The following is a 53519-nucleotide window of genomic DNA, read 5'->3' as shown; positions in this document are numbered from 1 at the left end:
CGTGGCCGCGACCGGCACGCCGCCCGCCGCGCACTGGCGAGCGTCGCGCCCCGCCGGTCACCACCCCAGCAGCCGTCGGAGACGACGCGCGCCGACCCCCGGAGCCATGACGATGAGATTCGCGATCAGCTACAGCACGCCCTTCTTCGGCGTCGACCCGGACCGGATCACCGCCTTCGCGCGGCACGCCGAGGAGTGCGGGTTCGAGGCGCTGTACGTTCCGGAGCACATCGCGGTGTACCCCGGTGCGCGGGCCGGCGCCCATGAGATCCCGCCGGCGCTGCCGTACGCCGACCCGCTCGACTGCCTGGCCTTCGTCGCCGCGGCGACCGACCGCATCCTGCTCGGGACGGGGGTGCTGCTGCTGCCGTACCACCATCCGGTGGTCCTCGCGAAGCGGCTGGCGACCATCGACGTGCTGTCCCGGGGGCGGATGCGGCTGCTGACCGTGGGGCTGGGGACCCTGCCCGGGGAGGCCGCGGCGGTCGGGGTCGACTTCACCACGCGCGGCCGCCGCGCGGACGAGGCGATCGACGTGCTGCGCCTGCTGTGGGCCGGCGGCGCCGAGGGCGTCGGCTTCGCCGGGGAGTTCTTCTCCTTCGCGGACCTGTGCAGCTTCCCCAAGCCCCTCGGGGTCACCCACCTGCCGATCCACGTGGGCGGTTCGAGCCGGGCGGCCGCACGCCGCGCCGGGCGGCGCGGCGACGGCTACTTCCCCGGCGGCGCGCTCACGCCCGAGGAGCGCGCCGCCCAGATGGACCTCGCCCGGTCGACCGCGCGCGAGGCCGGCCGCGACCCGGACGCGCTGGAGTACACGCGGTGGGGGTCCATCGACATGTCCGCCGAGCAGGTCCAGGAGCTAGCCGAGCAGGGCGTGACTCGGATCGTCGTGAGCCCCACCGCCGCCGAACCGGACCGGCAGCGCGACCAGATGTCGGCGTTCGCCGCGCGCTTCGCCCTCCCCGCCCGGCCCACGGCGGTCTGATCGCGGGGGAGAGCGGGCGGGCCTCTCTCCTCATCGCTCACCACCCGCGTCGCGGAGACCGCCCCGCTCCGGCGTATCGCCGCCGCAGAGGGGGCGGCGGGAGGCGGGCCGGCCCCCGTGCCAGCCCGTGGACGGCCGGGTCCGGGCGGGGTCGAGGTGGAGTTCGTAGGGGCGAAGCAGTCGGCCGCGAGGGTGGCGACCGGGGCGCCGCAGCCGCAGGCCAGGTTGGGCCGCCCGCAGCACCCGGTGCTGTTCTCCCCGCCGGGCAGCGGCCGGAGGCCGGCGGCGTCGTCGGGGTGCAGCACCACCGTCCCCCGGCTGCCCGCCGAGATGACGAAGCCCTCCTCCCGGCAGAACAGGGGTCCGCGCGGCTGCGACCGCTGCGGGTCCTCCTGGTCCTCCTGCAGGACGTAGGGGAAACCCCCAGGCTCGGGTTCGATCGCGTAGTGGCCGCGCGGGACGGTGGAGGGCACCCGGCGCGTCTCCCTGTCCCGTTCGCGCTCGTCGGAGACCTCGGGGACGGCGGGGAGCCCGGCCAGGTCCGGTGTGATCGCGTCTTTGTGGTCCGGGGGCCGCCGCCGCGCATCCCCGTTCCGCCGTCCGGATGCGCGCGCGGAACGGGGCGCGGGATGGGTTCCCCACGGACGCGCCGGAGGGCCGGACCGCCCGTGCGGCCGTCGGCCGCCGCCGCGCCGGATGCCGCCCGCCGCGCCGTCGGGGCGGGCGCCGGTGGCGGATAGATTGGGCGGATGACCAGGGCGGAGGCGGCGGACACAGCGGACACAGCGGTGGCGTTCCGCGTCCTGGGCCCGCTGGAGGCCGACGGCCCCGGCGGCCCCCTCGCGCTGAAGGGCCCCCGACACCGGGCGGTGCTGGCACGGCTGCTCGTGTCCCGGGGCCGCACCGTGCCCGTCGACCGGCTCGCCGACGACCTGTGGGACGACCCGCCCGACGGCGCCGTCGCGGCCATCCGCACCTTCGTCGCCGCCCTGCGCCAGGCGCTCGAACCCGACCGCCCCCGCCGCGCCCCCGCCCGGCTGCTGGTCACCGCCCCGCCCGGCTACGCGCTGCGCGCCGCCCCCGAGGCGGTCGACGCCGACCGGTTCGCGGCCGCCGTCGCCCGCGCCGGGGCCCTCCTCGCCGAGGGCCGCCCCGACGGTGTCCCCGCCCTGCTCGACGGCGCCCTCGCCCTGTGGCGCGGCCCGGCCTACGCCGAGTTCGCCGACCACGCCTGGGCGCGCGGCGCCGCCGACCGCTTGGACGGGTTGCGGCTGCTCGCCGTGGAGCGGCGGGCCGAGGCGCTGCTGGCCCTGGGCCGGGCGGCCGACGCCGTCCCCGACCTGGAGGCCCACACCCGCGCCCACCCGCTGCGCGAGGACGCCTGGCACCACCTCGCCCTCGCGCTGTACCGCTGCGGCCGCCAGGGCGACGCGCTCGCCGCGCTGCGCGCCGCCCGCGCGGCGCTGGTGGACGAGCTGGGCGTCGAACCCGGCCCCGCGCTGCGCCGGCTGGAGGCCGCCGTCCTCGCCCAGGACCCGGACCTGGTCCCCGAGGGGCCCGCCGCGTCCGCCGCCCCACCGCACTCCCGCCCGGCCCCCGCCCCTGCCGACCGCGACCCCGCACCGGCGGCCGACGGGGCGCCCGCCCCGCGCCCGCCGCTCGCCCCCGCCGACCGCCCGTTCGTGGGCCGCGACGTCGAACTCGACCTGCTGGAGCGCGCGGCCGCCACCGCCGCAGCGGACCGCACCCCCGCGGCCGCCCTGGTCTCGGGCGGTCCCGGCGCGGGCAAGACCGCCTTGGCCGCCGCGTTCGCCCGCCGCCTCACCGAACGCGGCTGGACGGTCGCCCGGGGGCCGAGCCCCGAACACGACGGGGCGCCGGGGGAGTGGGCGTGGTCGCGCGCGGCCGCCGCGCTCGCTGCCGCCGGGGCCACCGCGCCCGAACCCGACCCCGGCCCCGCTCCCGGCGACGCGGCCGCCGCCCGGTTCCGCGCGCTGCGCCGCGCCGCCGCCCTGCTCGCCTCCGCCGCCGCGCGCGGCCCGGTCGCGGTGGTCATGGACGACCTGCACCGCGCCGGGGAGGAGACCCTGGACCTGTTCACCGCCCTGGCGGGGGAGGTGTTCCCCGGCCCGGTGCTGCTCATCGGCACCCACCGCACCGGGGAGATCACCCCACCGCTGTCGGCCGCCCTGGCCCGGCTGGCCCCGCGCGAACCCGTCCGCGTCTACCTGGGCGGGTTGGACGAGGCCGCCACCGCGGCGGTGATCGGCGGCGTCATCGGCGGCGGCCCCGACCCGGCGGTGGTGCGGGCGATCCACCGGCGCAGCGGCGGCAACCCGTTCTTCGTCCGCGAACTCGCCCGGCTCTCGGCCGCCGAGGGCGCCGCCGGGCTCGACGCGGTCCCCGCCGGGGTGCGCGACGTCATCCGGCACCGGCTGGCGGCGCTGCCCGCGCCCGCCCAAGGGCTGCTGCGGCAGGCGTCGGTGATCGGCCGCGACGTCGACCCCGACGTGCTCGCCGCGGCGGCCGGCGACCCCGCCGACCTCCTGGACTCCCTCGACGCGGCGCTGGCGGCGGAGTTCCTCACCGAGGACGGCGACGGCCGGACCCGGTTCGCCCACGTCCTGGTCCGCGACGCCCTCTACGAGGAGGTGTCCGGCCCGCGCCGCGCCCGCTGGCACCTGGCCGCCGCCGAGGCCCTGGAGCGGCTGCGCCCCGACGACCACGGTGCCGCCGCCCACCACTTCGCCCGCGCCGGGACCCCGGGCGCGACCGCCCGCGCCGCGCACCACGCCGGCGCCGCCGCAGCGGCCGCCGAGCACCGGTTCGCCCCGCACGAGGCGGCCCGGTGGTGGGCCGCCGCCGTCGACGCCCACGACCGCGCGGGCGACGGCGACGTGCGGGGGAGGCTGTACGCGGTCATGGGCCTGGTGCGGGCACTGGCCGTCACCGGCCGGCTGGCCGACGCCCGCCGGCACCGCGCCGAGGCCGTCGCCGCCGCCGAAGGGCTGGGTGACCCCGTCCTGACCGCCGAGGTCGTCACGGCCTTCGACGTGCCCGCGCTGTGGACCCGCGACGACGACCCCGGCCTGGCCCGGAGCGTCACGGCCGCCGCCGAGCGCGCCCTGGCGGCGCTGCCCGCCGACCGCGAACGGCTGCGGGCGCGGCTGCTGGCCGCCATCGCCCTGGAGTCGCGCGGCACCGCCTCCGCGCGGGGGGCCGACGCCGCCCGCACCGCCGAGGCCGCGGCCCGCCGCCTCGGCGACCCCGCGCTGCTCGCGCTGGCGCTCAACGCCCGCTTCATGCAGTCCTTCGACCGCGCGGGGCGGGCGCCGGAGCGGGCCGCGATCGGCGCCGAACTGGTCGACCTCGGCGCCCGCAACGGGCTGGTGACCTTCGAGGTGCTGGGCCACCTGGTGCTGCTCCAGGCCCGGAGCGCGCTGGCCGACCTCACCGCCGCCGACGCCCACGCCGAGGCCGCCGACCGGCTGGGGGCCCGCTACGGCATCCCGCTCGTGGGGGTGTTCACCCAGGGCTACACGGCGCTGCGGGCCGCCGTCGCGGGCCGGACCGAGGAGGCCGAGGCCGCCTACCGGGCGGCGGGGGACCGCCTGGCCGGGGCGGGCATGCCCGGCGTGGAGGAGGGGGTGGTCCCGCTGGCACTGCTCTGCCTGCGGCTGCGCACCGGCGCCCCGCAGGCGCCACCCGAGGACGGGGCGGACTGGGGGCCCTACGCGCCGTGGGCCCGCCCCCTGGCCGATCCGGAGGGCGGGCCGGTGCCGCCCGACGCCCCGCCCGGCCTGCTCGCCGAGGCCCTGACCTGCCTCGGCGCGCGGGCCGCGATCGCCGCCGGCGACCGGGCGGCGATGGAGCGCGCCTATGAGCGGCTGCTCCCCGCCGCCGGTGAACTGGCGGGCGCCGGCAGCGGGCTGCTCACCCTCGGCCCGGTCGCCGCCCACCTGGCCGGCCTCGCCGCCGCCCTGGGCCGCCCGGGCGATGCCGCCGCCCACACCCGCCGCGCCCACGCGGTGGCCGACCAGGCCGGCGACCCCTTCGCCACCGCCGCCGCCCGCGCACCCCAGGACGGCGGACCGCCCGGCCCGGGGTGAACGGGCCCCGGGGCCGGCGCCCTCGGGACCCTGCCGCCGGCGGCCACAGCGCCGGGCGCCGCTGACAGGGCGCGGGACGGCCGCGGCGGGCCGGCGCCGCCGCGATCGCGCTCAGGCCTCCCGCATGGCCTCGCGGGTGGCCTCGACCATGCCGTGCAGGATGCGGCGCGTGCGGGCGAGTTCCTCGGCCCGGGCGTCGATGCGGTCGAGTTCGGCGGTGAGCCGGCGCAGCACCTGGGGCGGGCAGCGCCGCCCGCAGGGCGCGACGTGCGGCAGCAGCTCGGCGATGGCCGTGCTGTTCATCCCGGCGGCGAAGAGCTGCCGGATCAGCAGCACGCGGTCCACGGCCGCCTCGTCGTAGTGGCGCTGGCCGCTGGCGCTGCGCTCGCTGGAGAGCATGCCCTGCTGCTCGTAGTAGCGCAGGGAGCGCACGCTGGCCCCGGTCCGCTCGGCCAGTTCCCCGATCCGCACGGGCGGCCTCCGTTCCGATTTGCCTCTGACACCGGTGTCAGGTTCTAGGGTAGCGGCGCGCCCACCAGGGACGACCAGGACGCCGTCGCGCGGTGGGCGCGTGAGACGACCCCGCTCGGAAGGAACCGTCGTGCCCGCCAGTCCCCGCTCCTTCACCGACATCGTCCGCTCGCGGCGCTCGGTCCGGGGCTTCCTGCCCGACCCGGTGCCCGCGGCCGACATCCGCGCGGTGCTCCAGGACGCCCAGTGCGCCCCGTCCAACTGCAACACCCAGCCCTGGCAGGTGCACGTCGTCTCCGGGGAGCGCCGCGCGGCCCTGAGCGCCGAACTGCTGGAGGCCGACCGGGCCGGCCGCACCTCGTTCGACTTCAGCTTCGACTACGCCGACTTCGGTGAGGGCGCCTACCTCCAGCGCGCCCGCGAGCAGGGCGCGGCCTACTACCGGTCCTTGGGGGTGGAGCGCTCCGACACCGAAGGGCGCCGCGCCGCCGCGCGGCGCAACCTGGAGTTCTTCGGCGCCCCGCACGTGGCGCTGCTGTTCCTGCCCCGGTTCGGCGACGGCGTGCGCGTGGCCGCCGACGTGGGCATGTACGCGCAGACCTTCCTGCTCGCCCTGGAGGCGCGCGGCCTGGCGGGCATCCCGCAGACGATGCTGGGCTTCTACGCCGACACCGTGCGCGCGTCCCTGGGCATCGGGGCGGAGATGAAGCTGCTGTTCGGCGTCTCCTTCGGGCAGGCGGACCCGCGGGGGCCGTCGAGTGCGTACCGGATGGGCCGGGTGCCGCTGGCCGAGAGCGTCGTGGTGCACGACACCCCCGGCGTCCTCGAACCGGCCCGGTAGCGGCGGCCTCGCCTGCCCCACCTCCCCTCCCCGTCCGGGGAGGGCGCATCGACAGAAGGGACACACCATGCGAATCGGCATCCTCGGCTCGGGGGCGATCGGGGCGACCCTGGCGCGCGTCTTCAGCGCGGGCGGCCACGAGGTCGCCGTGGCCAACTCCCGTGGCCCGGAGACGATCGACCCGGCCGTGCTGGAGTTCGGGGCGCGGGCGGGGAGCGCCGCCGACGCCGTCCGGGACAAGGACGTCGTGATCCTGTCCGTGCCCTTCTTCAAGGTCCCGGACGTGGCCGGGGTCTTCGCCTCCGTGCCCGAGGAGACCGTGGTCATCGACACCACCAACTACGTCCCGTTCCAGGACTGGGACGTCCCCGTCGAGGGGGTGGGCCAAGGGCAGGTGGAGAGCCTGTGGGTGGCCGGGCGGCTGGGCCGGCCCGTGGTCAAGGCGTGGAACGCGGTGCTGGAGGAGACCCTGAAGACCCGGGGCGCTCCGGCGGGGACCCCGGGCCGGATCGCGCTCCCGGTCGCCGCCGACTCCGATCAGGCGCGGCGGGTGGCCATGCGCCTGGTGGACGAGAGCGGCTTCGACCCCTTCGACGCGGGCGGGCTGGCCGACTCCTGGCGCCAGCAGCCCGCCACGCCCGCCTACTGCACCGAGCTGACCCTCGACGAGCTGGGACCGGCCCTTCGGGCGGCCGACCGGGAGAAGACCCCGGCCCTCCGGGCCCGCGCCCTGGAGCGCGTGGCCGCCTTCACCTCCCCGCCCACGCGGGAGGAGATCGTGGAACTGAACCGCTCCCTGCACCGCTGACGCCGCTCATCCAGCCGATGCCCGTCTCCCGCCCATGCCGGGCACCGGCCTTCTCGCATGTCTAAATTCGCCCGGAATGTACGAGTCGGTGTACCCCCGGCCGGAGGATGGCGGCTGAGGCGGCCCGGGGCGCCCCGGGCCGGCGGGGACGGGGCCGGGCGGTACGCCCCGGCGCGGGACGCGGGGGCGGGTCAGAGCCGGGTGGCCGTGCGGATCAGCCCGGCGAGGGCGACCGACCGGCTGTGCGCGGGCCAGGCGATGTGCGTGACGACGGGGGGCGCGTCGACCAGGGGGACGGCGGCGTGCTCGGCCCAGAGCCAGGCGCGGGCCGAGTCGGGGAAGACGGCCACGGTGCGCCCGAGGGCGATCAGCTGGGCCAGCTGCGTCTGGTCGTGGATCTCCGGTCCCGGGCCGGGCCGGTAGGCGCCGTGGCGCGCCCAGCGGGCGAGCGGGAGGTCGGGGATGTCCTCGACGTCGGCCAGGGACAGGCTCTTCCGCGCGGCGAGGGGGTGCCCGGCGGGCAGGACGGCGATCTGCCCCTCGGTCATCAGCTCCTCGCTGTCGAATCCGGCGAGGGAGTTGAACGGCTTGTGCATGAGCGCCACGTCGGCGCGGCCGTCGCGCAGCATCTCCCCCTGCTCGCACGTACCGCTCGGCAGCACCTCGATCTCGGCGGCGCCGGGTTCGGCCGCGTAGGCGTCGAGGAGTTTGTGCAGCAGCTCGTGGGAGGCGCCGGCCTTCACCGCCAGCACCAGCCGGCCGCGGCGGCCGCCCGGTCGGTCGGCGCCGCCGGTGCGGCGGGTGCGGCGCGCGGCGGCGGTGACCGCGTCGAGGGCCGCGCGGCCCTCGTGCAGCAGCGTCTCCCCGGCGCCGGTCAGGGAGACGCCGTGCCGGTCGCGGTCCAGCAGCAGGACGCCGAGGCGCCGCTCCAGCCGCTGGATCGCCCGGGACAGCGGCGGCTGGGCCATGCCCAGGCGCTCGGCGGCCCGGCCGAAGTGCAGTTCCTCGGCCACGGCGATGAAGTACCTCAGCTCGCGGGTCTCCAAGGCGTCCATGGCCTCAACCTACCTCGCTGATACCCGCCGGGTATGGCCGGGCACCGCAGCGGTATTGGCCGCACCACCCGCACGCGGGCGAGTATCGACGGCATGGACACGACCTCCGCCCCACTGCCCGGTGGCACCTGGACCCTGGGCGATCTGACCGTCACCCGCTTCGGCTACGGCGCGATGCAGCTCGCCGGTCCCGGCGTCATGGGCCCGCCCGCCGACCGCGACGGCGCGCTCGCCGTCCTGCGTGCGGCCGCCGACCTCGGCGTCACCCATATCGACACCGCCGGCGCGTACGGCCCCCGGATCACCAACCGGCTGATCCGGGAGGCGCTGCACCCCTATCCCGAGCCGCTGCACATCGTCACCAAGGTCGGCGCGGAACGCGATCGGCAGGGCGGCTGGCCCCCGGCCCGGCGGCCCGAGGACGTGCGCCGCGCCGTCCACGAGAATCTCGACGACCTCGGCCTGGACGTCCTCGACGTGGTGAACCTCCGGCTCGGCGACGCCCAGGGCCCCCGGCCCGGCTCGCTCGCCGAGCCCTTCGAGGCGCTGGTCGACCTCCAGCGCCAGGGCCTGATCCGCCATCTCGGGGTGAGCAACGCGACGGCGGAGCAGGTCGCCGAGGCGCGGGCGATCGCGCCGATCGTGTGCGTGCAGAACATGTACAACCTCGCGCACCGCCGGGACGACGAGCTGATCGACGACCTCGCCGACGAGGGCATCGCCTATGTGCCCTTCTTCCCGCTCGGCGGGTTCACCCCGTTGCAGTCGGCGGCGCTGTCCGCCGTGGCCGCCCGGCGGGGCGCGACACCGATGTCGGTCGCCCTGGCCTGGCTGCTGCGGCGGTCGCCCAACATCCTGCTGATCCCCGGCACCTCATCGGTGGCGCATCTGCGCGAGAACGCCGCCGGCGCGGGGCTCGCGCTCTCCGACGAGGAACTCGCCGAACTGGACGGGATCGGCCGGTAGCCGACCGCGCGCCCGGGGCCACGGGCTGACCGCACCGCGGCCCCCGCCCATCTGCCGGGCGGGGGCCGCTGCGGTTCGGGCCCCCGGCTCAGCCGTCGGAACGGGGTTCAGCCTCGGTGTCGGCGTCCATCGAGGCGTGCAGCGCCGCGATGGCCGCGGGGTCGATGGCGCGCAGGTCCCTCCGGGCCTGCTGGGAGACCTCGACCATGGCCTCGCGCACCTGCTCGGCCGCGGCCTCGTTCGGCGCGGCGGCGATCTCGCGGTGGGCCGCGGAGGCGGCCGCCGCCAGGCGGCGCACCACGTCCAATACCGCCTCCTGGTCGGCGGCGGAGGCGGTGGGGTTCTCCGGGGGGTCCATAGCGGGCATGCCCGTTCCTCGTTTCTCGTCGTCGTCGGCGGCGGCCGCCGACCCGGGTGGTGTGGTCGTCACCGGTGCATGCGGTACTCGCGGTAGGTCGTGGCGGCGCCGCGCCAGGCGACCACCGCGAGGACGGACACCAGGATCGTGCCGCCGATGATCGGCAGCATCGTGAACCGGCGGGTCTGTGCCACCTGCTTCTCGGCGGTGTCGAAGCAGAGGTAGTACTCCGTGGTCACGCAGTGCGGTTCGGCGGTGATGAAGGCGTGCACGCCGAACCCGATGAGGGCCGCGCCGACCGCCATCCCCGCCAGCAGGGCCAGCGCCGCCCCGCCCACGATCAGCGCCTCGTGGCGCGGCAGCACCCACCCGTACACCACGCACCCGGCGGTGATCAGCAGGAACACGGCGGCGGGCACCAACCACGACCGCAGGCCGATGCCGACCGGAACCGCGATCACGGCCGCCACCGCGCACCAGTAGGCGGCGAGCCGCAGGCACTCGCGCAGGGTGAGCAGCTCCATGACCGGCCTCCGGGGGGTCGCTCGGTTCCGCGTGCGGCAGCCTAGCGCGCGGCCGCACGGCGTCGGAGCGGCCGCGACCCGGGGGCGGCGGTCAGCGGTGGTCGCGCTCGTAGTGCAGGGCGGTGATACCGCAGGTGAACGGCTGCGCCTCGGCCAGCCGGTAGGGCCGGGGGGTGCCGTCGCCGGGGAAGACGGGCAGGCCCGCGCCGATGGCGGCGGGGTTGACGAACAGGTGGAGGTCGTCGATCAGGTCGGCGGCGAGCAGGTCGCGCACCAGGGTGGCGCCGCCGTAGACGATGATGTCGGCGCCGGGCCGGGCCTTGAGCGCGGCGACCTCGGTGGCGAGGTCGCCGCCCGCGATCTCGGCGTTCTCCCAGGGCGAGGCGGTGAGGGTGCGGGAGAACACGACCTTGGGGGTGGAGTTCATCCACTCGATGGACGCCGCGTCCTCGCCCTCGGGGCCGGCCGCCCAGGTGGGGATGAACCCCTCGGCGAGCCGGCGGCCCAGCACGATCGTGTCGACGGAGGCGGTCAGGGCGTCGACGTGGGCGTTGAGGTCGTCGGACCACGGGCACATCATCCAGTCCATCTCGCCCTGGGGGCCGGCCATGTAGCCGTCGATGGTGGTCTGGACCTGGAGCTTGAGCCTGCGCACGGGCGCGTCCTTCCGTGGGGCGGAGTCGGTGCGGCGAGCCTAGGCAGGGGAGGGGACATTCCGAGGTGCACCGCGCCGGACCCGTTCAGCGGTCCCGCGCGGATGGTTCGCGGGTGCCGCGTTTGCGGGGCGGGACGAGGGCCTCGATGTCGGCGGCGGGGATGCGGACCCGGCCGCCGGGGGTGCGGACGGTGCGGAGCAGGCGCCGTTTGCGCCAGTCCCGGATGGTGTCCACCGAGACGCCGAAGAGGGCGGCGGCCTCGGAGGCGGTGTAGAACTCGCGGGCGGCGGGCGGGAGGACGAAGTACATCCGGGTGCGGTCGCGCCGGGGGAGCGGGTCGCGTGGCGCGGATTCCGCCTCCGTCATGGGGTCTCCGTTCTGGTCGGCGGTCGGCCGACGGTCCAGCCGCCGGGACGCTGCGCCCCCCTCTCCATGGATCGGCGCAGCGGCCCGGCGATGGTCTAGGCGGCGGGTGGCCCGGCCCCGGGAGGGGCTGCACTTCCCGGCCGGTCGGTCAGCGGCGGGCCGGGTCGGCCCAGCCGAGGAAGGCGAAGTACCGGCCGCCGCACTCCAGCGGCCCGGACACCGAGGCCAGCCCGGCGATCAGGTGCAGGCCGCGCCCGCCCTCGGCCAGGGGGTCGGCGTCGGGGATGCGGGGCTCGGTGGGGCCGCCGCCGTCCACGCACTCGACGTAGAGGCTGACCGGCGAGACGGCGACGTCGAGCCGGAGAGTCGGGCCGGTGCTGTGGCGCAGCGAGTTGGTGACCATCTCGGAGACGACCACCTGGGCGTCGTGGACCACGTCGGCCGGTGTGGTGTCGAACAGCAGCGCCCGCGTCCAGGCCCGCGCCTCGCGGGCCGTGGTCGGTTCCATCGGGAACGTGCGGGCGTGGCACTGCATCCGGGGGTGACGGTTCATCGTCCGCACCTCCGGCACACCCCGAGCGACCGAAGCCGCAGATACGGGCGTACGCGACGCCTCCGCTGGTTTAGGGTGGATCGTGTCATCAGCACTCCAATGCTGGTGGCCATCGCCCCGGACGGTGCCTCCGTCGCGGGGTCTTTCACGCCCAGAATCGAGCAGGCTCAGCTGCGGCCACCAGCAATAATCCCGAACAGGCGCCAAAAGTACCGCCATCAGTAATGCTTGTACTTATGACAGAAGCGCAACTCCCGGCCTGGGTGGATTTCGGTGCCGATCTGCGCCGAAGGCGCACTCAAGCAGGGCTTACGCTCGATCAGCTCGCTCGCCACACCACCGTGGAGAGTGGGATGCTAGGCAAGATAGAACGAGCGACGCGAGCGGCCAAAAGGGACACCGCTACAGAACTTGATCTCTTCTTCCGTACTGATGGCGCGCTCCTGCGGAAGTGGGAGTCTGCGGCTCTGGCGAGCAGTGACTCGCCAGAGTGGTTCCGGCAGGTGACGCGCTCAGAGGAGCGCGCGACGGAGATTCGCACGTGGGCGCCCATCCTGGTTCCAGGTTTCCTGCAAGTGGACGGGTACGCACGTTCCGTCTTCCGCGCAGGACGACCTCTCGATACCCCGAAGGACGTCGAACGGCTCGTCGCGGCTCGAATGGGCCGCTTCCGGGTGCTACTCCGGGACGATGGTCCGGCCCACTGGGTTGTCCTGTGCGAATCGGTGCTCCGCCGCGCGATGGGCGGTACAGAGACGATGCGAAAGCAGCTCGAAGTACTCGCGAACCTGGCAGAATCTCAGCGGGTTCGAGTCCAGATCGTCCCTCATGATCTTCCTGATCACCCCGGTGCCTCCGGGCCGTTCCGCCTCCTGCATACTCAGGACGGAGAGACCGTGGTCTACGGAGACTCGACGGGCGGAGGACAGATCTTCGACTCACCAGCCGAGGTTCGACGCCACGTCTGCCTCTTCGGGGACCTCCAAGCCGTTGCGTGGTCCCCCACGTCATCCCTACAGGCGATCCGGAGGGCTCATGATGAACTCTGAAGGCAAGACCTTCCATAAGTCCAGCTACAGCGGGGCCTCTTCCGAGTGTGTAGAGGTGGCGGAGGGGCCGACGACTCGGGTGCGCGACACGCAGAACCGGGACGCGGCGACGCTGGCCGTTCCGGCGAGGGAGTGGGTCGCACTCCTGGCCGACCTGGAGCGCATGTAGGACAGCGGCGACCGGCCGACCTGGCGGGGTTCGCCAGGGCGGCCGGTCGCGGCTCGTTCGGGCGTCAGTCCTCTGCCGGGGCGGCCAGCAGTTCGTGGACCTCCTCGATGGTGGTCTCGCGGAGACCCTCGTCCATCAGAAGCCACCGGGTGACGCCGATCTCCTCCAGGAAGGGCAGGTCGTGGGAGGCCACGACCAGCGCCCCCCGGTAGGACGCCAAGGCCCCCGTGAGCTGGCGGACGCTGGAGACGTCCAGGTTGTTCGTCGGCTCGTCCAGCATCAGCAGTTGCGGCGCCGGGGCGGCCAGCAGCGTCGCCGCCAGCGCCGCCCGGAACCGCTCACCGCCCGACAGGCTCCCCGCCGGCCGGTCCGCCCGCGCCCCCGTGAACAGGAACCGGGCCAGCTGCGCGCGCACGTGGTTCGCCGGAACCCCCGGCGCCCGCAGGTGCGCGTTCTCCGCCACACTCAGCTCGTCGTCCAGCACGTCGAGCCGCTGCGGCAGGAACCGCGTCGGCACGAACGTCCGCGCCTCACCCTCCACCGGGGCGAGGTCACCCACCAGGGTCCGCAGCAGCGTCGTCTTCCCCGAGCCGTTGCGCCCCACCAGCGCCACCCGCTCGGGCCCGCGCACCTCGACCTCGCCCTCGATCGCCGCGCCGAAGCGGGGCGTGAGGCCGTCGATCCGCAGCACCGTCCGGTTGGCCGGCACGGCCGTGTCGGGCAGGTCGACGCGGATCTCGGCATCGGTGCGCGCCGCCTCGGCCGCCTCCTCCCGCCGCTCGCGCGCCTCCTCCAGCCGCTCCTCGTGGACGCCGCGCAGCTTGCCCGCCGATTCCTGGGCGGCGCGCTTGCGCGCCCCCATCAGGATCTTGGGCATGCCGCCCTGCGCCTGCGCCTTCCGTCCCTCCTTCTGGCGGCGGGCCAGCTTGATGTGGGTCTCGGCCAGCTCCCGCTTCTGCCGCCGAACGTCGGCGTCGGCGGCGCGCAGGCTCCGTTCGGCCGCCTCCTGCTGGACGGCCAGCGCCTCCTGGTACGCCGACCAGCCGCCGCCGTACCAGGTGACCGCGCCGGAGCGCAGTTCCGCGATGCGGTCGACGCGCTCCAGCAGCTCCCGGTCGTGGCTGACCACGACGAGCGTGCCGGAGCGCCAACCGTCGACCGCGTCGTAGAGGCGGCGCCGGGCGTACACGTCCAGGTTGTTGGTCGGTTCGTCCAGCAGCAGCACGTCGGGCCGCTCCAGCAGCAGCGCCGCCAGCCGCAGCAGCACGGTCTCGCCGCCGGACAGCTCTCCGACGGTCCGGTCCAGGCCGATGCCGCCGAGGCCGAGCGAACCCAGCGTGGCGGCGGCCCGCTCCTCCACGTCCCAGTCGTCACCGAGGGCGGTGAAGTGCTCCTCGCTCGCGTCACCGGACTCGATGGCGCGCAGCGCGGCCCGCCGCTCGGCGATGCCCAGGGCGGCGTCGACCCGCAAATCCGTCGCCAGCGTGATGTCCTGCGGCAGGTAGGCCAGGGTGCCGCTCACCGTGACCGACCCGGACGTGGGCGTGAGCAGGCCGGCCGCGAGCCGCAGCAGGGTGGACTTGCCCGTCCCGTTGGCGCCGACCAGGCCGTTGCGGCCCCGGCCGATGGTGAGCGACAGCCCGTCGACGACGGATGTGCCGTCCGGCCACTGGAAGGTGAGGTCGGAGCAGGTGATGGCGGCCCCCGCCGGGGGTGACAATGCCATGGGAATCCTCGCAGTCGCACGTAACGCGGTGAAAAAGGGCGTCGTGTGCGAGCGCCACGCGGCGAAAGGGGAGCGCGGCCGTCCGGCTGAGGGACGGCACATGCACCGAGGTCGCTTCCACGCGGGTCACGGGCGGCACGGGGGCCGGGGTGACGGTGTACCACCGCGTGGCGGTCGCGGACCTCAGATGCGCAACGTCCACCTCATTCGCCGGGGACAGGACGTGGCCGAGGCTACCCGATCACGCGCCGCCGCGCACGTCCCTATCGCGCGGGCCGCGTTCACCCCGTGCGGCCAGCACCGCCGCGAGGCCTTGGCGCAGGTCGTCGACGTAGAAGTCGGGCACCTCCAGCGACGGGAAGTGCCCCCCGGCCTCGGGGGTCCCCCAGTGGACGATCCGCCGGAACCGCTCCCGCGCCCAGGGGCGCGGGTACCTCTCGACGTCGCGGGGGTACACGGTGATCGCCGAGGGGACGTCGACCCGGAGCTGGGGGTCGAGCGAGTTGTGGCTCTCGTAGTAGATGCGGGCGGCCGACGCGCCGGTCCGCGTCAGCCAGTACAGGGTGACGTCGTCCAGGACGCGGTCCCGGGGAATCCTCTCGAACGGGCTGTCCTCGGTGTCCGACCACTCCGCGAACTTGTCCAGGAGCCAGGCGAGGAGCCCCACCGGCGAGTCGACCAGCGCGTAGCCGATGGTCTGGGGCCGGGTCGCCTGCTGCTTGGCGTACGCCGCGCGGTGGCGCCAGAAGTGGCGGGTCTGCTCGGCCCATTCGCGCTCGGCCGCCGTCAGCCCGTCCATGGTCAGACCGGGCGGCCCCTCCGCGAACGTCGTGTGGATGCCGAGGACGTGCTCCGGGAACCTGCCGCCGAGCACCGTGGTGATGTTGCCGCCCCAGTCGCCGCCGTGGGCGGCGAACCTGCCGTAGCCGAGCCGGCCCATCAGCTCCACCCACGCGGCCGCGATCTTCTCCGTGCCCCACCCGGTGGTGGCCGGCTTGTCGCTGTAGCCGAAGCCCGGCAGCGACGGGACCACGACGTGGAACGCCGGCGCGTCCGCGTCCTCGGGGTCCGCCAGCTCCGCCACGACGTCGGTGAACTCGGCGACGCTGCCCGGCCAGCCGTGCGTCATGAGCAGGGGAGTGGCGTCGGCGCGCGCGGACCGGCGGTGCAGGAAGTGGATGCCCAGGCCGTCGATGACCGTGCGGAACTGGCCGATGCGGTCGAGGCGGTCCTCGAACGCCCGCCAGTCGTAGCCGGTGCGCCAGTGGTCCACGACGTCGGTGAGGTCGGCGAGGGGCACGCCCTGGTCCCAGCGGCGCGGGCCGGGCGGGGCGCCGAGGACCGTCTCGGCCTCCGGCAGCCGCGCCGCTGCGAGCCGCGCGCGCAGATCGGCGAGGTCGGCGTCGGTGGCGCGGGCGTGGAAGGGGTGGACGGCGTCGGTGGGGCGGGTCATGGGACCTCCTGGCCTTCGCGGAACAGGCCGCGAGCTGCTGTGAACCGGCTTAGACGGTTCTAACAGGCGGGCGTGTCCGCGTGCAACCGGCTAAGGTGGTTCCATGTCCGCCGAGTTCCCCGAATTCCGCCTCGGCAGCGTGCTGGCGACCAGCTTCACGGCCACGCTGACCGAGCGCCGGGGCGATCCCGTGGAGCGCATCCCCACGCCGCAGCGCCTGGCCGACTGGCTGGCGGTGAGCGGCCTCGCCGTCGACTCCTGCACCGCCGACCAGCTCGACCTCGGGCGGGAGCTGCGGGAGGCGATCCACGCCGCCGCGACGGCGGCCGCCGTCGGGGACCCGCTCCCGGGGCCCGCCCTGCGCGTCATCAACGACCGCAGCGCCCAGGGGCGCGCGGCGGCCGTCCTGACGCCCGAGGGGGAGCGGCGGTGGCGGCTCGGCCCGGCGTCGGCCGTGGAGGACGCCCTGGGCGTGATCGCCGCCGACGCGATCAGCGTCATCGCGGGCGAGCGCGACGGGCGGCTGGCCCTGTGCGCGTCGCCGACCTGCCGGGCCGCCTTCTTCGACACCAGCCAGAGCCGCACCCGCAAATGGTGCGAGATGAACACGTGCGGAAACCGCCAGAAGAAGGCGCGGTTCACCGCCAAGCGACGCGGGGAGCACGGCGCGGCGGGGTGACCGCCACCCGCGACGGGGCCCGTGCACGGCACCGGCCCGGCCGGGTGCGGGCGCGCCCCGGGGCGCCGCCGGCGGGACCGCGTCCCCGCCGGCTTGACCTTGACGCTGCGTCAACTTCTAGCATCCGGGCCATGTCGATCACCGTTCTGGACACCTACACCGCGACGAAGAAGATCCTGCTGGCCCCGGCCGCCGAGCGCCGGGAACTCCTGCGCGCGATGCTGGAGCCCAACAAGGGCCTGTACCGCTACAACCCGGGCGAGGTCGACCTGGTCGACACCCACCTCATGACGAACGGGTTCCCCATCGACCGCGACGAGGAGCGCTGCCTCGGCGCGCTGGAGACCCTGGCGGCGGCCGGGGCCTGGGAGCGCATGCGGCGCGCCCTCGATGACGCCCGGGACGTCCTGCTGAAGGCCAACCCGGGGTTCGCGGCCCCCGACGTCACCGTGGCGCTGATCCTCGGCGACCCGGGCGACGCGCACTTCATGGGCCCCTGCCTGGGGGTGACCGGGTTCGGCGGGATCTCCGGCAACATCGAGATCAAGCTCTGGCCCTACCCCGAGAACGTGGAGCGGCTGGAGTCCACCGCCGTGCACGAACTCCACCACAACCTGCGGTTCAGCCCGGGTGGCGTGGTGTGGGACCCGGCGACCGTCACGGTCGGCGAGCACCTCGTGTCCGAAGGGCTGGCCGACGCCTTGGCCCGGCAGCTCTACGGCGACGAGCTGGGCCACACCCGCATCGGCGTGCCGCACCTGCACGACGACGAGGTCTTCGCCAAGGTCCTCACCGGGCTCGACGTCACCGGCATGCAGAACTTCACCGCCTGGGCGCACGGCGACCCCAGCGCCGAGCGCTTCGGCCTCACCCCGGTGGGGCTGCCGATGGGCGCCGGGTACGCCGCGGGCACCCGGCTGGTCGACGCCTACCTGGCGGCGACCGGCCGGACGGCGGCGGAGGCCCTGCACGCCGACGCCGCGGAGGTGATCGCGGTCGCGCTCCGCGACCGGTGACGGCCGCGACCCCCGGAACGCGGGGGAAGGTCGGGGGCGGCGGGGGTCAGGCCAGGTAGGACGCCTCCCGCAGGACGCCGTCGGGCGCCTCCCGCGCGGCGTCGGCGTAGTCGGACACGTCCGTGTTGGCGACGGACAGGTTGACGTCGACGGAGGGGAGCATGTCCAGCGCCACGCGGAACCGGGTCTCCTCGTCGGGACGCGGCTCGTCGTCGGGCACGTACGCGAACAGCAGCGGCCGGCCCTCCTCGGACATCGCCCGCTCGTCGGCGAGGAACACGGCCTCGGCCTCTCCGTCGCCGACGGCCGCCACGGCCTCGTCCGGGGCGGCGCCCGCCCAGGCGGGGTCGTCCACGACGAGGATGCGGGACGGCGGCTCGTCGAGCTTGGCGTACTCCGCCTCCACGGCGTCCAGCAGGGCCCGCCAGGCGCCCTCGTCGCCGTAGTGGGTCCGGACGAGGGCGACGTGCTGCCCGTCGCCGAGGTCGATGGCCGGTCGCATGGCGGGAACTCCTTCGTCGGGGGCGCCGCCGCATGCGCGGCGGCGCCCCCTTGGTACCAGCGCCCGGCGACGTTTCCCGCGCCGTCGGGCCGCGACAATAGGGCGATGGAGTGGACGATCCAGGAGCTGGCGACGCGGGCCGGCGTCACCAGCCGCACCCTGCGCCACTACGACGGCATCGGGCTGCTGGCCCCGTCCCGGGTCGGCGAGAACGGGTACCGCTACTACGACGCCGCCGCGGTCGCCCGGCTGCAGCGCATCCTGCTCATGCGCCGGCTCGGCATGGGCCTGCCGGCCATCGCCGAGGTGCTGGCCGACGAGGTGGACGAGCGCGACGGGCTGCGCGCCCACATCGCCGCGCTGGAGGAGGAGCGGGACGGCATCGACCGGCGGATCCGGTCGGTGCGGCACACCCTGGAGGCCCTGGAGGCGGGCGCCGAACCGCGGATGGACCTCATGCTGTCGGGGTTCAACGACCGCTACAAGGACGAGGTCGTCTCCCGCTGGGGCGAGCGCGCGTACCGGGTGAGCAACGACTGGTGGCACGGCAAGACCCTCGCCCAGCAGCGGGCCTGGAAGCAGGCCGCCGACGACCTCGTCGCCGCCTGGGTCGCCGCCGCGCGGTCCGGGGTCTCCCCGGAGTCCGAACCCGCCCAGGAGCTGGCCGCCCGGCACGTCCGCTGGCTCGGCGGCATCCCGGGCACGCCCACGGCCGACGGCGACCGGGAGCGCTCGATCGCCATGGTGCACGGCGTGGCGGACTCCTTCGTGGACGATCCCCGCTACGCCGGCATGTACGAGGACGAGGCGGGGGCGGAGTTCGTCCGCGCCGCGCTGCACACCTACGCCCGCACCGCGATGTAGCCTCGCGGCGCCGCCCGCCCGTCCGTTCAGTCCCGCGCGGGCCGGGGCTCCAGGGCGCGCAGGGCGGCGGCCGCCGGGGAGCCGGGCGGGGCGGAGTAGAGGGTGAGGAACTGCTCGGTGTCGCCGGGCAGGCGCACGGTCTCGAAGGAGAGGTCGAGCGCGCCCGCCTCCGGGTGGCGCACCGGGCGGGTGCCGTGGTCCTGGCGGCGCACGTCCTGGCCGGACCACAGGCGGCGGAAGTCCGCGCTGCCCGCCGCGAGGTCGTCCAGCAGCGCCGCCAGCAGCGGGTCGTCGGGGTAGCAGCCCGCGTCGAGCCGCAGGGCGCCGACGGCGTCGGCCGCCACCGCCTCCGGGTCGGCGAACAGGGCGCGGTGGCCGGGGTGCAGGAACACCAGGCGCGCCCAGTTGCGCTCGCGCGGCGGCAGCCCGTCCCAGTCGCCGAACACGGCCGACGCCGCCCGGTTCCAGGCGAGCAGGTCGCAGCGCCGCCCCGTCACGTAGGCCGGCACCCCCTCCATCGCGGCCAGCAGGCCGCGCAGCGCGGGGCGCACGTGCTGGGCCTCCGGGGGCGCGTGGCCGCCGCGGTGCCGGCAGTTCAGCAGATGGGCGAGGTGGGTGTGCTCGGCGCCCGACAGCCGCAGGGCGCGCGCGAGGGCGTCGAGCACCTCGGGCGACACCTTGCCGGCCTGGCCCTGCTCCAGCCGGGTGAGGTAGGCGACCGAGACCCCCGCGGCCAGGGCGACCTCCTCGCGGCGCAGGCCCGGCACCCGGCGGTGGCGGTCGGTGCCGGGTAGGCCGATGTCGGCGGGGCGCAGCCGGGCCCGGCGGCTGCGCAGGAACGCCGCCACCTGCGACCGCGTGTCGATCGGGCCCGCCCCGCTCCGCCGCTCCATGCCGCCATTATCGCGGCGCCCCGCACGAGCCTGATACCGCCAGGCGTAGGACGGGGCGTCCCGGGTCGCGGCGGGTCTGGGCGGGTGGCGCCCGCTGCGCCAGGCTCGGAACCGAGCCCCCGGCCGCGACGGACGCGGGGCGCACGCCACACCACGAACCAGGGGGAGACGTCCGATGAGCACCGCCGACACCCAGACCGCACCCGCCGCCGTCCAGCGCAACGGCCGCCCGGCGACCGCCGGGGACCTCGCCCCGCTGGCCTTCGCCGGCTACGCCCACTTCACCGCCATGCAGGTGCGCGGCGGCGGTGTCCGGGGGCTCGACCTGCACCTGGCCCGGCTGCGGGCCGCGTCGGTGGAGATGTTCGGCCGGGCGCTGCCCGACGAGCGGGTGCGGGAGCTGCTGAGGGCGGCGCTGGAGACAGCGCCGGACGACGTCTCGCTGGCGCTGTACGTCTCCTCCCCGGTGGGGGAGTTCACGGCGGCGGACGGCCCCGAACTGGACGTGCTGGTACGCACCGGCCCGCCCTCCTCGGGACCGGCGGGGCCGCTGGCACTGGAGGCGGTGGAGCACGAGCGCGCCCTGCCGTCCGTCAAGCACGTCGGCGAGGTCGCCAAGACCTACTACCTGCGCCGGGCGGTCGAGAACGGGTACGACGACGCCGCCTTCGTCGACCGGCGGGGGCGGCTCAGCGAGGCGTCCATCTGGAACCTGGCGTTCTGGGACGGCACCGCGGTGGTGTGGCCGGAAGCGGAGATGCTGACCGGCACGACCATGGGCATCGTGCGCCGGCGGCTGGACGTCCTGGGCGTCCCCCAGGTGGTGCGCCCGGTCACCGTGGCGGACGTGGCGTCGCTGGCGGGCGGGGTGGTCATGAACTCCTGGACACCGGGGGTGCCGCTGACGCGGATCGGGGCCTCGCCGCTGCCGGAGGCGCCGGGGTTCGTGGACCTGCTGCACCGGGCCTTCGACGCCGAGCCCCGCACCACCCCCTGACGCGCGGCCGGTGCCGGTGGGCCGGACAGGGGAGCGTCCCGTCCGGCCCGCCGGCGTCTCAGTCGGCGGCCGCGACGCGGGCGGGGGCGGTGAAGGTGAGGGCGCCGGGCAGTGCGGCGAAGGCGGCGCGCACCCGGTCGGCGAGGGCGTCGCGGGTGTGCCCGCCGTCCTGGGCGGTCCAGGAATCCAGCGCGTGGTGCCAGGCCGCCACGACCAGGTCGATGGCGAGGCGGGGGCGGGGGTCGGCGGGGTCGAGGTCGAGCCGGCGGTGCAGGTCGGCGACGATCCCGGCGCTGGTGCGGTTGCAGAAGTGCAGCCCGTGGGCGTCCATGGAGGGCGTGGACGCGGCGAGGCGGCGGCTGAGCAGGGTGCGCTCCGCCCACCCGTCGTCGGGCATGGCCGCCAGCGCCTCCAGCAGGACGTCCTGCAGCTCGGCCGCGAGCGGGCGCCCGGCGGGGTCGCGGTCGGTGAGGCGCTCCACGAAGACCTGCCACAGGTCCTGGGTGGGCGCCATCGCGACGTCCTCCTTGCTGGTGAAGGTGCGGAAGAAGGTCCGCTTGGACACCTCCACCGCCGCGCACAGCTCGTCCAGGGTGGTGCCGTCGAAGCCCCGCTCGGTGAACATGCGCAGCGCGGTGTCGACCAGGTCGCGCCGGGTGCGCAGCTTCTTGCGCTCGCGCAGCGGCAGGTCGGACGGGGCGGCGGGGGCGGCGGCTGGAGTCACACGGGGAAGTGTATCCGGAACGCTTTTGCCACTTGTAGGTTTATGCCACTGAGTGGCACAATCCGGGTGTCCGGGTCCCCGGCACCGCTGTGCCCCCTCGCGAAGAAGAAGGTCCGCCATGCGCGCACTCCTCGTCGACCACTCCGCCCCCGGCGGCCTGCGGCCGGGTGAGGCCCCCGACCCCGAGCCGGCTCCGCACCAGGCACTGGTCCGGGTGACGGCCACGTCGCTGAACTACGGCGAGGTCGCCCACGTCCTCGCCGCCGCGGACGACGGCCGCGTCCTGGGCTGGGACGCCGCCGGGGTGGTCGAGCGCGCCGCCGCCGACGGCTCCGGCCCCGCCGCGGGCACCCCCGTGGTCACCCTGGGGGCCGACGGCGGGTGGGCCGAACTGCGGGCGGTCGACACCGGGCTCCTCGGCGCCGTGCCCGAGGGGGCCGACCTCGGCGCGATCGCCACCATCCCCGTCGCCGCCACCAGCGCCCTGCGCGCGCTCCGGCGCATCCGCCCGCTGCTGGGCGCCCGCGTGCTCGTCACCGGGGCCACCGGCGGCGTCGGCCGCTACGCGGTGCAGCTCGCCCGCCGGGGCGGCGCCCACGTCGTCGCCTCCACCGGCGACCCCGCCGCCCACGGCGCGGGGCTGCGCGCCCTCGGCGCCCACGAGGTGGTCCAGGGCCCCGGCGCCTACAGCGGGCAGGTCGACGGGGTCCTCGACATGGTCGGCGGCCCGCAGCTCGCGGCGGCGTTCGACCGCCTGGCGGCGGGCGGCACCCTGGTGTCGGTCGGCCACGGCACCGACGAGTCCGCGGTCTTCCCCTTCGGCGCGCTGCTGGGCAACGAGGGCCGCAACGACCGCACCATCACCACGTTCTACCTGCTGACCGAGTCCGGGCTCGCGCGCGACCTGGAGTGGCTGGCCGCCAGGGTCGCCGCCGGGGAGCTGGACCCGCAGATCTCCTGGCGGGGCGGCTGGGACCGCGCCGCCGAGGGGGTCCAGGCCCTGGTCGGGCGCCGGCTGCACGGCAAGGCGGTGCTCGACCTGTCCTGAGCCGGACCGCCGGCCCGCCGCGCCCGGGACGCTGTCCTCAGCGTCGGTGCGGGACGTGTCGCTGGGCACTGGTACCAAGGGGGTGCCCCCGCGCGCAGCGGGGGCTCCCCCCGACGAAGGAGCTTCTCCCGTGCGACCGGCCATCGACCTCGGCGACGAAGGGCAGTTCGCCGTCGTCCGGACCCACTACGGCGACGACGGCCTCTGGCGGGCGTTGCTGCGGGCGCTGGACGAGGAGTACGGCAGGTACGGGCGCCCGTCGCCCGACTTCCTCCTCGTGGACGACCCCGCCTGGGCGGACGCCACCCCGGAGGAGGTCGTGGCGGCGGTGAGCGGACCGGCCGCCAACGCCGTGTTCCTGGCCGACGCGGAGGCCCTGACCGAGGAGAAGGGCTGGCCGCTGCTGACCGTGGACGTGCCCGTCCCCGGTTGGGAGCCGCGACCCGTCGAGGAGACGCGCTTCCGCTCGGCGCTGGACATGGTCTACTACGTCGACTGCAACCTGTCGATCGCCAACCTGGACTTCGCCGACTTCGCCGATGGGGCGGGCGAGGCCCCCGACGGCGTCCTGCGGTTCGCGACCTACTACGGGCCCGACGCGCCGCAGTACCCCGACCCGGAGCAGCCCGCCTTCACCTTCACCCCGCGCCCGCTGGAGCTGCCGTAGGAAGGCGCGGCCCGACCCGGCCCCGCCCGCCGGCGCCGGAGGCCGGCGGGCGCGGGCGGGCGGCGTCCCGGGGCGCGGGTCCGCTCACCCGCCCAGGACGTCGTCCAGGTAGCGGGTGGCCGCCTCGGCCGCCCGCGCCTGGTGGGCCGGGGGGTGGGGCAGGGCGTCGCGCAGCTCCAGGTACATGCCGACGCAGCGGCGCACGGCCGCGCCCAGGCGCTCGGGGTCGTAGCCGGGCGCCGTCTCGCGGAGGGCGGGCACGAGGTCGGGCAGCGCCTGCTCGACCTTGCGCACGCCGCGCGGCTCCAGCCCCCGCGCCGCCCCGGCGAGCGGCACGAGCACCTGGGACCGCAGGAACCCGAGGAACTCGACCACCTCGAGCAGCTCCCCGCGGCCGAGCTTGCCGGCGGCGTAGTGGACCCAGATCCAGAAGCGGTCCTCGATCCACTGGGGGTCGACCGCCAGGGGCACGGCCGGGCGCTTCTCCAGCGCGCGGGACAGCGCGCCGTCGCGCTCCCACACCACCAGGGGGTCCTCGATCCGGTCGGCGAGTTCGTCGGCGCGCAGGAACTTCAGGTCCACGTGCAGCAGCGGGTCGGCGTAGAGGCAGATGAGCAGCCTCGGCTCACCGACGTGCTCACCGGTGAACGCGGCGAGCAGGTCCCCCCAGGAGGCGGCGATCTCCGTGCGGGCGGCCATGACCTCGCCGTGGTGTCCGTCGGCCACGACGGCGACGAGATCGAGGTCGGAGTACTCGTCGGTGCGGCCGGAGAGCAGCGAGCCGCCCGCGCCCAGGCCGAGGAACCGGGGGTCGCGGCGCAGGTGTCCTTCGATGCGCGCCAGGGTCCGCGCGTGTTCGCCGGGCAGGTCCATGGAGGGTTCTCCTCGGGTTCGGGGATGTGACGCCGTCATAGGACCGGGATACCGCACGCCGACCACCGTGTCCGCCATGACCGTTATGTGGGCTTTTGGTCGGGCCGTCAGGTGGCGGTGCTCCTGTGCGCGGTGGGCGCCGACGCGCTCCCGGCGGCGCCCGCGCGGGGGCACGCGGGGCGGTGCCGCGGACCGGACGATCCGGCTCCGCGCCCGCCCCGCGGGTTAGGGTCGGACGGAAGCCGCGCGCCGCTACCCCCGGAGGCCGCCGTGTTCCCCACCCTCCCGCCCAGCACGTACCGGCGCCGCCGGTGGATCGCCGCCGGCGTGGGCGGCGCCGTGCTCGCCGGCGGGATGGCCTACCTGGCGGTCGGACCGCTGGGCGGGTCCGGCCACTTCTCCTGCCCGCGCGTCATCGGCGGCGCGGCGCCCCCGTCGCCGCGCGCCGACCCCTACGCCGGCCCCGGCCCGCACCCCGCCGAACTCCACGTGCTCGAACCCGACGAGGACGGGCGGTACCTGCGGCTGGAGGACGACACCGCCCTGCCGCCGGAGTGGCGGCCCGAGGAGGGCGAGCGCCCGCGCCTGGTCGTCTGCCGCTACCTCGCCGAGGTCGGGCCCACCGTGACCGAGTGCGACTACGCGCCGCTGGGCGGCGGCCGGGCGTCGCCCGTCCCCCTGGTCGACGCCACCTACGCGTTCCGCGTCTACGCCGCGCACACCGGCGCGCTGGTCGCCTCCTTCGGCCTGCCCGGGACCGAGGGCGAGTGCCCGTCGCAGATCCCCGAGAGCTCCACCCGGCTGGAGCGCACCGTCGCCCCCGACGAGATGGCCGACCGCCTCCGCCCGGTGGTCGAGGCCGACGTGTGACCGGACCCCGCCGGGCCCGGCGCCGCGCCGAGCGCGGGCGTCAGCCGTGGGGGAGGGGGACGCCCGCGGCGCGCAGCCGGGCCTCGACCAGCGCGTTGAGCCGCACCCAGGCCGGCGAGTGGCCTTCGCGGTGGTGGTCGATCAGCCGGTACCGGGTGGCGGTGTCGGGCCCGACCCGGGAGTCGGCCGGGGCCTCCAGCAGTTCGCGGTGGGCCAGCAGCTTCGCGGCGAAGGCGGCGGCGAGCCGGTCGAGCCGGGGGTCGTCGGGCTCCCAGGACATGGCGGCGACGCCGCGCTTGATCAGGTCCACGTACTCGGGGTCGTCCAACCGGTGTTCGAGGTTGGCCAGGAAGTGGTCGAGCCCTTCGGGGGCCAGCGCCCGGAACAGCACCAGGGCCTCGCGCTGGCCGGCCACGTAGTCGGGGGTGAAGCCGAGGGCGGTCATCCGCTCCAGGACCGCCAGGGCGCGGTCGGGCAGCAGGGCCCGGTCGTCGGCGACCCGGTGCAGCGTGTCCCGCCGGGCGATCAGCTCCTCGATCCGCTCGGTCAGGCGCCGTTCGACCTCGGTGAGGGCGGCGGCGAACTGCTCGGGGCCGGCGTCGAGCAGGGCCGCGATCCGCGACAGCGGTACGCCGGCGGTGGCCAGGGTGCGGACCTGGACCAGCCGCAGCAGGTCGTCCGACCCGTACCGGCGGTAGCCGGAGCCGTCGCGCGGCGGTTCGGGGAGCAGGCCGTGGCGGTGGTAGTGCCGGACGGTCTTGACCGTGACGTCCGCGAACGCCGCGGCCTGCCCGATCGTCACGCCGCCGGGCCGGTGCCCCGTCATCGGACCGCCCCGCGCGCGCCGTCGCGGCCGGCCGGTGCGCCGTCGCCCGGTGCCGTGCGCCGGGCCGCCTCGGAGGATGTGCCCGGCCGGGCCGGGTTCGCCGTTGTCACCCGCCGAGTGTGCACCCTGCCCTTGGGTCAGGGTCAACCCGTGCGGCGGGGGAGCGGGGCGGGCGTCCGGTCCGCGTGCGCCGCCGGAGGGGCGCGGGAAGCGCGGCTTGACCTTGACCCGAGGTCAGGGTGAACGCTCGGGGCATGAGCGAAACCAACAACGCCCACCGGCACGGCGTCGACCAGGACGCGTCCGCCGCGAGCGGGCAGGACCGCCCGGAACTGCGGGCGGCCATCGAGGAGATCGTCGGATTCGGGTTCGCCGGGGTGCAGCTGCGGGTGCACGACCAGGGGCGGACGTGGGTCGGCAGCGCCGGGGTGCGCAAGCTGGGCGAGACCGCCGAGCCGCCGACCGACGGGCACTTCCGGGTCGGCAGCGTGACCAAGACCCTGGTCGCGACCGCGGTCCTGCGGCTGGTCGCCGAGGGCGCGATCGGGCTGGACGACCCGGTGGCCGACTCCCTGCCCGAGTTCGGGCTGGACGGGCGGATCACGGTGCGCATGCTGCTGCAGCACACCAGCGGGGTGTTCAACCACACCGGCGATCTCGGCCCCGACGGCACCCTCCTGCCGGGCATCCCCGTCCAGGGCCAGGAGTACGTCGACGCGCTGTCCCACACCTACCGGCCGGAGGAGCTGGTCCGCCTGGCGCTGTCCAAGCCGGCCCGCTTCGAACCGGGGACGGACTGGAGCTACTCCAACACCAACTACGTGCTGGCCCGGCTGCTGATCGAGGAGACCACCGGCCGCCCGTTCGCCGCCGAGATGCGGCGGCTGGTCCTGGACCCGCTGGGGATGACGCACACCGTGGCGCCGGACGCCTCGCCGGACATCCCCGAGCCGCACGCCCACGCCTACTACCGGTACGAGGTCGACGGCCGGGTGGAGGTCGCCGACGTCACCCGGGGGAACTACTCCTGGGCCTCCAGCTCCGGCGACATGATCTCGACCACCGAGGACCTGCACACGTTCATGTCCGCGCTGCTGGGCGGCCGCCTCCTGCCCGCCCCGCTGCTCGCCGAGATGCGCACACCCCACCCCAAGAGCGGGGACTTCCGCTACGGCCTCGGGCTGTTCACCGAGGACACCGACTGCGGCGGCACGGTCTTCCACCACAACGGCGGATTCGCCGGCTGGGCGGCGCTGATGTACGGCTCGCCCGACGGCGGCACCACCCTCACCGCGTCGCTGACCATCGGGGACGCCGACCTCGACTTCGCCGCAGCGGCGCAGGCGTTCGAGAAGGCGAAGAAGCGGCTCGTGACGGAGGTCTTCTGCGCCGGGTAGGCCGGACCGGCGGTGGCGCGGCGCCCTGAGCGCTCCGGCCCCGCACGCCCGTGGCCGGGCGTGCGGGGCCCGCAGGTCCCGACCTGCGCCCGCCGCGACCTCGGCCACACCGGGCCGCCGGTGGTGGGCACGGCCGGGCGGAGCCGCCAGGATGGGTGCGCGAGATCCACCCGACGGGTGCGGACGCCGGCCCCGCCGGCCGTCCCCACCGGCAGTCCGACCGACAGGGAGCGCCCATGCGCGTCGTCCGCCACACCGAACACGGCGGCCCGTCCGTGCTGACCGTGGGGGAGGCCCCCGTGCCCGAACCCGGACCCGGCCAGGTCCGGGTGGCCGTCCGCGCCGCCGGGGTCAACCCGGTCGACGTCAAGCTGCGCTCGGGCGCCATGCGGGCGCCGCTGCCGCGCGTGCCGGGGGCGGAGGTGGCGGGCGTCGTCGACGCCGTGGGAGCGGGGGTGGCCGACGCCGCCGTGGGCGACGCGGTCGTGGGCTGGCCCGTCGGCGGCGGCTACGCCGAGTACGCGCTGCTGTCGGTCTACGCGGCAAAGCCCGACGCCCTGGACTGGGTGGCGGCGGCCGCCCTGCCGGTGGCGGGGGAGGCGGCGCTGCGCGCCCTGCGGGCGCTCGCCCCCCGCGCGGGCGAGACCCTGCTCATCAACGGGGCCTCGGGCAGCGTGGGCGCCATCGCCACCCAGCTCGCGGTGGCCGACGGCGTGACCGTGGTCGGCACGGCCGCGCCCGCCAACCTCGACCGCGTCCGCGCGCTGGGCGCCGCCGCGACCCCCTACGGCGACGGGCTGGCCGACCGCGTGCGCGCGCTGGCGCCGGACGGCGTCGACGCGGTCCTGGACGCGGCCGGACACGGGGCGCTGCCCGACGCGATCGCGCTGCGCGGCGGCGTCGACCGCGTGGTCACCATCGCCGACTCCGCGGCCGACGAGCTGGGCGTGCCGTTCCTGGCGGGCGGCGCGGAGGACCAGACGGCCGACGTGCTCCGCACGCTGCTGGACGCGGCGGCAAGCGGGCGCATCACGCCGCCGGCCGCGCGGGTGCTGCCGCTGGAGGAGGCGGCGCGGGCCCACGCCGACCTGGAGGCGTGGGGCTCGGGCAAGACCGTCCTCGTCCCCTGACCGGGCGCGGCGGGTCCGCTACGCCGCGGCGGCCTGGGTGATGGTCTGCGCCTGGTAGCGCAGCGTCGACCGCATGAACCAGCGCAGCACGTTGTTGGCGATGCGCCCCTTCAGGCCGGTGGGCCAGTCCTTGCGCAGGTGCAGACGCGCGTGGTCGCCGACCGGCTCGATGGTGATCCGGATCGTGTGGCGCGCGCCGGGGTCGCCCTGCTCCCAGGTGACCTCGCGGCCCGCGACGCTGTGCGCGATCCGCTCCCGGGTGGTCCCGTCCTGGCGGGTCAGCTCCACGTCGCCGCCGTCGAGCAGCCGTGACGACTCGGCGCCCGGGTCCCACTCGGCGCGGCGCGCGGGGTCGCCGACGAGGTCCCACAGCCGTGCGGCCGGCACGGGCACCTCCACCTCGTAGGTGGCGTGGTCCCACCCCTCGGCCGGCGCCTCGCGGTCGCCGGTGGGGCCGCCGTCGGCGGTGCGCGGCGCGGGCGCCCCCCGGGCCTCGGCAGGCCCGTCGAGGTCGCGGCGGACGCGGTCGGTGTCCACGCCGAGCCGGTCCAGCAGCCGTCGGATTCGGCCGCCCTCGTCGTCGATCATCGCCGCGAGCAGGGCCCGGTCGCCGCCGGACCAGGGGCAGGTGGCGGCGATCTCCTCCAGGCGGGGGTTGAGCGGCAGCGTGACGGGCGTGTGCACGGCGGGTTCGTCGGGGTCGACCGGCAGGGGGGCGTCGATCCCCAGCAGGGCCAGGTCCTCGCGGAGGAGGCCGTCGATCGCCGCGCGCGCCTCGGCCAGGCCCACCCCGGCGTCCATGAGCAGCCGGGCGCCGGGGCCGCCGTTGACGAGGATACCGAGCAGCAGGTGCTCGAAGCCGACTTCGGTGTGGCCCGTGCGCGCCGCTTCCCCGCTGGCCAGGCCTTCGGTCATGGCCCGGTCGAAGCCCCCGCCGATGGCGCTCGGCCTCGTGGACTCGTTCGTCATCATTGACCTCTTTCGGTCGCGCCGATGTGGCTCAGGCGTTTCGCGTACTTCTTGTGGACGGCCTGGCGGGTCACCCCGAGCGCGGCGGCGATCGTGGACCACGATTCGCCCGACCGCAGCGCCTGCTCGACCTGGCGCATCTCCAACGAGTCGACCAGTGTGCGCAGGGAGGCGACGGCCCGCAGACCGTCGACGGGGGTCGACGTATCCGAGGCCGTGGCTGCCAGCTGGACCGCATCCATGAGCGTCAACCTAGGTTGCGCGACCCCCGGGTGTCAACCTGGGTTGCGCGGGGAATGGGCGGCCGGATACGTTCGGCGGGCGCCTCGGCCGCCGCCGAGGCGCCACCGCGGTCGGGAGGGCGCGGGTCACCGGTCGGCCGCGTCGGACCCGGTGGGGTGGAGGGCCGGGCGGGGGGTGGTCTCGGAGCGGTGGGAGTGGCCGAGCTGGGGGCCCAGGCCGAAGTAGTGCCGGAAGCTGTAGATCAGCGGGTGCCAGCGCGCCGGGTCGATGTGCTGGGTGCCGGGGACCACCAGGTCGCGGTCGGCGTGGACCCGCAGCACGTCCGCCTCCACGACCACAAAGGCCCCGGAGCCGTCGGATCGCAGCCGGGAGGCGCGGGCCTCCAGTTGCAGGGGGCACTCGGCGACCCGCTGCGGGGCGACCAGTTCCGACCCCTGCCCGGTCAGCCCCGCCGCCGCGAACTTGTCCGCCGCGAACCGGCAGCCCGGCGGCTTGCCCTCGGGCACCGGGTACCGGCCCGTCAGCGGCGCCAGCCGCTCGACCCGCCACCACAGGTCGGCCGACGGCAGGTTGACCACCAGCTCGGGACGCGCGGCGAGGTTGCGCGCCGTCTGCCCGGTGGCGCCCAGCCCCAGCACGAGCAGGCGGCCCAGGGCCCAGGCCGACGAGACGGGGGCGAGGTTGGAGGTGCCGTCCTCGTTGAGCGTGGACAGCAGCACCACGGGGGTGCCGAAGTAGAGGATCTTCGGATCGATCGTGCGGTGGTCGAGCGGCGGGGCGGGGTGTTCACGCAGTTCACGGCCTGTCATGGACGGTGAGCCTAGAAGCGGCGCGCTTCGGCGCCCGCCGAACCGTCCCGGCCGGGCGGGGCCGGTGCGCCCGCCGGGGGAGGGGCACCGCCGCAGCGGCGGGATCGGCCGGACCGCCGAGTCCCTAGGGTTGGGGGATGGACGATGCCTTCCGCCTTCGGATCAACCACGCCAACGTCGCCGGCGGCCGCCTGGTCGACCCGGCGTCGCCCACGGGGTACGACCCCGCGGACCGCACCGACGTCTTCGCCGACGCGCTGGCCGCGGGGCGGCCCCACATCCTCACGGTGAGCGAGCTGGACGCCGGACGGGGCTCCCGCCAGCTCGAACGCCTCGCGGACCGGAGCCTGGGCAGCGGGGCGCACCGGGAGATGCAGCCGTGGAGCGATTCCCACATCCCCGGCGTGCGCAACCTGGGGGTCGGCATCGCCTCCGTCTTCCCGCTGCTCGACGTCGAGCGCCTGCGGCTGCCCGACCCCCCGTTCGAGGCGCTGCACTGGCGGACCGGCGAGCGGTTCCCCTGGCACGCCAAGGGCATGGTGGTGGCGCGGTGCGAGACCCCCGCCGGCGACGTGCACATCGTGGCGGGTCAGGTCCACCCCGTCCACATGGCGCGCACGCGCGACGGCGTGGAGTACTCCTACAACGAGGGGGCCGGCCGCGAGTTCGGGCGGAGCACCGCGGCGTTCCTGAGCGAGCGGCTCGCGGAGCGCGGCATCGAGCGGGCGGTCATCGTGGGCGACCTCAACATGCCCGACCCCCGCGCCTTCTTCACCCGCGTCGGCGACACCGCCCTGGTGGACGTGTTCGGCCCGGGGACGCCGTCGGCCACCACCCCGGACGGCCGCTCCATCGACCGCGCCTTCGTCACCGAGGACCTGCGCCCGGCCGGCCACCGCGTCGTTCCGCTCGACGGCGCGGACCACTTCCCGGTCTTCTTCGAGGTGGAGGTCCCGCGGCGGCCCGCGGCCGCTCCGAAGGGCCGTGCGCTCGGCCTGGGGGACACCCCCGCGATGACCCCCGAGCGGTTGACCGAGGGGCGCGCCCACCCGCCGGCCCCCCGACCGCCCGCGGCCCGCCCGGCGACCGCCCCCCGCCGCCTGGGCGGCTGACCGGGGGCGGCCGGGCGGGTGCCCGCACCGTGCCGGCCGGGTCGGTGCGGGTCAGGGGAGGTCGGCGAGTTTGGCCTCCAGGACGGCGCGGTCGGCGGGGCCCGTGCACAGGTGGACGGCGCGCTCCAGTTCGGCGCGGGCCTCGGCCGGGCGGCCCAGGCGCACGAGGAGTTCCCCGCGCACGCTCGGCAGCAGGTGGGAGTCCGCCAGCGCGCCGCCGGCCACCAGCCCGTCCACGATCGCCAGCCCCGCTGCCGGACCCCGCGCCATGGCGACCGCCACCGCCCGGTTGAGGTCGACCACCGGGGACGGGGCCAGCCGGCCCAGCGCCTCGTAGAGCAGCACGACGCGCCCCCAGTCCGTGGCCGCCACCGACGGGGCGACGGCGTGGCACTCGGCGATCGCCGCCTGCAGGCCGTAGGCGGCCAGGCCCCGCCCGGCCCGCTCGGCGTGGGCCAGGGCGGCGCGGCCCCGGCGGATCGCCGAACGGTCCCAGCGGCGGCGGTCCTGGTGCTCCAGCAGCACCGGTCGGCCGTCCGGCCCGGTACGGGCGGGGAAGCGGGCCGCCGTCAGCTCCAGCAGTGCCAGCAGGCTGTGCACCTCGGGCTCATCGGGCACGAGCCGGGACAGCACCCGGGCCAGGCGCAGCGCCTCGCCCGCCAGGTCGAACCGGATGGGCGCATCGCCGGACCCGGCCGAGGAGCCCTCGGTGAAGACGAGGTAGACCACGCTCAGCACCGACCCGAGCCGCTCGCGCCGCTCGTGCGCCGGCGGCACCGCGAACGGCACCCGCGCCGCGCCCAGGGTCTTCTTCGCCCGGGTGATCCGGGCCTGCACCGTGGCCGTCGGCACGAGGAACGCGCGGGCGATCTCATCACTGGTCAGGCCGCCGACGACGCGCAGGGTGAGCGCCACCCGCGCCTCCCGCGACAGAACGGGGTGGCAGGCGGTGAACATCAGCGCCAGCACGTCGTCGTCGATGCGGTCGGGATCCCACAGCACGTCCCCGCCCTCCCGGACCGGGTCGGCGGGGTCGCCCCCCGCGACGGCGCCGCCCTCGCCCAGCCCGTGGGCGAGGGCGGCGTACCGGTCATCGAGGACCGAGCGCCGGCGGAACGCGTCGATCGCGCGGCGCCGGCCGACGGTGAGCAGCCATCCGGCGGGGTTGCGCGGGACGCCGTCGCGCGGCCACGTCACGAGCGCCTCGGCCAGCGCCTCCTGGGCGAGGTCCTCGGCGAGCGCGACGTCGCCGGTGTAGCGGGCGAGCCCGCCGACGATCCGCGCGGACTCGATCCGCCAGACGGCGGCGACGGCCTCACGGCCGGTGGTGTCGGACATCCTCGGACCGCGCGCTCAGAGCTGGCCGGTGGCCTCGCGCCACTCCCGCTCCTTGATGATCCACTTGTTGTCCTGAGGGAACTCGTCGATCGTGGTGACCCGGCGGATCTCCGTCTTCATGCCCGGACCGGTGAGCGGCGCCCGCTTGGCCCACTCGACCGCCTCCTCCTTGGACGCCACGTTGAGGATGTAGAACCCGCCGAACAGCTCCTTGGTCTCCCCGTAGGGACCGTCGGTGGCGACCGGGGGCTCGACGGAATGGTCGACCACCACGCCCTCGGCGGCGTCGTCGAGCCCCTCGGCGGCCAGCAGCACCCCGGCCCGCATCAGCTCGTCGTTGAACCGGCCGATGGTCTCCAGTATCTGGGTGAAGTCGACGTCGGCCATCTGCGCCATGGACTCGTCGGTGGCGCGCATGATCAGCATGAACTTCATGGTCGGTCTCCCTGCGTCGTCCGGGCCTCTCCGGCCCTCTCACCCATAGGTCGAACGGGGACCGCCGCGGATCGACACGTCCACCGAATATTTTTTCCCCGAGAACGCCGGACAGCGTACGGCGCGCACCGGACACCGGTCACCCGACCCGCCGGATGGCCGCCGGGCGACCGGTGGTGGTGCGGCTCCGCCCCTTCGTCGATCCGGGCGCGGGCCGGGTCGGTGCCCATCGGCGGCCCCTTCCGCGTGCCTCCACGGCCGGCCGGAACCGCCGCGCCACGGGACATCCTGGCGTCCCGCCGCGCGGAGGGGTACAGGCGCGCGCTCCGGTGCCGACGCACCCCCCGTGCGGCCGTCGGCCCCGTGACCGGGAGAAACCGGGTGGCCAGGTCCACCGCGCGCGGTTGTGCCGGAGCGCCCCGGGGTATACGCCCCGTGGCGGAACATCACACTGAGTAATGGGAGGAATGTTATGGGTTTCTTCGGCGCGCACTGGGGTTATGCCGAGTCCGACGAGGCCGAGTGCGGCGAACTCACGCCGCGCGAACAGCAGTGGCTCCTGGAGATCGAGCAGAAGCAGCAGGACACCCCGGCCAGCGGTGAGTACTGACGTCCACGGGGGGTCCGGGCGGCCCGCAGCGGGCCGCCCGGACCCCGCGGGCGACCGGCCCGCCGCCCCGCACCCCCGCGATCCGCAGGGCCCGCCCGACCACGGCGGCGAGCGCGCGTTCGACCTCACCGAGGCCTGGCACCGCGCCCGCCGCACCCTCCGGCACCTGGGCTACCGGCCACGCCTGACCGACCTCGGCGGGGCGTGGCGCTGCCGGCTCCTCCACGCCGACCAGACCCCCGTCCCCGCCGGGCTCGGCGCCGGCAAGGGCGACCCCGCCGCCGCCCGGGTCGGCGCGGTCTTCGAGGCGCTGGAGCACGCCTCCACCCACGCGGGAGTGCTGCGCCCCGACCACGTCGTCCTGCGACCCGTCCGGGCGCTCACCGCCGGCGCGTGGGGCACCGACCCCGCCGTCCTCGCCCTCGATCCCGGCGCCCGCGCCCCGCTGGCCTGCCGCACCCACACCGCGCTCGACGGCCGCTCGCCCGACGTCGACGTCCCGGTGTTCCTCTCCTGCCCCTCCTACCTGGGCGCCGACGCCGCTCCGCTGCGCGCCGCCCTGGGCGACACCCACGACTACGCGCCCGCGGCCCGCTACAGCACCAACAGCGGCACCGCCATCGGCTCCACCCGTACCGAGGCCCTGGTCCACGCCCTGGCCGAGGTGGTCGAGCGCGACGCCTACTCACTGCTCCTGGCGGCGGTCTTCCTCGGGCCGGGCGGGCGCGCGGCGCGCCTCGTGCGGCCGGAGTCCCTGCCCGACGACCTCGCCCGGTGGCACGACCTGGCCCGGCGCCGCGTCCACGGCCCCGTCCACCTCCTGGACATGACCACCGACCTGGGCGTCCCCGCGTTCTCCGCGCACGCCCGGTGCGGCGGGGGAGCCCCGGTACAGGGGCAGGGGGCGTCGCTGTCGGCCCGCCTGGCGGTGCGCCGCGCCCTCACCGAACTCGTCCAGTGCGCCGCCATGGCCGACCACGACGGCGCCGACGCCGTCACACCCGACCTGCGCGCGCTGCGCCCCTACCCCGCGCTGCTGGCGGCGGGCCGGGCCGACCTCGGCCCGCACCTGGCCGCCGCCCGCCCGGTGGACTTCCACGACACCGCCGCCCCCGCGACCCCCGGCGGTCACCTGCGCGGGCTCGTGGCGGCCGTCGCCGCGCGCGGCCACACGCCCTACGCCGCCGACGTGCGCACCACCGCCACCGGTGTGTGCACGGTGAGCGTGGTGGTGCCCGGCCTGGAGCGCTTCTTCGCCGTCACGGGCGGCGCGCCGGTCGTCCCCGGCCCCCGCGCACGCGCGCACCTGAGCGGCCCCGTCGTCCCGTGAGCCCGGCCCCCCGGGCCGGGCCGGGGCGGCCGCGTCAGTCGGCCATGCCGCCGGCGAACGGCTCCGAGCGCCACTGGTCGACGGCCGGCTTGAGGTACTGCAGCAGGACCGGCAGCTCGGGCACGAGTGCCAGGGTGGCGATGCCGCGCAGCCGCCCCACCGCGTTGACGAAGGCGAGGACGTCCGGGTCCAGCGTCCGCATGCCGTTGCGCCGCGCACCCCGATCGTAGGCGGCTTCGTACTCGGGGCCGAGCGCCGCCAGGTCCCATTCGACGGGGCCGAGCATGACCAGCTCGAAGTCGGCGTAGAGGTCGCCGTCGACCGTGGCGAGGATGTTGGCGGGCGGGGAGTCCCCGTGGACGGGCTGCAGGTCGATCCCCGGGAACCTCCGCTCGAACGCCGCCCGCGAGGAGACGAAGGGCTCCAGGACCCGCCACTCGCGGCGGGCGCGGTCCAGGTCGGCGGCGTCGATCAGGTCGGGGTGCCGGTCGAGGACATCGAGGCTCGCCGTGATCGCCCGCGGCTCGGCCGCCGACATGAACGGCAGCGGGCCGGGGTAGCCGCGCATCGCGGCGTGCAGGTCCGCGACGCTCTCGGCGTTGGCGACGTAGTCGGGCTCCTTGCCGTGGTCCTCCTCGACCCACGCCCAGAAGGTGATCGAGTGCCCGCCGTGCCGGACCGGCCGCGCGGGCACGAGGGGGCTGGGCCGGGTCACCGGGGTCCCCTGGTCGGCCAGCCACCGCGACACGTCCAGCTCCGCCTGCTGGCGGAGGGCCACGGAGTCCGGGTCGGAGCCGGGCGGCAGCACGGTGGGCACCCGGGCCACGACCGGTGCGGGCGCGAGGTGCACCACCACGGAGAACAGGTCGTGCAGCACCTTGGGGTCGTCCACGGTGAGCCCGAGGCCGCGCCCCGCCGCGACGGCCGCGTCGACGGCGGCGGTGCGGCGGGCGGCGTTCTGCGGTGTCGCGAAGTCGGTCATGGGGTGATCGTTCCACGTCACGCCCGGCGCGGTCGACGCGCGCGGCCGCGCGGCGGGGCCTACGCCGGGTCCGCCCCCGGCCGGTGTCCGGCGTCCTCGCGGTGCCGGGTGGCGCCGAGCGCGCCGAGCAGGGCCAGCGCCTCGGCGCTGCGCCCGCCCGGTTCGGCGCGGTAGACCACGAGCTGCTGGCCGGGGGCGCCGCGCACGTCGAAGGTCTGGTAGGTGAGCGCCAGCGGACCCACCTCCGGGTGGACCAGGTCCTTGGCGTCGCGGGTCTTGCCGCGCACCCCGTGGGTGTCCCACAGCGCGGCGAACTCCGCGCTCGCCTCGCGCAGCTCCGCGACCACCTCGCGCAGCCCCGGATGGTCGGGCACCAGCCCGGTGCTGTGGCGCAGGCTCGCCGCGGTCGCCTCGGCGGCGCGGTCCCAGTAGCGGAAGAACGTGCGGGCGGCCGGGTCGAGGAAGGTCATCCGCGCCAGGTTGTCCGCCGACCGGAACGGCGAGAACAGGGCGCGGGCCAGCGCGTTGGCGTGCAGCAGGTCCAGCGCCGGGTCCAGCACGAACGCCGGGGTGTGCGGGTAGCCGTCGAGCAGGGCGCGCAGCTCGGGGCCCGCCTCCCCGGAGGGGGACGCCGGGCCGGGCTCCGGTGCGACGCCCGCGAGCCGGTGCAGGTGGTCGTGGGCGTCCGGCTCCAGGCGCAGCGCGCCGCTCAGCGCCTGCAGCACCTGCGGCGAGGGGTTGCGCTCGCGCCCCTGCTCCAGGCGCGCGTAGTAGTCGGTGTTCATGCCCGCGAGCACGGCGACCTCCTCGCGCCGCAGCCCCGGGACCCGCCGCCGCCCGTAGGAGGGCAGCCCGACGGCGTCGGGGTGCAGCCGGCCGCGGTGCGCGCGCAGGAAGTCGCCGAGTGCGTTGTCGTCGCTCACACCGACCACGGTAGGGCAGGGACGCGGACGGTTCCTGGGTGCGCCGTACCCAGGTTCGCCACGTCGGGACGGAAGGCGTCCTGGTGGGGCGGGGGCCGCCGGCGCGACGGTGGGTGTGGCGGCGCACCCGTGCCGCCGCACCCGTCCACGGAAGGGCACACATGAGCACCCCCATCCCCGACCGAACCCCCAAGACCGTCCTGATCACCGGCGCCAGCAGCGGCATCGGCGAGGCGACCGCCCGGCGCCTCGCCGCCGACGGCCACCGCGTGTTCCTGGGCGCCCGCCGCACCGACCGCCTCGCCCGCGTGGCCGGGGAGCTGACGGCGGCCGGCGCCACCGCCGCCTTCCGGAGCCTCGACGTGACCGACGCCGCCGACACGGCGGCCTTCGTCGCCGCCGCGCGGGACGCCTTCGGGACGGTCGACGTCCTGGTCAACAACGCCGGGGTGATGCCGCTGTCCCCGCTGGCGGCGGGCCGCACCGAGGAATGGGACCGGATGGTCGACGTCAACATCCGGGGCGTCCTGCACGGCATCGACGCGGTGCTGCCCGTCATGCTGCGGCAGGGCTCCGGGCACGTGGTGAACGTGGCGTCCGTGGGCGCCTACGAGGTGTCACCGACGGCGGCCGTGTACTGCGCGAGCAAGTTCGCCGTGCGCGCGGTGACGGAGGGTCTTCGCCAGGAGTCCGGCGGGACGGTGCGGACCACGCTCGTCTCGCCCGGCGTGACCGAGTCGGAGCTGGCCGACCACATCACCGACGACGACGCCCGGGAGGCGATGCGGACCTACCGCGCGGTGGCGCTGCCCGCGGCGGCGGTCGCCGACGCCATCGCCTACGCGGTGTCGGCCGACCCCGGCGTCGACGTCAACGAGATCGTCCTGCGGCCCGTGGGGAGTGCCCAGTGAGCGCGGCTGCCGACGGCGGGCGGCCGGCCGGGCCCGAGGTGCTGCGCCGGCTCGACCTGCTGGAGCGCCGGCTCGACCTCCTGACGGACACGGAGGCGCTGCGTTCGCTGCTGGTCCGGGGCTGGCGCGCGCTCGACGCGCGCGACTGGGACACCTGGATCGCCTGCTGGACCGAGGACGCCGTCCTGGAGTTCGGGCCGTGGGGGCCGGTGCGCGGGCGGGCCGAGATCCGGCGCGTGGTGCACGACGCGGAGGCCGCGTACGCGCGGATGCAGCACCACCTGCTGAACACCGCGTTCACCGTGGCGGGGGACCGCGCGACGGGCATCGGCTACATGTGGTTCACGGCGGTCGGCGCGGAGGCGGAGCCGGACGGGCCCTACCAGATGGGCGGCCCCTACGACTGGGACTTCGTGCGGACCGAGGCGGGATGGCGGGTGGCGCGGCAGCGGCTCGGCGTGTGGTGGCGGACGGGGGAGGACCCGGTGGGCCGGCTGGGCTGACCGGGCGCGCCGGGGCGGCCGAGGCGCCGAGGTGTCGCAGCGGCAGCTCGCCGAACTCGGCGCCGTCCTGCGCCGCGCCCTGGCCGCCTGAGCCGCCGACGCCCGGAGCCGGGGCGCCTCCCGGGACCGGGCGAGGAAGGGAGGCGGCCGGGGGAGACCACCCTCGGCCGCCGCCCGACCCCCTGGCGAGCCCGCTGATGAGCACGGCCGCGGGGGATACGCCCGGCGGCGGGATGTCGTAGTTGCCTGACGAGTTGGGCGCGGACTCCTTGTGGACCGGGCCGCCGTCCGCGCCCTGGGCGTAGACGTGGATCTCCGTGCCGTCGGTCGTGTCGGAGGGGGCTCGACGCGGTGATGCCCGCTCCCCCGGGCCGGGTCGCGCGCCGACGCGCGGGCTCCGGTGACAGGTGTACCGGGGCCCGCGCGGGCATGCTGGGAGCATGACGAGCAACAGCGAGACCCCGCCACCCGCGCGTGAGATCGCGGGCGCCCTCATCCGCGAGCTGACCGCGCTCGCCGACACCTCACTGCCGCCGCAGCGGCGCATCCAGGCCGCCGCCGCGGCCGCCGACCGGCACCCGGTCCGCATCCGCGTCCCCGGCCTGACCGCCGAGCAGAAGGCCAGCATCGACCAAGGCCTGGCGGCCGCGCACCGGGCCGAGTCCCGGCGCACCGGCGCCTACCTGTACGCCATCGAGACGCTGATCGGCATGGTGGCCGACGCCTCCGGCACCGACCGCGCCGAGGTCCTGCGGATGCTGACCCGCGACATCGAGGACAGGTTCGGCGCCTGAGGGCCGGGGCCGGTCGGCGCGCGGGCGGGGGAGTCGACGCCGTCGGGGACCTCCCGCCGCCCCCCCGGGGCCGCCGGGCGCCCGGGCCCCGCGATCCCGAGGGGCGTGGTACAGCGGCCCACGCCCTAGGCTGGGCCGGTGACCGAAATGATCATCGACGCCCGTGATGTGGGCGTGGAACTGGGCGGCGTACCGGTCCTGGGCGGGGTCGACCTCGCCGTCGAGCCCGGGGAGGTGGTGGCGGTCGTCGGCGCCAACGGCGCCGGCAAGACCACCCTCCTGCGCTGCCTCGCCGGGCTCCAGCAGGCGGCCGCGGGCAGCGTGGCCGTCCTGGGCCGCCCGCCCGTGGACGAACCCGGTTTCTGGCGCGACGTCGCCCTCGTCGGCGACGAACCCGCCTGGTACCCGGGGTTGAGCGTGGCGGAGCACCTGGAGTTGATGCGCGCCGTGCACGGCCCCGGGCGCATGGAGGTGCGCGCGGCCGTGGAACTGTTCGAGCTGGGCGGCTGCGCCGACCGGGCCCCGGCGTCGCTGTCGACCGGGCAGCGCCAGCGGCTCTCCCTGGCCATGGCGCTCCTGCGGCCGAGCCGGCTGCTGCTGCTGGACGAGCCCGAACGCGGGCTCGACGCGGCGTTCCGGGACCGGCTCGCCGACCTGCTCGCCGCCTACGCCGCCGACGGCGGCACCGTGGTGATGGTGACGCACGACCCGCGCTTCGCCGAAGGCGCCCGCCGCGTCGCCCTGGCGGCCGCCGCGTGAGCGGGGTGGCGCAGGCCAGGGCGTTCGTGCGCGCGCGCGGGCGCGGCCACCGCACCTGGTCGGACCGCTACATGGCCCTGATGACCGCCGGCCTGCTGGTGGTGCTGGCCGCCCCGATGGTCGGCCGCGCGGTCGCGGCCGTGCCCGACGGCGTCGACCCGGCGCGCGCGGGCGCCGGCCTGGCGCTGACCGCGCTGCTGCTGGCGGGCGCGCTGGTCTTCGCGCGCGTGCTCGGGCCTGTGGCGGTGCCGCCCGCGGACGCGGCGTGGCTGGTGCTCTCCCCGCTGCCGCGCCGGGGCGTGCTCGCCCGGTCGCTGCTCGTCCTCGCCGCGGTGTCCGTCGGTATCGGCGCGGTCGTCGGGCTGGCGCTGCTGAGCGCCCTCGGCGCGCCCGACGCGCTGACGCTCCGGCTGCTCGCGGCCGTGGTGCTGGGGGCGTCGTGGGCGCTGGGCGGGATGGCGACGGCCGTCCTGGCGCAGGGGTCCGCGTCCTGGGACGGCCGGCTCGTCGCGGTGATCGCCGCCCTCGTCGTGGTGGCGGCCGTCGCGGCGGCCATGGCCGCGGGACCGGGGCAGGGGGTGCTCGTCGGCATCGGGTCGGCCTCCCTGGCGGCGTGGACGGCGGCGGCCTCCGCCTCGGCCGCGGTGGCCGCCGGGCTCGCGGGCCGCGCCTGGACGGCCGTCGCGCGCATCCCGGCCCGGGCGGTGCTCGACGCCTCCACCCGGGCGGGGCTCGCGACCGGCGCGGTCGCCCTCATGGACCCCAGCGCGCTGACCTGGATCGCCGAGGACGCCCACTGGCGGACGCGCGTCCTGCGGTCGCGCGCGTGGCCGGCGCGGCTGCGCGGTGCGGCGGCGGTGGCCTGGCTGGACTGGCGGCGGCTGGCGCGGCGGCCGGGACGGCTCGCGCTGATGGCGGCCGCCGCCGTTCTGCCCGCCCTGGCCGCGCAGGCCGGCGGCGGGGTGGCGGGGGCGCTGGTCGTCCTCGCCACGGGCGCGGCGGCGGTCGCGGCGGCGGGCACCGCGGGCGCCCGGCGCGACGCCGGGGACGCCGCCCTGGCCCGCCTGCTCGGGGCCGGCCCGCGCGCGCTCCTCGCCGCGCGGGCGGTGCTGCCCGCCCTGCTCGGCGGCGCCTGGCTGACCCTCGCGCTGGCCGCGCTGGACGCGGCGGTCCCCGGCGGGCCCTTCTGGCCGCTGGGTCTGCTGTGCGCCCCGGCGCTGGCGGCCGGCGCGCTGCGGATGGCGCGGCGCCGACCGGTCGAGCACACGCTGCCCGTCATGGACACCCCCTTGGGTCCGGTGCCGCTCGGGCCGCTGGTGTGGGCGCTGACCGGGGCCGACATCGCCCTGCTCGGCTGCGCGCCCGCCCTCCTGGCGTTCGCGGGCGGGGTGACCGCCCCGCTGCTCGCGGCCCAGGCGGCGGTGGGCATGGCGGTCCTGGCCGCCTACTGCGCCGCCCCGCGCCGCTGAGTCGTGCTCTCCGGATCATGCCGGGCTCGCGACCGCGCCCCTGTACTGTGCGCCGCTCCGCAGGCGGGCACGGTAGGGGAGAGGCCGCTCGCTGTTCCAGAAGCATCCACCGCGGCCGCCCCCGGCGCTTCGGCACCCCATCCGGCGGCCCGATCGGGCGGCTCCGCATCGAGAGCGGGGCCGCCCGGAAGGTCGGACCACCGACGGTGGCCGAGGCGCCGGGGGCGGCCGCGCTCACGACGGCGTCGCGCGGTCCGCGAACCGGAGCGGGGCCGATGGAGCGCAGACGGTGATGGGCCGGACGGGGGACGGCGGCGCCGCCCCGCCGACCGGTACCGCCTGCTCAGCCCGTGCCCGCCGCCCGGTAGGTCAACCTGCGCAGCAGCACCTCCGCCGGGCCCCGTCGGCCCGCCCGCTCCAGCGCCACCGCACCGGCCACCGTCACCGTCCAGGTGGCCACCGCCACCACCGACGCCGACCAGCTCGACAGGTGCGCGCCCACGCCCAGCCCCCAGGCGGCCAGGACCGGACCCCATACCAGCGACTGCGCCAGGTATCCGCTCATCGACCGCCGGCCCAGCGCGGCCAACCACCGCACGGGCCGTGCCGTGGCCGCCGCGCGCCCCTGCGCCCGGTGCGCCAGCAACCCGAAGAGCGCCGCGTACCCCACGCCGGTGAAGACGCCGGCGAAGAAGTGCACCGCCGTCAGCGCCGACACGGGCCCGACGTCGATGACACCGATGTGCCGGAGGGCCAGGCCCGCACCGCTGGCCCACCCCGCAAAGATCCCCCACACGGCCAGCCGGCGCAGCAGCACGAGGTGCCGGCCGGGCTCGTCCAGCAGCCGGTGCCGCGCCGCCAGCACGCCCATCAGGAACGCCGTCGGCAGCGCCAGCGTCGCGAGGCCGGTGAACAACTGCATCGTCCACACGGAGAGCCGCGCCCCCACGGAGGCCGGGTAGGACGGCTCGGCGATGCCGGCCCGCTGCATCTCGACCGCCAGCGCACCGCCGCCATCGGACGCGACGAGCACGTTCGCCAAGGTCATCAGTGCGCCCAGCGCCAGCAGGACGCCGATCCAGACCTTCAGCGCCCGGTCCGAGCGGCCGAGGAACAGCGGCACCATGACCAGGCCGATGAGACCGTAGACGCCGATGATGTCGCCCTGCCACAGCAGCAGGCCGTGCACCGCCCCGAACACGATCATCCACAGGTGGCGCCGGCGCAGCAGCCGGCGCGCCCGTGCCGCGTCGGTGCCCTTGGCCGTCTGGCGTGCGTACATCTGCCCGATGCCATAGGAGAACAGGAAGCCGAACATGGTGTGGACGCGGGCGTCCACCACGATCACGGTGAACACCTGGGCGATCCGGTCGGCGAGCCCTCCGACCGCCGGGTGCATGCCCACCGAACCCGCCTGGGCGGCGTAGAGGAAATAGGGGGTGTGGGCCAGGGCGATCAGCAGCAGCATCATCCCCCGGGCCAGATCGGGCGCCAGGGATCGCTCCGCCAGCGGGGTCGAGTGCGCCGGGCCGCCGCTGGGCGGGGGCGGGGCGAGGTCGGGGTCGCGGATCGTCATGGTGCCCTCTCGATAGGGATCGGGTCGCCTGCGGCGGCGAGCGGACAGGTGCGGTGAAGCGCCGAGTCCGCGCCCGGCACCACGCGACCGACACACTGTGCTAGCGACGATGCGACACTAACACAGTGTGCTAGTACGGCGTGTTGGTATCGTGGGCGGAGGAGGTGCCATGAACCGATCGACCAGCGCGAAGCCGTCGACGCGCGACAAGATCCTCATCGCCGCCGCGACGATGCTGAGCGAGGATCCGACCGCCCGGCTGAGCGTGCGCGCGGTCGCCGCCAAGGCCGGTGTGAGTACCGGCTCGCTCCGGCACCACTTCCCGACGCAGGACCGACTGCGGGACGCCGTGCTCGCCGGCATCTACGAGAAGGCGTTTCCGGGCGATCCCATCCACGACACGGCCCTGCCCGCGCGGGAGAGGCTGGTCAACTGCCTCCGGCAGATCCTCGCGCCCGTGGGCACCGGCGAGCGGGCACGACGGACCTGGGCCACGATCCTGGAAACGCTCATCACCCCCGAGCCGACCGAGAAGTCCCGGGCGGCGTACCTCTCCATCGAGCGGCAGATCCAGCACCGCGTGGCGCACTGGCTGTCCGTCCTGGCCGACGAGGGGGCACTGCCCGCCGGCGACACCACCCAGCGCGTGAGGTTCCTGCTCACCGTCGTCAACGGCCTCGCGGTGGAAAGGGCGCTGCCCGGTTCCGAGTCCGTCCTCGAGGCCGAGACCGCCACCCTGTTCGCCGCCGTCGACAGCGTGCTGAGCGGCCGGGGGCAGTGAGCGCCGGGCGCGGCTGACGGGGGAGTGTGCCCGCGCCGGATCTGCGCAGGCGGTGGGGCTCCGGGACCCCGGGCCGCGGTGGTCGGGCGGTCAGGCCCCGTACCGCCGCGGGAGGTAGGGGCCGAAGTGGTCGGCGACGTCCTCCGCGATCGCGTCGGCACCACGGGAACCGTCGACCTCGATCACGCGGATGCCGAGCCGGCGGGCGGCGCGGACGGCGTCCTCGGCCACGATGCGGTCCCGGGCGAGGCGGTTGGCCTGGGCGCGCTCCGGGTCGCTTACCCCGTTCCCGAGCGCGGCGGCGCGGGGGAGCGCGTCGACCTGGTGGCGGCGGAACTCCGGTGCGGGCACCATGACGACCATGCGGCGCGGGGAGTCGATGAGGGGGGCGACGAGTTCGGGGCGCAGACCCCACCCCTCGGCGATGACCGGGTGGCCCGAAACGAGCGCCCGCAGGTCGTCCAGGGCCCAGGCGAACCGCTGCGGGAACCCGGCCAGGGTCGCGGCGGCCATCTCCTCCGGGGTGGGGCGCACCCACACCGCCTCCGGGTCGGGATCGGCGGCGGGCGCGCCGCGGGCGACCCGGTCGGCGATCCGCCGATCGTTGTGCCCGCGGGCGTCGTGGTAGTCGTAGTGGTAGGCGGTGACGCCGTGGCGGACGGCCAGGAGGCGGGCGACGGTCGACTTCCCCGCCCATTGACCGCCGCCGATCCACAGCGCGCGGCGCAGGGTGTCATCGGGGTCCCAGCCGCCGTCGGCGGCGGGGGTGCCAGGGCCGGTCATCTGCGACCTCCTCCGTCGGGGGGCGGCGGCCGACTCCGTCGGCACGGGCACTCTAACCCCCCGCGCGCCCGCCGCCCGCTCTGCACGCCGACCGCCGCGTCCGTCCGCGCTAGACCCCGACCGGGGCCTGCTGAGCATCGGGTTCCACGCGTTCAACGTCGCCGGCGTGCCCGGCCACCAACTCCTGGTCTACCGGGAGAAAGGGCCGACGGGGCCGGCGCCCGGCGGCGACCGCTGACCGCGCGGTCGCCGTCCACGCGCACGCCCCCCGGCCCCGTGCGCCGCCGCCTCCGGCCTCACTCCGCCCGCGCCTCGCGGCCGGGGGAGCCGGCGCGGACCGCGGTGAGGGCCACCGTCGTGTAGTGCACCGTGAACCGGCCGCCCGCCGCGTCGATGACGGCGCCGACCTCCGCGAACACCTCCCGCAGCACCTCCGGCGGGAGCCGGGTGTGCCCGCCGGTGGTGGGCAGCTGGTCCAGCCAGGCGTCGCGCGTGTAGACCTGCTCCCAGTCGAAGCGCCACGGCTCCGGCGCGCCGAATCCGCCCGCCTCGCGGATGCCGTCGGCGGCCCTGTCGCTCAGCGCCGCGTACGCGCCGCCGGCCCCGGACGCCCATTGGCGGGCGGCGAGCGAGTCGGGCAGCAGCCGCCGGTAGACCTCGGCGAAGGCGTCGTCGATCCCGGCCGACGGGCGGCCCGCGTTCCAGAACACCGCCAGCCGCCCGCCGGGGCGCAGCACCCGGGCGGCCTGCGCCGCCCCCGCGACCGGGTCGATCCAGTGCCAGGTCTGGGCGGACACCACGGCGTCGAAGGTCCGGCCGGCGGGGTCCCAGTCCTCGAAGGCCGCCACCTCGACGTCGAGCCCCCGCTCCCGGGCCCATCGGGCCATGCGCGGGTCGACCTCCACGCCGAGGACGCTCCGGCCGGCCGCCTGGAACTGGCGGGCCGCGATACCGGTCCCGGCGCCGACGTCGAGGAACCGGGGGCCGGGGCTCTCGGCGACGATGCGGCGCACGAGCGCGTCGGGGTAGCGGGGCCGGGCGCGGTCGTAGAGCCCGGGGTCGGCGCCGAACGACTCGGCGATGGCGCGGGCCCGGTGGGGCTGGGGTTCGGGGGGAACGGAGGGCTCCGGAGTTAGAGTGGGCATGCGCCCACTCTAAATGGGCGGTCGCCCACTCCACAAGTGGGCAGGTGCCCACTCTGGGATCATGGGGCGACGGGCGGACGATAGGGAGGGACGGAGCGATGCCGACGGGCGTGGCCATGCCAGACGCGCGCGAGCAGCTGTTCGCCGCCGCCGAGCGCGTCCTGCTGCGCGACGGGCCGAGCGCGCTGACCAGCCGCGCGGTCACCACCGAGGCCGGCTGCGCCAAGGGCGTCCTGCACCGCAACTTCGCCGACTTCGACGCCTTCCTCGCCGAACTGGTGCTGCTGCGCGCGGCGGGGGTCGACGCCGCGGCGGCCGCCCTGCGCGGCGCGGCGGGCACCGGGACCGTCGCCGGCAACCTCGCCGGGGCGCTGACGGACCTCTTCGGGCCGGTCGCGGTGGCGATCGTCGGCCTGATCACCTCCCGCGACGGCCTGCGCGCCCGGCTGCGCGACGCCCGGCCGACCGGCATCCCGATCCTGGCGGAGGCCACGGCGATGACCGCCGGCTACCTCTCCGCCGAACGCGACCTGGGCCGCCTCCCCGCCGACACCGACGTCGACACCCTCGCACCGACCCTGATCGGTGCCGCGCACCTGCTGTTCGCCGACCGCACGGGCGCCCCGCCGCCGCCCGACGCCCTTCGCAGGATCATCACCGCCACGCTCCCCGGCCCCCGGTGACACCCGCCGCGCGCCGTCGGCGCGCGGCGGGTCGGCCCGTCACCGCTCAGGGACCGGTCACCACGAGATCAGGCCGATGGCGCGCAGCGTGCCGTCGTCCATGTAGTCCTCGACGTCCTGGTTGCCGATCGACAGGTTGACCACCATGAGCCCGACCTGGCGGGGGTCCAGCCGGAAGGCGGTCCCGATGCGGCCGTCCAGGCACACGACCAGGACGCGGTGCGCGGGGTCGCGCATGGCCTCCGCGTCCGCCAGCAGGACCACGTCGTCCGCTTCGTTCAGCACCGCCAGCACCTGCTCCGGGGTGGCGCTCGCGAACGCCGGGTCGTCCACCGCGTCGAAGTAGTCCGCGTAGTCCTCGATGGGGCCGGGGTCGCCCGGGCGGTACACCGCGTCGAGGAGCGCCGCCCAGGCGGCGTCGTCGCCGAAGTCGGTGCGCACGATCGGGTACACGTCCTCCTCCAGGGTGAGCAGGGGCAGCGCGCGCGCCGGGGGCGTGTAGCGGGGCCGGGGGTCGAGCCGCTCCAGGTGGGCGCCCACGGGGTCGGGCAGGCCGGCCTCGATGTCATCGGGGCCGTCGTCCTCCTCGGGCTCCCACTCGGAGTGCACGGACCCCCACTCCGCGAAGTCGTCGAAGACGTAGTCCAGGTCGTGGTGCAGGAGCAGGTAGGTCAGGGCGGCCTGGAGGGGGGTGATCCGGAACACCTCCGCGTCCCCCTCGCCGGCGGTGCGGAACGCCCGCAGCGGGCGCAGCTCCGGGTCGGCGGCGGTCCGGTCGGTGGCCAGCAGGACCAGATCGGGGACCCACGTCCCGTCCGCGCCCAGGGCCGCTCCGACCTCCTCGGGGGTCGCGCCCCGCCAGGCGGGGTCGTCCACCACGACCAGGAGCCGGGGGACGGCCCCCTCCTCCGGGACGGGGGCGGAGGCGGGGGCGCCGTCCGGGGGCGGGGCGACCAGGCCGGGCAGGTCGCCCATGCGGTGCAGCACGTCGCGCCAGGCGTCGTCGTCGTGGTCGGCGCGGACCAGCAGCATGCCGGGCACGCGGTCGTCCCCATCGGCATCGGCCGGGGGGAGGGGCAGGGCGGGACGCATCAGGAGGAACCTCGCAGCAGATGAGGGGTAGGTCCCCCGTTTCTACCGCCCCCGACCGACAAGATCCCCCCGCTCCACCGACCGAAGGCGGGCCGGGCCGCGGCGCTGCCGTGGCGGGGACAGGCGAGGGGGAGCCGCCCGTCCCGGCGGTCGCCGGCGGGGTGGGAGCCGACCTCCTCAGGTTCCGCGGCCGACCGCTTCGGCCCTCACGAAGGGCCCCAGTTCGGCGGCCAGCGCCTCGTCCGAGACGCCCTGCGCCAGGTCGGGACCGCTGCCGCCGGGGTGGACGAGCACCGAGGGCGGGCACGACAGGTCGGCGTCGAGATCGGAGTCCAGGTCGAAGGCGGCCAGCTCGCGGCCGCTCCTGGCCTCGGACACCTCGAACGTGTACGTCGCCGGGTACACGTCACTGGCGCCCGCCCCTTCCCACTCGCAGGTGCCGATCGGCGTATCGCCCCGCTGGCGCAGGTCGGTCAGGCACACGTAGAGCCCTCCCGAGGACACGTCCCATTCGTGGCCCTCCTCGTCATAGGCCCGCCACTCCTCAGGCAGCGAGTACTGGGTGATCCCCGCCGTCTGCAGGTCCCACTCGGGGCTCCAGTCCTCGCCGATGATCACCAGATGCGGGCCGGGCCCCTCGTAGGGAGGGGCTTCCCGGTTCGGCAGCGGCGGCATGCCGATCCCGCAGCCGCTGTCGAAGGGCGTGGGACTCGCCGTGGGCGCCGTCGCCGTCGGGCTCGGCGTCGGCGAAGGCGCCGGCGCCCCCTCACCCGCCCCGGAGCACCCCGGGCAGACCACGAGCACCACGGCGGCCAGACCCAGCACACCCCTGTACGCCATGGGGCCAATACAACCGCACGTGGTCGAACGCTAGGCGCCGAGCGCCCCGGGGGAGCGCCGGTACCGACGGCGGCTCCCACTCGGTTCTCACCCGGAACACGACGAACACCAAGGTCAGGGCGCCACGGTGGCCTCCATGGCGACGACCAACGATCACGGAGGCGCGCCCGGCGGCGCCCCCTCCGGTGCCGGACGGCGCGGAGGGCGACCCGGGCGAGGCCGCCTGATCCCGAGCCGCGCCGCCTCCCGGGTGCGGCGGGCCCGCCGACCGGACCGCGCCCCCGGGGGGGACGGGGGCCGGCGGGCACGCCGGGGCCGGCGTCCCGGGCTACGCCGAACGCGGCCGACACGGCCCGCTGGCCCCGGGACACCGACCCCGCCCGCTCGCCCGGCGCCGACTCCGGCGCCGGGCGAGCGGCGCGGCCGCCGCCTCACGCGACGGCGATCCCCTCCAGTTCGACCATCAGCGCGGGGATCGCCAGCCGGGTCACCCCGAGCATCGTGGTGGGCGGCGCCACCCCGGCGGCGCCCAGCCGCGACGCCAGCACGCCGTAGTGCTGGAACAGCAGGTCGACGTCGGTGGTGTAGACGTTGAGCCGGACCAGGTTCGCGAGGGACATGCCCGCCGCGCCGAGCACGGCCTCCAGGTTGTCGACGCTCAGCGCCACCTGCGCCGCCATGTCACCGGCGTGCCGGGGCGCGCCGTCGTCGCCCGTCGCGGCCTGCCCGGAGCAGTACAGGGTCCGGGTGTGCCCCGCGACGACCTCGCCCTGGTTGAACCCCATCTGCTCCGACCACGCCACCGGGTTGACCGCTGTTCGCTCGATCGCCATATCAGTTCGTTCCATTCGACTCATCGGACATGCCACGTCCCCCGGACCGGCGTCCACCGCCTCCGGGGCCGTGCCGACGAGCCTCCCAACGAATCACGACACCCTTGGTCGTATATCCACCCGAGATCCCGCGCGGACGGGCGGCAGGGGAACCCCGGCGGCACGGCGGCCACCGATCCCGCTGCTCAGGGAGCCGCGCCGCCCCTCGATCCCGGCACCGAGCCGATCGCCGCGCACCGACCACCGGGACCGCCTCGCGACGCCGCGAGGCGTGCGCGGCCCCTAGGATCTCCGGTGTGCGCGCCGACCGGTTGATCTCCCTGGTCCTGCTGCTGCGCCGACGCGGCCGGCTGTCCGCGGCCGCGCTGGCCCGCGAGCTGGAGGTGTCCACCCGCACCGTGCTGCGCGACATCGACGCGCTGTCCGCTGCCGGCATCCCGGTCTACGCCGAACGCGGCCGGCACGGCGGGTTCGTGCTCTCGCCCGACTTCCGGACCGATCTCACCGGGTTGAACCACGAGGAGGCCGTCGCCCTGCTCACCGCCGGGTCGGGGGGCGGCGATCCGGTGCTGGGCCTCGGCCCGGCGCTCGCCTCGGCCATGCGCAAGGTGGTCGACGCGCTGCCCGAGAGCAGTCGGGACACCGCGAGCGACGCGGCGCGGCGGTTCCTCGTCGACCCGGAGACCGACCTGCTCCCGCGCCGGACGGCCGCCGGGGAGCCGCCCGGCGACGCGATGGCCGAGGTGCGGCGCGCCGTGCTCGCCGGGCACAGGCTCCGCATCCACTACGCGGCGGAGGGCCGGGAGCCGCAGTGGCGCACGGTCGACCCGATCGGCCTGGTCACCGTCCGCGAACGTGGCTACCTGCTGGCCACGCGGTCGGGTGAGGACCGCACCTACCGGCTGTCGCGGGTCCTGGCCGCCGAGGAACTCCCCGAGCCGGCGCAGCGTCCGGAGCGGGTCGACCTGGACCGCGTCTGGCGGGAGCGCTGCGCGCGCTTCCTGTCCGGCGCGCGGATCACCACGCTGGTCCGGGTGGCCCCGGAGCGGCGGGAGGAGCTGGTGGGCAGCGCGCTGGCCGTCCGCGCCGAGGAGCCCGACGCGGACGGGCGGCTGCGGCTGGAGGTCACCTTCCAGGACGCGCGGCACGCCGAGTGGGCGGTGTGGCGGCTCGGCACGGACGCCGAGGCCCTGTCCCCGCCGTCCCTGCGCACCACCCTGCGCGACCGCGCGGCGACCCTCGCCGCCCGCTACGCCGCCCCGGCCTGAGGGGTCGGGAGGCCGCCCGCGCGGCGGGCACGGACCGCGGCGGTCCGCAAAGGGCGAGCGCGGGCCGTAGCCCCCGCGCTCGCACGCGGTGAGTCAGGTAACCCGGGGGTCACCCGTCCTGTCCGCCCTGGCCACGGGGGTCGAGGGCCGGGTTGACGGCCACGACACAGGCGACCGGCGGGTCCAACGGGAGGGTCTCGGTCCGGAACCCGGCGAAGCCCGCCTCGGCGCGCAGGTCCTGGAGTTCCACCGCGGCCCGTGCCGTGGTGGCACGGGCCGCGCCCGGACAGCGGGGCTGCGAGGCGAGTGCGATGCGCCCGCCCGGCCTGAGCAGGCACCGGAGATCCCGCAGCCGCTCCGCCGGGTCGGGCCAGAATCCCACGGTGTTGACGGCGAGGACGGCGTCGAAGGGTTCACCGAAGGCCGGGAGCCGTTCCGCCGGGGCCCGAACGAGTTCGACCCGGCCCGCGCGGATGGCGTCCGCGTTGTGCCGGCTCGCCCGGCGGACCATGACCTCGGAATGGTCGCTGCCGTGGACATGGCCCCGGGTGGCGAGCCGGGCCAGCTCGGTGATGGCGAGGCCGGGGCCGAAGCCGACCTCCAGCACCCGGTCGGCGGGCCGCACGTCGAGCAGTGACACCACCCAGCCGCTCCGCCGCCGGTTGGAACCGCGATGTGCCATGACCCAGCCGACCAGACGCCCGCCGACGCCTCGGGGCCGGCCGAACCGCCGAACCACCGTACCGATCACGCGCTGCTTGAACCCTGCCTTCGTCGTCGCCATGCCCCGCAGTCAACGGCTCAGGCTCGAAGTCAACATGCGGCGAGAACGGTCGACGATCGGTGAGTTGGCGCGCCGCACGGGGGTCGCCACCTCGGCCCTGCGCTACTGGGAAGAGCTCGGTGTGCTGCCCGCACCCGCCCGCGTATCGGGCCGGCGGCGCTACGAGCCGTCGGCGGTCGTCCTGGTCGGCGAGATCCTGGTGCTGCGGGATGCCGGCTTCACCCGGAGCGAACTCAAGGCGCTCGCCGTCGCGCGCTCCTCGGGCGACGACGGCCGGCGGGAACTCCACCGGCGCAAGCTCGCGGAGCTGGATCGGCGGATCGCCTCGGCCCAGGCGGCGCGCACCGCCATCGCGCACGCCCTGGACCGCCCGCACGAGGACATCCATGCGTGCCCCACCTTCGGCGGGGTGGTGGCGGCGCGCCTGGCGGGTTCCCTGGCGGAGGCCCACGCGCACTGACCTCCGAAGCCCGCACGAGGGGCCCCGGCCGGGGGGTCAGGCGGGCCGGGAGGTGATCGTGCAGAGGCGCTTGGTGGCCCGGGTCAGGGCCACGTACAGGTCCCTCTCCCCGCCGGGGCGGGCCGCGGCGATCTCCTCGGGGGCCAGGACGACGACCCCGTCGAACTCCAGGCCGCGGGCCTCGGACGCCGGCACGATCCGGGCGTGGTCGGCGACGCCCCGGTCCGCCAGCTCGTCCGCCCTGGTGTCCGCGCAGACCACCCCCAGCAGCTCGCCCGGGTGCGCGGCGCCCTGAGCGCGGAGTTCCCGGACGGCGGCGTCGACCAGCCCGTCCGGGGGCGCGGTCACGGTGCGCGGGCTCGCACCGCTGCGCAGTGACCGCGTGGGCCGCTGGTCCGGGGCGATGCGCGCGAGCAGTTCGCGGACGCTCTGGAGGATCTCCTGCGTGGTGCGGTAGCTGACGGTCAGCTCGTGCAGCTGGAACCGCGGTCCGACGTGGGGGCTCAGCGCCTCCTTCCAGTCGCGCGCCGTCGCGACCGGGCCCGCCTGGGCGAAGTCGCCGACCAGCGTCATCGCCCGCACCGGGCAGCGGCGGACGACCATCCGCCACTGCATGGCGGTCAGCTCCTGCGCCTCGTCGACGACGACGTGCCCGTACGTCCGCGCGGGAGGGCCGTCGATCAGGCTCGCCGCCTCGTCCAGCAGCGGCACGTCGGCGTCGGTCCACGGGTCGTCCGGACCGCGCAGCAGGAGGGACCGCTCGTGCGCGGTCAGGCGGGGCAGGTGCTCGGCGAGCGCGCCGGCGTCCGTCAGGAGCGCCCGCACGAGGTCACCGGGTGCCAGTCGCGGCCACAGCGCCTCGACCGCCCGGTCGACGCCGGCGTCGTGGAGGAGGCCGGCCCGGATGGCGTCCGCGTCCAGCTCATGGGCCGGGCCCGGGTCGGCCGCGCCTTCGGCGCGGCGCCGGGCGGCCCCCGTGAACCGGTCGAGGTCCAGGCCCGTCATCCTGGCGGAATCGGCGTCGATCCGCTCCAGGACGTCGCCGATGTCCCGCTGCATCGCGTCGGTGACGGCGTCGACCAGGAGTTCCTTGAACACCCGGCGCGCGGGGTTGTGCCCCGCTGCGGCCGCCACGGCGGCGTCGCGTGCCGTGGCGACCCGCTCACCGGACAGGTGGACGGTCTCCCGGCCGACCGGCACGGTGAAGTCACCGGCGGGGGCCTGGCGGGTGCGCAGCAGGGCGGCCAGGGCGTCGGCGAGGTCGGCGCCGCCCTTGAGTCGTGCCGTGGCGTACGGGTCCACCGCGTCCGTGGTCACCCCGGCCAGCTCCCGGCAGGTCGTCAGCACGACGTCGTTCTCGCCGAGCGAGGGGAGGACCTGGGAGATGTAGTCGAGGAACCGGGCGTTCGGGCCCACCACCAGGACACCCTCCTCGGCGGCGCGCGGGAACGCGTACAGGACGTAGGCCGCCCGGTGCAGGGCGACCACCGTCTTGCCGGTGCCGGGACCGCC

Annotated in this window: 57 protein-coding genes (1 of these 57 only partly in view); 28 read left to right on the top strand and 29 right to left on the bottom strand. The window is 76.3% G+C overall.

Features of this window, described 5'->3' with window-relative positions:
* The first annotated feature begins 106 nt into the window (after positions 1–106).
* Positions 107–985, top strand: coding sequence for a TIGR03619 family F420-dependent LLM class oxidoreductase (locus NT8_RS00555; RefSeq protein ID WP_245645978.1), 879 nt, complete (start codon positions 107–109; stop codon positions 983–985).
* A 749-nt stretch (positions 986–1734) separates the two neighbouring features.
* Positions 1735–5094, top strand: a complete 3360-nt coding sequence (locus NT8_RS00545; protein WP_067962665.1) for a BTAD domain-containing putative transcriptional regulator — start codon at positions 1735–1737, stop codon at positions 5092–5094.
* 111 nt (positions 5095–5205) lie between these two features.
* Here NT8_RS00545 and NT8_RS00540 read toward each other — a convergent pair whose 3' ends face one another.
* The gene (locus NT8_RS00540; RefSeq protein ID WP_067962662.1) at positions 5206–5565 is read right to left on the bottom strand and encodes a MerR family transcriptional regulator; all 360 of its coding nucleotides are present in this window, start codon (positions 5563–5565) and stop codon (positions 5206–5208) included.
* Positions 5566–5695: 130 nt separating this feature from the next.
* On the opposite strand from NT8_RS00540, the gene NT8_RS00535 reads away from it, so the two are divergent.
* Together NT8_RS00535 and NT8_RS00530 are read left to right on the top strand one after the other, a co-directional pair.
* Entirely contained in the window at positions 5696–6406 is a 711-nt protein-coding gene (locus tag NT8_RS00535) for a nitroreductase (protein WP_067962659.1), read from the top strand.
* Positions 6324–7214, top strand: coding sequence for an NADPH-dependent F420 reductase (locus NT8_RS00530; RefSeq protein ID WP_281203363.1), 891 nt, complete (start codon positions 6324–6326; stop codon positions 7212–7214). Before NT8_RS00535 ends, NT8_RS00530 begins: the two co-directional genes overlap by 83 nt.
* 191 nt (positions 7215–7405) lie before the next feature.
* Here NT8_RS00530 and NT8_RS00525 read toward each other — a convergent pair whose 3' ends face one another.
* Positions 7406–8269 (bottom strand): LysR family transcriptional regulator, encoded by an 864-nt coding sequence (locus NT8_RS00525; RefSeq protein WP_067962654.1) that lies wholly within the window; start codon positions 8267–8269, stop codon positions 7406–7408.
* 93 nt (positions 8270–8362) lie between these two features.
* Here NT8_RS00525 and NT8_RS00520 point away from each other — a divergent pair, with 93 nt between their 5' ends.
* A complete protein-coding gene (locus NT8_RS00520) occupies positions 8363–9235 on the top strand; it encodes an oxidoreductase (RefSeq protein ID WP_067962652.1) in 873 nt (290 codons plus the stop codon).
* A gap of 88 nt (positions 9236–9323) precedes the next feature.
* Here the strand turns inward: NT8_RS00520 and NT8_RS00515 are convergent, their stop codons facing one another.
* From NT8_RS00515 to NT8_RS29705, 5 genes are all read right to left on the bottom strand, one after another.
* Positions 9324–9665 carry a hypothetical protein gene (locus NT8_RS00515; protein ID WP_157515423.1) on the bottom strand — a complete coding sequence of 114 codons (342 nt, stop codon included), beginning with the start codon at positions 9663–9665 and terminating at the stop codon, positions 9324–9326.
* Positions 9662–10117 carry a hypothetical protein gene (locus tag NT8_RS00510; RefSeq protein ID WP_067962647.1) on the bottom strand — a complete coding sequence of 152 codons (456 nt, stop codon included), beginning with the start codon at positions 10115–10117 and terminating at the stop codon, positions 9662–9664. Before NT8_RS00510 ends, NT8_RS00515 begins: the two co-directional genes overlap by 4 nt.
* A gap of 91 nt (positions 10118–10208) precedes the next feature.
* Complete coding sequence (locus NT8_RS00505; protein WP_084468523.1) at positions 10209–10772, bottom strand: dihydrofolate reductase family protein; 564 nt, start codon at positions 10770–10772, stop codon at positions 10209–10211.
* Positions 10773–10857: 85 nt separating this feature from the next.
* Positions 10858–11139, bottom strand: a complete 282-nt coding sequence (locus NT8_RS00500) for a helix-turn-helix domain-containing protein (protein ID WP_067962644.1) — start codon at positions 11137–11139, stop codon at positions 10858–10860.
* Between the two features lie 148 nt (positions 11140–11287).
* Entirely contained in the window at positions 11288–11692 is a 405-nt protein-coding gene (locus NT8_RS29705; RefSeq protein ID WP_169805171.1) for an ATP-binding protein, read from the bottom strand.
* Between the two features lie 224 nt (positions 11693–11916).
* Between NT8_RS29705 and NT8_RS31410 the strand changes: the two genes are divergently transcribed.
* The gene (locus tag NT8_RS31410) at positions 11917–12741 is read left to right on the top strand and encodes a helix-turn-helix domain-containing protein (RefSeq protein ID WP_157515422.1); all 825 of its coding nucleotides are present in this window, start codon (positions 11917–11919) and stop codon (positions 12739–12741) included.
* Positions 12728–12910, top strand: a complete 183-nt coding sequence (locus NT8_RS00490; protein WP_394326551.1) for a DUF397 domain-containing protein — start codon at positions 12728–12730, stop codon at positions 12908–12910. Before NT8_RS31410 ends, NT8_RS00490 begins: the two co-directional genes overlap by 14 nt.
* 64 nt (positions 12911–12974) lie before the next feature.
* On the opposite strand, the gene NT8_RS00485 is transcribed toward NT8_RS00490, so the two are convergent.
* Both NT8_RS00485 and NT8_RS00480 read right to left on the bottom strand, forming a co-directional pair.
* Entirely contained in the window at positions 12975–14636 is a 1662-nt protein-coding gene (locus NT8_RS00485; RefSeq protein WP_067962638.1) for an ABC-F family ATP-binding cassette domain-containing protein, read from the bottom strand.
* 241 nt (positions 14637–14877) lie between these two features.
* Positions 14878–16089, bottom strand: a complete 1212-nt coding sequence (locus NT8_RS00480; protein WP_067962635.1) for an epoxide hydrolase family protein — start codon at positions 16087–16089, stop codon at positions 14878–14880.
* 103 nt (positions 16090–16192) lie between these two features.
* Between NT8_RS00480 and NT8_RS00475 the strand changes: the two genes are divergently transcribed.
* The gene (locus NT8_RS00475) at positions 16193–16768 is read left to right on the top strand and encodes a CGNR zinc finger domain-containing protein (RefSeq protein WP_067962631.1); all 576 of its coding nucleotides are present in this window, start codon (positions 16193–16195) and stop codon (positions 16766–16768) included.
* A 131-nt stretch (positions 16769–16899) separates the two neighbouring features.
* Positions 16900–17784, top strand: coding sequence for a DUF2268 domain-containing protein (locus NT8_RS00470; RefSeq protein WP_067962628.1), 885 nt, complete (start codon positions 16900–16902; stop codon positions 17782–17784).
* A 46-nt stretch (positions 17785–17830) separates the two neighbouring features.
* Here NT8_RS00470 and NT8_RS00465 read toward each other — a convergent pair whose 3' ends face one another.
* Entirely contained in the window at positions 17831–18286 is a 456-nt protein-coding gene (locus NT8_RS00465; RefSeq protein WP_067962625.1) for a DUF6924 domain-containing protein, read from the bottom strand.
* A 105-nt stretch (positions 18287–18391) separates the two neighbouring features.
* On the opposite strand from NT8_RS00465, the gene NT8_RS00460 reads away from it, so the two are divergent.
* Positions 18392–19150 (top strand): MerR family transcriptional regulator, encoded by a 759-nt coding sequence (locus NT8_RS00460; protein WP_067962622.1) that lies wholly within the window; start codon positions 18392–18394, stop codon positions 19148–19150.
* 26 nt (positions 19151–19176) lie between these two features.
* Here the strand turns inward: NT8_RS00460 and NT8_RS00455 are convergent, their stop codons facing one another.
* Entirely contained in the window at positions 19177–20043 is an 867-nt protein-coding gene (locus NT8_RS00455; RefSeq protein ID WP_067962620.1) for a helix-turn-helix transcriptional regulator, read from the bottom strand.
* A gap of 175 nt (positions 20044–20218) precedes the next feature.
* Between NT8_RS00455 and NT8_RS00450 the strand changes: the two genes are divergently transcribed.
* Positions 20219–21040, top strand: a complete 822-nt coding sequence (locus NT8_RS00450) for an aminotransferase class IV family protein (protein ID WP_067962617.1) — start codon at positions 20219–20221, stop codon at positions 21038–21040.
* A 58-nt stretch (positions 21041–21098) separates the two neighbouring features.
* Here NT8_RS00450 and NT8_RS00445 read toward each other — a convergent pair whose 3' ends face one another.
* On the bottom strand, positions 21099–21764 hold the full coding sequence (locus NT8_RS00445; RefSeq protein WP_245645977.1) for a TetR family transcriptional regulator: 666 nt from the start codon (positions 21762–21764) through the stop codon (positions 21099–21101).
* A 118-nt stretch (positions 21765–21882) separates the two neighbouring features.
* Here NT8_RS00445 and NT8_RS00440 point away from each other — a divergent pair, with 118 nt between their 5' ends.
* Positions 21883–22812 (top strand): zinc-binding dehydrogenase, encoded by a 930-nt coding sequence (locus NT8_RS00440; RefSeq protein WP_067962614.1) that lies wholly within the window; start codon positions 21883–21885, stop codon positions 22810–22812.
* Positions 22813–22942: 130 nt separating this feature from the next.
* Positions 22943–23479: a DUF6924 domain-containing protein gene (locus NT8_RS00435; RefSeq protein ID WP_067962611.1), complete on the top strand. Its 537-nt coding sequence runs from the start codon at positions 22943–22945 to the stop codon at positions 23477–23479.
* An 84-nt stretch (positions 23480–23563) separates the two neighbouring features.
* Here NT8_RS00435 and NT8_RS00430 read toward each other — a convergent pair whose 3' ends face one another.
* On the bottom strand, positions 23564–24352 hold the full coding sequence (locus NT8_RS00430; RefSeq protein WP_067962609.1) for a hypothetical protein: 789 nt from the start codon (positions 24350–24352) through the stop codon (positions 23564–23566).
* Between the two features lie 270 nt (positions 24353–24622).
* Here NT8_RS00430 and NT8_RS00425 point away from each other — a divergent pair, with 270 nt between their 5' ends.
* Positions 24623–25222, top strand: a complete 600-nt coding sequence (locus tag NT8_RS00425) for a hypothetical protein (RefSeq protein ID WP_067962606.1) — start codon at positions 24623–24625, stop codon at positions 25220–25222.
* 40 nt (positions 25223–25262) lie between these two features.
* On the opposite strand, the gene NT8_RS00420 is transcribed toward NT8_RS00425, so the two are convergent.
* Positions 25263–26048, bottom strand: a complete 786-nt coding sequence (locus NT8_RS00420; protein ID WP_067962604.1) for a MerR family transcriptional regulator — start codon at positions 26046–26048, stop codon at positions 25263–25265.
* Between the two features lie 254 nt (positions 26049–26302).
* Here NT8_RS00420 and NT8_RS00415 point away from each other — a divergent pair, with 254 nt between their 5' ends.
* A complete protein-coding gene (locus NT8_RS00415) occupies positions 26303–27445 on the top strand; it encodes a serine hydrolase domain-containing protein (RefSeq protein WP_067962601.1) in 1143 nt (380 codons plus the stop codon).
* 236 nt (positions 27446–27681) lie between these two features.
* Positions 27682–28575, top strand: a complete 894-nt coding sequence (locus NT8_RS00410) for an NADP-dependent oxidoreductase (RefSeq protein WP_067962597.1) — start codon at positions 27682–27684, stop codon at positions 28573–28575.
* A gap of 18 nt (positions 28576–28593) precedes the next feature.
* On the opposite strand, the gene NT8_RS00405 is transcribed toward NT8_RS00410, so the two are convergent.
* The 3 genes from NT8_RS00405 to NT8_RS00395 all read right to left on the bottom strand — a co-directional run bounded on the left by NT8_RS00405 (position 28594) and on the right by NT8_RS00395 (position 30596).
* Complete coding sequence (locus tag NT8_RS00405) at positions 28594–29547, bottom strand: SRPBCC family protein (RefSeq protein WP_245645976.1); 954 nt, start codon at positions 29545–29547, stop codon at positions 28594–28596.
* Positions 29544–29786 carry a hypothetical protein gene (locus tag NT8_RS00400; protein WP_067962591.1) on the bottom strand — a complete coding sequence of 81 codons (243 nt, stop codon included), beginning with the start codon at positions 29784–29786 and terminating at the stop codon, positions 29544–29546. Before NT8_RS00400 ends, NT8_RS00405 begins: the two co-directional genes overlap by 4 nt.
* 126 nt (positions 29787–29912) lie before the next feature.
* On the bottom strand, positions 29913–30596 hold the full coding sequence (locus NT8_RS00395; RefSeq protein WP_067962588.1) for a flavin reductase family protein: 684 nt from the start codon (positions 30594–30596) through the stop codon (positions 29913–29915).
* 137 nt (positions 30597–30733) lie between these two features.
* Between NT8_RS00395 and NT8_RS00390 the strand changes: the two genes are divergently transcribed.
* Positions 30734–31708, top strand: a complete 975-nt coding sequence (locus NT8_RS00390; RefSeq protein ID WP_067962585.1) for an endonuclease/exonuclease/phosphatase family protein — start codon at positions 30734–30736, stop codon at positions 31706–31708.
* A gap of 51 nt (positions 31709–31759) precedes the next feature.
* On the opposite strand, the gene NT8_RS00385 is transcribed toward NT8_RS00390, so the two are convergent.
* Together NT8_RS00385 and NT8_RS00380 are read right to left on the bottom strand one after the other, a co-directional pair.
* Positions 31760–33046: an RNA polymerase sigma factor gene (locus NT8_RS00385; RefSeq protein WP_067962583.1), complete on the bottom strand. Its 1287-nt coding sequence runs from the start codon at positions 33044–33046 to the stop codon at positions 31760–31762.
* A gap of 15 nt (positions 33047–33061) precedes the next feature.
* Positions 33062–33481, bottom strand: coding sequence for a YciI family protein (locus tag NT8_RS00380; protein WP_067962581.1), 420 nt, complete (start codon positions 33479–33481; stop codon positions 33062–33064).
* Positions 33482–33953: 472 nt separating this feature from the next.
* On the opposite strand from NT8_RS00380, the gene NT8_RS29700 reads away from it, so the two are divergent.
* Positions 33954–34091, top strand: a complete 138-nt coding sequence (locus NT8_RS29700; protein WP_169805169.1) for a hypothetical protein — start codon at positions 33954–33956, stop codon at positions 34089–34091.
* Positions 34081–35421 carry a YcaO-like family protein gene (locus NT8_RS00375; protein WP_067962578.1) on the top strand — a complete coding sequence of 447 codons (1341 nt, stop codon included), beginning with the start codon at positions 34081–34083 and terminating at the stop codon, positions 35419–35421. Before NT8_RS29700 ends, NT8_RS00375 begins: the two co-directional genes overlap by 11 nt.
* Positions 35422–35455: 34 nt before the next feature.
* Here the strand turns inward: NT8_RS00375 and NT8_RS00370 are convergent, their stop codons facing one another.
* Together NT8_RS00370 and NT8_RS00365 are read right to left on the bottom strand one after the other, a co-directional pair.
* Positions 35456–36403 carry an aminoglycoside phosphotransferase family protein gene (locus NT8_RS00370; protein WP_067962576.1) on the bottom strand — a complete coding sequence of 316 codons (948 nt, stop codon included), beginning with the start codon at positions 36401–36403 and terminating at the stop codon, positions 35456–35458.
* A gap of 59 nt (positions 36404–36462) precedes the next feature.
* A complete protein-coding gene (locus NT8_RS00365; protein ID WP_067962574.1) occupies positions 36463–37326 on the bottom strand; it encodes a helix-turn-helix domain-containing protein in 864 nt (287 codons plus the stop codon).
* Between the two features lie 161 nt (positions 37327–37487).
* On the opposite strand from NT8_RS00365, the gene NT8_RS00360 reads away from it, so the two are divergent.
* The 5 genes from NT8_RS00360 (at position 37488) to NT8_RS00340 (ending at position 41762) form a co-directional block, all read left to right on the top strand.
* Positions 37488–38237, top strand: coding sequence for an SDR family oxidoreductase (locus NT8_RS00360; RefSeq protein ID WP_174549491.1), 750 nt, complete (start codon positions 37488–37490; stop codon positions 38235–38237).
* Positions 38234–38740, top strand: a complete 507-nt coding sequence (locus tag NT8_RS00355; RefSeq protein ID WP_217999036.1) for a nuclear transport factor 2 family protein — start codon at positions 38234–38236, stop codon at positions 38738–38740. Before NT8_RS00360 ends, NT8_RS00355 begins: the two co-directional genes overlap by 4 nt.
* 440 nt (positions 38741–39180) lie before the next feature.
* Positions 39181–39534, top strand: coding sequence for a hypothetical protein (locus NT8_RS00350; RefSeq protein WP_067962572.1), 354 nt, complete (start codon positions 39181–39183; stop codon positions 39532–39534).
* A gap of 147 nt (positions 39535–39681) precedes the next feature.
* Positions 39682–40293: a heme ABC exporter ATP-binding protein CcmA gene (gene ccmA, locus NT8_RS00345; RefSeq protein WP_245645979.1), complete on the top strand. Its 612-nt coding sequence runs from the start codon at positions 39682–39684 to the stop codon at positions 40291–40293.
* A 5-nt stretch (positions 40294–40298) separates the two neighbouring features.
* Positions 40299–41762 carry a DUF6297 family protein gene (locus tag NT8_RS00340; protein ID WP_245645975.1) on the top strand — a complete coding sequence of 488 codons (1464 nt, stop codon included), beginning with the start codon at positions 40299–40301 and terminating at the stop codon, positions 41760–41762.
* Positions 41763–42105: 343 nt separating this feature from the next.
* On the opposite strand, the gene NT8_RS00335 is transcribed toward NT8_RS00340, so the two are convergent.
* The gene (locus NT8_RS00335) at positions 42106–43338 is read right to left on the bottom strand and encodes a DUF418 domain-containing protein (RefSeq protein WP_067962564.1); all 1233 of its coding nucleotides are present in this window, start codon (positions 43336–43338) and stop codon (positions 42106–42108) included.
* A 169-nt stretch (positions 43339–43507) separates the two neighbouring features.
* Between NT8_RS00335 and NT8_RS00330 the strand changes: the two genes are divergently transcribed.
* Entirely contained in the window at positions 43508–44119 is a 612-nt protein-coding gene (locus tag NT8_RS00330; protein ID WP_067962562.1) for a TetR/AcrR family transcriptional regulator, read from the top strand.
* Between the two features lie 90 nt (positions 44120–44209).
* On the opposite strand, the gene NT8_RS00325 is transcribed toward NT8_RS00330, so the two are convergent.
* Together NT8_RS00325 and NT8_RS00320 are read right to left on the bottom strand one after the other, a co-directional pair.
* Positions 44210–44902, bottom strand: a complete 693-nt coding sequence (locus tag NT8_RS00325; protein WP_067962559.1) for a hypothetical protein — start codon at positions 44900–44902, stop codon at positions 44210–44212.
* A gap of 296 nt (positions 44903–45198) precedes the next feature.
* Complete coding sequence (locus tag NT8_RS00320; protein ID WP_067962556.1) at positions 45199–46047, bottom strand: class I SAM-dependent methyltransferase; 849 nt, start codon at positions 46045–46047, stop codon at positions 45199–45201.
* Positions 46048–46145: 98 nt separating this feature from the next.
* Here NT8_RS00320 and NT8_RS00315 point away from each other — a divergent pair, with 98 nt between their 5' ends.
* Positions 46146–46730, top strand: a complete 585-nt coding sequence (locus NT8_RS00315) for a TetR/AcrR family transcriptional regulator (protein WP_067962554.1) — start codon at positions 46146–46148, stop codon at positions 46728–46730.
* A 57-nt stretch (positions 46731–46787) separates the two neighbouring features.
* Here NT8_RS00315 and NT8_RS00310 read toward each other — a convergent pair whose 3' ends face one another.
* From NT8_RS00310 to NT8_RS00300, 3 genes are all read right to left on the bottom strand, one after another.
* Positions 46788–47822: a DUF6924 domain-containing protein gene (locus NT8_RS00310; protein ID WP_084468520.1), complete on the bottom strand. Its 1035-nt coding sequence runs from the start codon at positions 47820–47822 to the stop codon at positions 46788–46790.
* Between the two features lie 177 nt (positions 47823–47999).
* A complete protein-coding gene (locus NT8_RS00305; protein ID WP_067962546.1) occupies positions 48000–48662 on the bottom strand; it encodes a hypothetical protein in 663 nt (220 codons plus the stop codon).
* 431 nt (positions 48663–49093) lie between these two features.
* A complete protein-coding gene (locus NT8_RS00300) occupies positions 49094–49489 on the bottom strand; it encodes a RidA family protein (protein ID WP_084468530.1) in 396 nt (131 codons plus the stop codon).
* Between the two features lie 302 nt (positions 49490–49791).
* Between NT8_RS00300 and NT8_RS00295 the strand changes: the two genes are divergently transcribed.
* Positions 49792–50763, top strand: coding sequence for a helix-turn-helix transcriptional regulator (locus NT8_RS00295; RefSeq protein ID WP_067962543.1), 972 nt, complete (start codon positions 49792–49794; stop codon positions 50761–50763).
* A 109-nt stretch (positions 50764–50872) separates the two neighbouring features.
* Here NT8_RS00295 and NT8_RS00290 read toward each other — a convergent pair whose 3' ends face one another.
* Entirely contained in the window at positions 50873–51445 is a 573-nt protein-coding gene (locus tag NT8_RS00290) for a class I SAM-dependent methyltransferase (RefSeq protein ID WP_084468519.1), read from the bottom strand.
* 136 nt (positions 51446–51581) lie between these two features.
* On the opposite strand from NT8_RS00290, the gene NT8_RS00285 reads away from it, so the two are divergent.
* On the top strand, positions 51582–52007 hold the full coding sequence (locus tag NT8_RS00285) for a MerR family transcriptional regulator (protein WP_067962532.1): 426 nt from the start codon (positions 51582–51584) through the stop codon (positions 52005–52007).
* Between the two features lie 36 nt (positions 52008–52043).
* Here the strand turns inward: NT8_RS00285 and NT8_RS00280 are convergent, their stop codons facing one another.
* Positions 52044–53519: the 3' portion of a HelD family protein gene (locus NT8_RS00280; protein ID WP_217999035.1), read on the bottom strand. 489 nt of this gene lie beyond the right edge of the window; only the last 1476 of its 1965 coding nucleotides appear in the window; its start codon lies beyond the right edge, outside the window — the gene reads right to left on this strand; its stop codon occupies positions 52044–52046.

The sequence above is a fragment of the Nocardiopsis trehalosi NBRC 14201 genome, from assembly GCF_001552555.1.
GTDB lineage: Bacteria > Actinomycetota > Actinomycetes > Streptosporangiales > Streptosporangiaceae > Nocardiopsis_B > Nocardiopsis_B trehalosi.
The sequence above is the reverse complement of the archived record's forward strand: the minus strand, read 5'-3'. Positions and strand labels throughout refer to the sequence as shown.

Excerpts from the sequence above, each read along its gene's own strand:
- NT8_RS00440 (WP_067962614.1), top strand. The coding sequence starts at position 21,883 with ATGCGCGCACTCCTCGTCGACCACTCCGCCCCCGGCGGCCTGCGGCCG.
- NT8_RS00420 (WP_067962604.1), bottom strand. The coding sequence starts at position 26,048 with ATGACGGGGCACCGGCCCGGCGGCGTGACGATCGGGCAGGCCGCGGCG.
- NT8_RS00290 (WP_084468519.1), bottom strand. The coding sequence starts at position 51,445 with ATGGCACATCGCGGTTCCAACCGGCGGCGGAGCGGCTGGGTGGTGTCA.
- NT8_RS00545 (WP_067962665.1), top strand. The coding sequence starts at position 1,735 with ATGACCAGGGCGGAGGCGGCGGACACAGCGGACACAGCGGTGGCGTTC.
- NT8_RS00455 (WP_067962620.1), bottom strand. The coding sequence starts at position 20,043 with ATGGAGCGGCGGAGCGGGGCGGGCCCGATCGACACGCGGTCGCAGGTG.
- NT8_RS00325 (WP_067962559.1), bottom strand. The coding sequence starts at position 44,902 with ATGACCGGCCCTGGCACCCCCGCCGCCGACGGCGGCTGGGACCCCGAT.
- NT8_RS00555 (WP_245645978.1), top strand. The coding sequence starts at position 107 with ATGACGATGAGATTCGCGATCAGCTACAGCACGCCCTTCTTCGGCGTC.
- NT8_RS00315 (WP_067962554.1), top strand. The coding sequence starts at position 46,146 with ATGCCGACGGGCGTGGCCATGCCAGACGCGCGCGAGCAGCTGTTCGCC.
- NT8_RS00430 (WP_067962609.1), bottom strand. The coding sequence starts at position 24,352 with ATGGACCTGCCCGGCGAACACGCGCGGACCCTGGCGCGCATCGAAGGA.
- NT8_RS00320 (WP_067962556.1), bottom strand. The coding sequence starts at position 46,047 with ATGCCCACTCTAACTCCGGAGCCCTCCGTTCCCCCCGAACCCCAGCCC.
- NT8_RS00395 (WP_067962588.1), bottom strand. The coding sequence starts at position 30,596 with ATGACAGGCCGTGAACTGCGTGAACACCCCGCCCCGCCGCTCGACCAC.
- NT8_RS00460 (WP_067962622.1), top strand. The coding sequence starts at position 18,392 with ATGGAGTGGACGATCCAGGAGCTGGCGACGCGGGCCGGCGTCACCAGC.
- NT8_RS29700 (WP_169805169.1), top strand. The coding sequence starts at position 33,954 with ATGGGTTTCTTCGGCGCGCACTGGGGTTATGCCGAGTCCGACGAGGCC.
- NT8_RS00525 (WP_067962654.1), bottom strand. The coding sequence starts at position 8,269 with ATGGACGCCTTGGAGACCCGCGAGCTGAGGTACTTCATCGCCGTGGCC.
- NT8_RS00285 (WP_067962532.1), top strand. The coding sequence starts at position 51,582 with ATGCGGCGAGAACGGTCGACGATCGGTGAGTTGGCGCGCCGCACGGGG.
- NT8_RS00465 (WP_067962625.1), bottom strand. The coding sequence starts at position 18,286 with ATGCGACCGGCCATCGACCTCGGCGACGGGCAGCACGTCGCCCTCGTC.
- NT8_RS29705 (WP_169805171.1), bottom strand. The coding sequence starts at position 11,692 with ATGAACCGTCACCCCCGGATGCAGTGCCACGCCCGCACGTTCCCGATG.
- NT8_RS00475 (WP_067962631.1), top strand. The coding sequence starts at position 16,193 with ATGTCCGCCGAGTTCCCCGAATTCCGCCTCGGCAGCGTGCTGGCGACC.
- NT8_RS00410 (WP_067962597.1), top strand. The coding sequence starts at position 27,682 with ATGCGCGTCGTCCGCCACACCGAACACGGCGGCCCGTCCGTGCTGACC.
- NT8_RS00405 (WP_245645976.1), bottom strand. The coding sequence starts at position 29,547 with ATGATGACGAACGAGTCCACGAGGCCGAGCGCCATCGGCGGGGGCTTC.
- NT8_RS00500 (WP_067962644.1), bottom strand. The coding sequence starts at position 11,139 with ATGACGGAGGCGGAATCCGCGCCACGCGACCCGCTCCCCCGGCGCGAC.
- NT8_RS31410 (WP_157515422.1), top strand. The coding sequence starts at position 11,917 with ATGCTTGTACTTATGACAGAAGCGCAACTCCCGGCCTGGGTGGATTTC.
- NT8_RS00470 (WP_067962628.1), top strand. The coding sequence starts at position 16,900 with ATGTCGATCACCGTTCTGGACACCTACACCGCGACGAAGAAGATCCTG.
- NT8_RS00520 (WP_067962652.1), top strand. The coding sequence starts at position 8,363 with ATGGACACGACCTCCGCCCCACTGCCCGGTGGCACCTGGACCCTGGGC.
- NT8_RS00485 (WP_067962638.1), bottom strand. The coding sequence starts at position 14,636 with ATGGCATTGTCACCCCCGGCGGGGGCCGCCATCACCTGCTCCGACCTC.
- NT8_RS00400 (WP_067962591.1), bottom strand. The coding sequence starts at position 29,786 with ATGGATGCGGTCCAGCTGGCAGCCACGGCCTCGGATACGTCGACCCCC.
- NT8_RS00450 (WP_067962617.1), top strand. The coding sequence starts at position 20,219 with ATGAGCACCGCCGACACCCAGACCGCACCCGCCGCCGTCCAGCGCAAC.
- NT8_RS00350 (WP_067962572.1), top strand. The coding sequence starts at position 39,181 with ATGACGAGCAACAGCGAGACCCCGCCACCCGCGCGTGAGATCGCGGGC.
- NT8_RS00310 (WP_084468520.1), bottom strand. The coding sequence starts at position 47,822 with ATGCGTCCCGCCCTGCCCCTCCCCCCGGCCGATGCCGATGGGGACGAC.
- NT8_RS00385 (WP_067962583.1), bottom strand. The coding sequence starts at position 33,046 with ATGTCCGACACCACCGGCCGTGAGGCCGTCGCCGCCGTCTGGCGGATC.
- NT8_RS00360 (WP_174549491.1), top strand. The coding sequence starts at position 37,488 with ATGAGCACCCCCATCCCCGACCGAACCCCCAAGACCGTCCTGATCACC.
- NT8_RS00380 (WP_067962581.1), bottom strand. The coding sequence starts at position 33,481 with ATGAAGTTCATGCTGATCATGCGCGCCACCGACGAGTCCATGGCGCAG.
- NT8_RS00370 (WP_067962576.1), bottom strand. The coding sequence starts at position 36,403 with ATGACCGACTTCGCGACACCGCAGAACGCCGCCCGCCGCACCGCCGCC.
- NT8_RS00335 (WP_067962564.1), bottom strand. The coding sequence starts at position 43,338 with ATGACGATCCGCGACCCCGACCTCGCCCCGCCCCCGCCCAGCGGCGGC.
- NT8_RS00490 (WP_394326551.1), top strand. The coding sequence starts at position 12,728 with ATGATGAACTCTGAAGGCAAGACCTTCCATAAGTCCAGCTACAGCGGG.
- NT8_RS00330 (WP_067962562.1), top strand. The coding sequence starts at position 43,508 with ATGAACCGATCGACCAGCGCGAAGCCGTCGACGCGCGACAAGATCCTC.
- NT8_RS00390 (WP_067962585.1), top strand. The coding sequence starts at position 30,734 with ATGGACGATGCCTTCCGCCTTCGGATCAACCACGCCAACGTCGCCGGC.
- NT8_RS00510 (WP_067962647.1), bottom strand. The coding sequence starts at position 10,117 with ATGGAGCTGCTCACCCTGCGCGAGTGCCTGCGGCTCGCCGCCTACTGG.
- NT8_RS00480 (WP_067962635.1), bottom strand. The coding sequence starts at position 16,089 with ATGACCCGCCCCACCGACGCCGTCCACCCCTTCCACGCCCGCGCCACC.
- NT8_RS00305 (WP_067962546.1), bottom strand. The coding sequence starts at position 48,662 with ATGGCGTACAGGGGTGTGCTGGGTCTGGCCGCCGTGGTGCTCGTGGTC.
- NT8_RS00415 (WP_067962601.1), top strand. The coding sequence starts at position 26,303 with ATGAGCGAAACCAACAACGCCCACCGGCACGGCGTCGACCAGGACGCG.
- ccmA (WP_245645979.1), top strand. The coding sequence starts at position 39,682 with ATGATCATCGACGCCCGTGATGTGGGCGTGGAACTGGGCGGCGTACCG.